Below are 56,033 nucleotides of genomic sequence, written 5' to 3'. Positions count from 1 at the left end.
CCGGGGAGAGGTCGTCCACTGCATCGAAACCGGCGCGCACGGCGAGGTGGTCCACTACAAAGTCCAGGATCCATCGCTCCGCAACTGGATGGGGCTCGCCCTCGCGGTGCGCGGCAACGAGATCTCGGACTTCCCGATCTGCAACAAGAGCTTCGACCTCTCCTACTGCGGGAACGATCTATGAGCATGTTTTTGTCGCTCCGTGTACGCGCCTCCCAGGGCACGCAGGCTATCGCGGATCTCCGCAAGGCAGTGCCAACCGGGTTTCGCGGTCGCCCGACGATCCGTCGCGACCCCTGCGCGGCCGATTGCAGCGCGTGCCGCGACGCGTGCCCGACCCAGGCCATCCGGCTGGCTCCGGTGGCGCTCGATCTGGGCCGCTGCGTCTTCTGCGACGCCTGCGCGGAGGTCTGTCCCGAGAGGAAGATCGAGTTCACGCCGGAGCCCAGGATGGGCGGGAACGAGCCCTCGGATCTCACGGTTCGAGAGGGCGAAGCGGAGATCGTGCGGGTCCGCGCCTCCGCGGCATTCTCGAAGTTGTTCGGGCGGTCCCTGAAGATGCGCCAGGTCTCGGCCGGCGGCTGCAACGCCTGTGAGCTCGAGCTGAACGCCGTCACCAACGTCAACTTCGACGTGCAGCGGTTCGGGATCGAGTGGGTGGCGTCTCCGCGGCACGCGGATGCGCTCGTCCTGACAGGTCCGCTCACGCGCAACATGAAGGAGGCGGTTCGGCTGGCCTGGGATGCGATGCCCGAGCCGCGGTTCATCGTCGCCGTGGGGGCCTGCGCCATCTCCGGGGGCCTCTACGACGGCGCCGCGGGCGTCGACCGGAGCTTCCTGCAGAGCGTTGGCCCTTCACTCTACGTCCCTGGATGTCCGCCGCACCCGCTCACCTTCGTGAACGCGATACTCGATCTGCTCGGGATCGCGTGATGCGCAGCGGTGCATCACGCGTCGCCCCGGCGATCAGAGCTCCTCCGGACGTAGACCAGGACCGGCAGCCACGAGGCGCGCCTTTCGCCACATCCGCAGGACGTTCGGGAGCTCCCGATCGACGCGGACTTCGTCATAGCTGTCCGGTACCCGCCCGCCGAATCCGTTGTACGTCAGGAGATAGGTCCCGAGCGGCGCCTCGTCCAGGAGCTCTTCGGCGGCCGCGGTGTCGCGCTGGTACCGATCGACGCCCAGCTCGACGTCTTCATCGAGATGGTCTTCTCGCCCGAAGAGATTCTCGCCGAACGGGTTGAAGAAGTAGTAGGCGTCCGCGCGAGGAACCCTCGCTCTCCCCAGGGCGGCTTCGACGAAACAAGCTCGGTCCTCGATCTCGAAGACCCGCGCGAGGCTGCGGGCCGCCACGACGAGCCGAGATCGCTGCTCGATCCCCGTGAAGTGGCTGCGTCCCGCCAGCGCCGCCGCCACGCAGAACTTGCCGGCGCCCGACCCGATATCGACGACGGTGCGAACGTCGAGCTCGTCCAGCCACTGGGCCGCGCGAACAGCGACCTCGATCGGCGTCCAGAAGTGAGCGGAGACGACGCGCAGGTCATCAGGAAGGAAGCGGTCGAAGTCGCGATTTCTGGGGCTGCGGCCCGCTCGCAGCGCTTCCGCTACGGCACCTGCCGGTGGTCCGGCAGCGCGGCCATCTGCGGTGGAACCGATTCTATCGCGGCAGACGCTCGCCGCCGAAGATTTTGTATGGTTTTCCACGAGTTCTCCTGGCTCAGCTCAATGCAGCGAATCGTGCAGTCGCTTGACGAGCGATCGGTGCTCGACCAGCAGCCCCGCGGGGAGCCGATCCGCGAACTTGCGAAGGAACTCGAGGACACCGTCGGCTTCGCTCAACCACGCGCCGCTGTCGACCGCAAGCAGCTGGAAGAGGTCGTCTTTCGAGAGGTCCATCCCGGTCAGATCCATTTCTCGTTCATGCGGAAGGAGGCCGATTGCAGACTCGCGCGCGGTCGCCGTGCCGTCGACACGCTCGAGGATCCACTTGAGGACGCGGATATTGTCGCCGAACCCGGGCCACAGGACGCGCCCGTCGTCCCCCGTCCGGAACCAGTTGACGTGAAAGATCTTCGGCGGACGGCTGAGCCTCTTCCCGACGGCCATCCAGTGCGCAAAGTAATCGCCCATATTGTACCCGCAGAAGGGGAGCATCGCCATGGGATCGTTTCTGAGGACGCCGACAGAGCCGGTCGCCGCGGCGGTCGTCTCGCTCGCCATGGTCGCACCGACGTAGACGCCGTGACGAAAGCTCCGCGCTTCGTAGACGAGAGGGGCGACCTTCGAGCGGCGCCCCCCAAAGAGGATGGCCGAGATCGGCACCCCCGTGGCGAGATCGAAGGAGCCTGTCGCGCTGGGACACTGCCGCAGCGGGACGGTGAAGCGCGAGTTTGGATGCGCGGCAGGAGACGTCGCGGAGCCTTTCGCCCACTTCGCGCCGCGCCAGTCCTCGATGACCTCATGCTCGTCGAGCTGGGACATCCCCTCCCACCATACGCGACGGCCCGCGCGCAGCGCGACGTTCGTGAAGATCACATCGTGCGTGAGCGACCGCATCGCGTTCGGGTTTGTCTTGGGGCTGGTCCCTGGTGCGACTCCGAACATGCCGTTCTCCGGGTTGATGGCCCAGAGCCGTCCGTCGCTGCCAGGGTGCATCCAGCAAATATCATCACCAACTGTCTCGACCTTCCACCCCGGGAGCGAGGGGACGAGCATCGCCAGGTTGGTCTTGCCGCACGCGCTCGGGAAGGCAGCCGTGAGGTAGTGCGTGCGCCCCTCGGGGCTCGTCAAGCCGAGGATGAGCATGTGCTCGGCGAGCCAGCCTTCCGCGCGCGCTTGCGCGCTCGCGATGCGCAGCGCGTGGCACTTCTTGCTGAGCAATGCATTGCCGCCATACCCCGAGCCGATGCTCCAGATCTCGAGGGTCTCGGGAAAATGGACGACGAAGCGCCTGTCCGGGGAGAGGTCCCCAAGGCTGTGGATGCCACGAACGAAGCCCTCCGCAGCGCCGAGGTGACGGAGCGCCGCGCGGCCCATGCGCGTCATGATCCGGAGATTGAGAGCGACGTACGGGCTGTCGGTAAGCTCGACCCCGACCCGGCTGAAGGGCGACCCCGCGGGGCCCATCAGGTACGGCACCACGTACATCGTCCGGTCCTTCATCGCGCCTGCGAAGAGCGACCATATGCGCGTCTGCGCGTCCTCTCGGCTCATCCAGTGGTTCGTGGGCCCCGCGTCCTCCTGTCGTGGCGTCGAGATGAAGGTGAGGTGCTCTGTCCTCGCGACGTCCGTCGGATCCGATCGATGCAGGAATGAACGAGGGTGGGTCTTCGGATCCAGCTCGATGAACGAACCGGAGAGCGCCATGTCGCGCTCGAGGGTGGCCCGCTCCTCGTCGCTGCCGTCGCACCAGCGGATACGTGCGGGTCGCGTGTGTTCGGCGATCGCCTGGACCCAGGCGCGGAGCGCGCGGTTCGTCGTGGGAGCTTCGATCATCCTCTCCGCCACAGCAGAATCCGTGCCGGAGCACGGGCTGGCCGTGAGCCGCGCCAGGAGCGCTCAAAGCGGCGTGCTTTCTCGGCATTTCCAAGCCAAGCAGCCGATGAATTTCGCCAGTCGAGGGGCGACGTGGGTCGCCAGGGCCGGTTTCGTCGTCGTGCTTGCAGTTTGCGACCGGATCGCTCACTATTTCTCGCGTGCGAGAGCGAAAACGACTACCTGACGTGGTGTTCGAGCCGATCATGCGCTCCCACGCCATGAAGAAGGCGGACCAGATCCTTCGCGCCGTCGCCGCGAAGGAGGTCACCCTGACGCTGATCGGCGAGAGCGGCTCCGGCAAGGAGGTGCTGGCGAGGCGCGCGCACGAGCTTTCGGAGCGTCGGCGGGGGCCGTTCGTGCCCATCAATTGCGCGGCCATCCCGGACGCGCTCTTTGAAAGCGAGCTCTTCGGTCACGAGCGCGGCGCGTTCACCGGGGCGAGCGAGCGAGCGAAGGGCAAAGTCGAGGCGGCCGAGCGGGGTACGCTCTTGCTCGATGAGATCGGTGAGATGCCGATGCCGATGCAGGCGAAGCTCCTGCGATTCCTCGAAAACCGCAGGTACATGCGCGTCGGCGGCGCGACGAAGATCGAGGCGGATGTCCGGTTGATGTTTGCCACGCTGCGACCCCTCGATCAGGAGGTGCGCGCGGGTCGCTTTCGCGCCGACCTGTTCTATCGAATCCAGGGCATCACGCTCAATGTCCCCGCTCTGCGGGAGCGACGCGCTGACATCGCGCCCTTGCTGAATCAGTTCACCGCGCAGCACTCGGCGCGACACGGGGTTCGTCCGCCGAGGTTCAGCCGGCAGGCCAAGGCGCTGCTGCTCCGTTACGACTGGCCTGGTAACGTGCGCGAGCTCCGGAACGTCGTGGAGACGCTCTGCTTGCTCCGGGATGGGCGGCAGGTGCGCGTGGCCGATCTGCCCGAGAGCGTCCGCGCGCAGGTCGCGCCCGAAGAAGCCGCCGCGGGCGTGTCGCGCGCCAGCACCTCGCTCGCGCTCGACCTCGACGACGGGTTGGAATCGCTCATCCAGCAGATCGTCGAGGCGGCGCTGGAGCGCGACGGGGGCGACAAGATCAAGGCGGCGGCGCGACTTCGGATCAGCCTGAGGACGGTGCAACGCTACGTCGCAGCAGGGCGCGTGCGGGTGCCAAGTCGGCCTGTTCGTGGAGAGCACAGGGCGGCGAAGAGGTGAACCGGAGCACCTTCCGCAAGGCGCCTCTTACCAACCTGGAAGGCTCACCCCGGAAGCGGTCGAGCGCCCGCGAGGAGCACCCCTTGAAGAGGAGTATGCGTTCACCGGCCGGACTACGTGTGAGCGAGGCATCGTCAGGCGGCGCTGACCGGACCCGACCCAGGTTGGGCTGACGGTTGGCTGACCCGACCCAGGTTGGGGCTGACCCGACCCAGGTTGAAATAAACAGGTTGAGGTAGACACCGGCGTGGAGGCGGCCGCGCCCGAGGTGCCCGTCTCGCTGGGCTCAGTCGCGTACCGCGGTCAGCACGAAGCGCTCGCGTACGCGCGCCTCGTTCGACTCGTGACGAACGTGGATCTCATAGCGACCCGGCCGGGCGACGGTCACGCTGAGCGGCGCGTCGCCGCGGTAGCGCGTCAGCCAGTGCGAGCAGCGCTGCTGCTGGCAGTGGTGCTCCAGCGATCCACCTTTGCCGTCAGGTAGCCGCACGCGCACGTGCTCGGGCACCTCGAGGTGAACTACCACCGGCTCGTCCGCGTGGCGGTGGGTCCACAGATCGAGGTGCATCCACGCGTCCCCTTTCTCAGGCAAGGCGATGGCACGCTCCTCCAAGCGCTCGATCGCTGGAGATTTCGCGCCTCTGTCGCCCGTCACGAAGACGGCGGCCGCCAACGCCGCGAGCGCTGGGGCTGCGAGCAAGGCCTTCCACCCCCAAGGGCGGCTCGCCCGCTGCGACCGCGCGCTGCTTGTCGCCGCCGGACGCTCCGACCGCTCGGGGAGCTTGCTCAGCGCGCGTTCGACGAGCGCATCCGAAGGGTTCATCGAGCGCAGTGCCCGCACGCTCGCCTCGAGATCCTGCGGAATCGAAGGCAGATCGTGGTCGGGCTCGCTCACGTCGAACCCTCCCGCTCTGCGACGACGCGTGGAGCCGCCAGACGCTCGTAGGCATCGCGCAGCCGCGCGCGCCCGCGGGCGTGGCGGCTCTTCACCGTCCCCTTGGGGATCCCGAGGAGCTCGGCCAAATTACCATAACCGGCTTCCTCAATGTCGCATGGCACGACCACGGTGCGAAGTTCCTCCGGCAACTCCTGCAGGCACGCCAGGAGCACCTTCTCCGGTTCCCCGCTCCGCCAGAGCAGAATCCGTGCCGGAACAAGGGCTGGCCGTGAACCGCGCCAGGAGCGCTCGAAGCGGCGTGCTTTCTCGGCATTTCCAAGCCAAGCAGCCGAGGAATTTCGCCGCTCGAGGGGCGACGTGGAGCGCCGGAGCCGGTTTCGTCGTCGGGCTTTCAGGTTGCGACCGGATCGCTCAATATTTCTCGCGTGCGAGAGCGAAAACGACGCCCTGACGTGGTGTTCGAGCCGATACGACTGGCCTGGCGACGCGCGCGAGCTCCGGAACGTCGTGGAGACGCTCTGCTTGCTCGTCGAGCGCCCGCGAGGAGCACCCCTCGAAGAGGATCTCGCCGCGCTTACCGTGCTCTCTCCGGCGGCGTTCGGCGCGCTCGTGCTCCTTCACACGCCGAGCGGGCGCGTCGTCTCGCGCGGGGTGCGGCAACACGTCTCGATGGGCTCAATCGCGTGCCGCTATCAGAATGAAGCGCTCGCGCACGCGCGCCTCGTTCGACTCGTGACGGACGTCGATCTCATATCGGCCCGGCTGGGCGACAGCCACGCTGAGCGGCGCGTCTCCGTGATAGCGCGTCAGCCTGTGCGAGCAGCGCTCTTGCCGGCAGTGCTGCTCCAGCGATCCACCTGCGCCATCAGGCAACCGCACGCGCACGTGCTCCGGCACCTCGATCTGGACCACCGCCGGCTCGTCCGCGTGGCGGTGGGTCCACAGATCGAGGAGCATCCACGCATGCCCTTCGGTAGGCAAGGCGACGGCACGCTCCTCGGCTCGCTCGATCGCCGGAGCGCGCGCACCCCAGTCGCCCGCCACGAAGACGGCGGCCGCCAGCGCGGCGAGCACCGGGGCTGCGATGAACACCCTCCACCCCCAGCGGTCGCGCGCCCGCTGCGACCCCGAGCCGGAAGCCGCCGCTGGGCGCTCCGGTCGCTCGGGGAGCTTGTTCAGCGCGCGCTCGACGAGCGCATCGGAGGGGTCCATCGAGCGCAGCGCCCGCACGCTCGCCTCTAGATCCCGCGGAATCGGAGGCAGATCGTCGTCGCGCTCGCTCACGTCGAACCCTCCCGCGCCGCGACGACGCGTGGCGCCGCCAGACGCTCGTAGGCATCGCGCAGCCGCGCGCGCCCTCGGGCGTGGCGGCTCTTCACCGTCCCCTTGGGGATCCCGAGGAGCTCGGCCACGTTGTCATATCCAACCTCCTCGATGTCGCAGAGTACCACCACGGTGCGAAACTCCTCCGGCAGCTCCTGGAGGCACGCTAGGAGCACCCCGGTGTCCTGGCTCAAGATCGCGGCCGCCTCCGGGCTCGAGACCTCGGCGCGAGGAAGGATCCCGAGCGCGTCGGTGCACACCTCGACGAGCCGATCGAGCAGGCCGCGGCGCCGCGCCTCGGTCCGGTAGGCCTCCAAGTACTCGTGCCGGGCGATCCCGCAGAGCCAGACGCCGAGGTCGGAGCGTCCCTCGAAGGACGCCGCGTGCAGGTATGCCTTGAGCAGCGCGTTCTGGAACAAATCGTCCGCCTGGTCTCGCGCGCCGCAGAGCGAGACGCAGAAGCGGTAGAGCCGCGGGAGCACCGGACGGACGGCCGACTCGAACTCCGCGCGCGATTCGCCGAGGGGGGGTCGCGATTCGGTCATGAGGGCCGTTCGAGCATTTAGAGCGTCGAGGCCCGGAACTCTAGCGTGGAATGGACGGCGGGGTAGCGCCCCCTGCTCGCGCCACGGCGGGGCGAGCGACGTCACCCCGAACAAAGGAGAACCGTACATCGGACCCCTAGACGGAACGGATCCGAGCGGAGGTTCCTGGTGACCGCACGAAATCGTCACCCGGAGCGGGAACCTCAGGCCGGGTGGTCCCGTCCAGGGCCGTGTTCTGACGAACAGTGGGCCCACATGGTGCCCCATCTCCAAGGCGAGCACCGCATGTCCAATCCGAATATTTCCACGGCGTCGACGTCCGCGGCGTCTACGGCGTCCACATGGAGGAACGACCTGGTTTCAGGGTTCCTCGTTTTCTTGATCGCCCTGCCGCTTTGCCTGGGCATCGCCATGGCGAGCGGGTTCCCCCCCATCGCGGGCGTGCTCACCGCCGTCATCGGCGGTATGGTCGCCACCTGGCTCGGCAGCGCGCCGCTGACCATCAAGGGGCCCGCCGCGGGCCTCATCGTCATTGCGCTGGGCGCCGTCCAGGAGCTCGGCGGTGGGGACAACGGCGTGGGCTACCGCCGCGCGCTCGCCTGCATCGCCGTCGCCGCGGTGACACAGATCGTCTTCGCCCTGGCGCGGGCCGGCACCCTCGGGGCCTTCTTCCCCTCCTCGGTGGTGCACGGCATGCTGGCGGCCATCGGGATCATCATCTGCTCGAAGCAGATCCACACGCTCGTCGGTGTCACGCCTGCGGCGAAGGAGCCGCTCCACCTCATCCTGGAGATCCCGCGCAGCCTGTCGCGGATGAACCCCGAGATCGCCGCGATCGGCGTCCTCTCGATGGTCCTCCTCTTCGGCTATCCGGTGGTCGCCAAGCGATCGCGCTGGATGCAGAAGATCCCCGCGCCGATGCTGGTGCTGGCGATCTCCGTGCCTCTCGCCTATGTGTTCGATCTCGAGCACGAGCACACGTACACCTTCGCGGCGAGCCACGCGACGTACGCGATCGGGCCGAGCTTCCTGGTCAACCTGCCGGGCAACATCCTCCAGGCGATCGTCTTCCCGGACTTCAGCCACGTCGGCACGCCCGCGTCGATCAAATACATCATCATGTTCTCGCTGGTGGGCAGCATCGAGTCGCTCCTGTCCGCGAAGGCCGTCGACTCGCTCGACCCAGCGAAGAGCCGCTCCGACCTCGACAAGGACCTGCTCGCCACGGGCATCGGCAACCTCATCGCGGGCCTGCTCGGCGGGCTGCCGATGATCTCCGAGATCGTCCGCAGCTCGGCGAACATCGGCTACGGCGCGAAGAGCCGGTTGTCCAACTTCTTTCACGGGAGCTTCCTTCTTCTCTTCGTGGCCTTCGCACCGGGGCTCATCCACCGGATCCCCCTCGCTGCGCTCGCCGCCATGCTCACCTTCACGGGCACCCGCCTCGCGTCGCCCAAGGAGTTCGCGAAGACGCTCCGCATCGGCAAGGAGCAGCTCGTCATCTTCGCCACCACGGCCGCGCTGTGCATTGCCTCCGATCTGCTCGTCGGCGTCGCTGCCGGCATCGCCGTGAAGCTGCTCATCCACGTGGTCAACGGCGCACCGCTGCGCGTCCTCTTCCGCCCCGAGGTGGAGGAGCGCGTCGAGGAGGGGAGGGTCGTGCTGCGCGTCAAGCACGCCGCCGTCTTCAGCAACTACCTCGCCGTCCAGCGGAAGATCGAGAACCACGCGCACGCATCGAACATCGAGATCAACTTCGCGGATGCCCGCCTGGTCGATCACACGGTCATGTCCAACCTGCACGAGCTCCAGGGCGTGATGGAGCGAAGCGGGCGGACCTTGACCCTCGCCGGCCTCGGCGATCATTTCCAGATGTCGTCACACCCGCTCTCGGCAAGGAAGCGTCCTGTCATCAGCCCCGTCGCCGAGCGCTGAATCGAGTCGAGACACCATGACGCGAAAGGTGGGGAGCGCCCGTGGGGCTCTCCACGAACAACCGTCATTCGAGATCCCCATGAACAGCGAGCTCTCTCTCGATCTCCCCGCGAGCGCCGCCAGGCAAAAGCACCTGTGCGACGTGGTCGCGCACGCCGGGCATTTCCTGCCGGCGCAGGGGCCGATCGGCGTGTTCGTCCACCACAACACGTTGCACGCGTTCCAGCACCTGCCGTTCCACGACGCGCTCGCCGCGGCGAGCGCGGTCTTCGAGGCCGAGCCGTACCTCGCCGAGGCGGATTACCGCGCGCACATCGCGTCGGGCCGGATCGGCGACGAGGACCTCGAGGCTGCGCTCGCCGCGCGGTTCGCCGCGCAGCCGGACGAGCGCCGAGGCCCGCTGTCCCGGCACGAGATCGAGCGGCTCGCGCTGCGCTATCCGATCGAGGCCGAGACGGCGGCGGGCCTCCTGTGGCGCATCTCCGAGGCGGGGGAGACGCGCAGGCTCCGGGCCGATGTCCCCGACGAGCGACGCCGGCGCATCGTCCAGAGCACGGAACGCTGGCTCGAGGCGCGCCCGGAGACCGCGGCGCGCCTCCTCGACCAGGGGGGCCGAGACCCGGAGTCGCGCGCCGCGCTCGCGCTCTGGGATGCCTGCCGCGCCGTGCCGCTGCCGCCGGCCCCACCCGCGGAGCCGCCGCTCGTCGAGCGCGTGGGCGCCGACCGGTCGCACCGCGATCTGCTGATCGCGGTGGCGGGCGAGGATCCCGCCGAGCTCGTCGATCCGCTCTTGATCCGGTTCCTCTGCGCCTACCTCGACGAGGGCATCGCGCACTGGGCGATGCCCGATCGGGCGCAGGGGCTCTGGCGCTGCTTTCGCGACATGGCGCTGGAGGGCTCCCGGGTGGCCGCCCCGGCCTTCGCGGGGCTCGACGCGGAGCTCCGCCGGCTCGACGCGGAGAAGCTGTCGCCGTCCGCCATCGCCGTCCGCGCCCTCGAGGAGCTCGCGGTCGCCGAGGAACACTGGGACGCGTACGTGACACGCGTGCTGAACGAGCTGCCGGGCTGGGCCGGCATGATTCACCGCCTCGAGCACACCCCGAGCGACCGGCCGTCGGGAGCGCCGCCCGCGTCGCTGATAGAGTACCTCGCCGTGCGCCTGACCCTGGCCCGGTACGCGCTGCGCGACGTCGCGCGCCGGCGGCTCGGGTACCGAGGGCCCCTCGCCGGGCTCGTGGAGCACGCCCGGCGCGCCGCGCGGCCGCCCGCGCCGCCCTCGTGCTCGCCGGAGCACGCTCGGCCTTTCCGCCTGTTCCAGCTCGCTCAGCTCGCCGGCCTCTCCGCCGCCGAGATTGAGCCGCTGTCCAAGGCGGAGCGCGTACGGATGCTCGAGGCGCTCGAGGCGTTCGACGAGATCGCGCGGCGCCGCGTCCTGCACGAGGCCTACGAGCACCACCATCGGACCGAGGTGCTGCACGGGATCGCCACGAACCTCCGTCGCCCGGAGGAGGAGCGCGCCGTGGAGGAGCCCCGCTTCCAGGTCGCGTTCTGCATCGACGACCGATGCGAGGGGCTCCGGCGGCATTTCGAGGAGCTCTCGCCGCGGCACGAGACCTTCGGCGTGGCCGGGTTCTTCGGCGTGCCGATCCGCTACCGCGGGCTCGACGACGCCGGCCACGTGAGCCTCTGTCCGGTCGGCGTGGAGCCGGCGCACGAGATCGTCGAGCGGCCGCACGAGGAGGAGGCGGGCCTGCGCCGCAAGGCCCGCCGCAAGCGCTGGGCGCGGCTCCTGCACGCGCTGGGGCGCGGCACCCGCACCATGGCGCGCGGCGTGCTGCTCACCCCGACCCTGGGCCTCTTGTCCACCGTGCCGCTCGTCGGACGCACCCTCTTTCCGCGGGCCACGGCGCGGCTGCGCCGTGCCCTCGAGAGGCGCCTTCTCCCGCCGGTGCCGACGCGCCTGCTGAGCCCGCACGACGACGGCCCCGCCGCGGGGAGCGAGGGGCGGCCGTTCACCGCCTCGGACAAGGCGGCCCGCGTGGCCGCCACGCTGGAGAACATGGGGCTCACGCGCGGCTTCGCGCCGCTCGTGGTCGTGCTCGGCCACGGGGCGACCAGCGTGAACAACCCGCACCAGTCGGCGTACGACTGCGGCGCGTGCGGCGGCCGCCACGGCGGCCCGAACGCGCGGCTGTTCGCGTCCATGGCGAACGATCCCGAGGTCCGCGTCCTGCTCCGGGCGCGGGGGATCGACATCCCGGAGGGGACATTCTTCCTCGGCGGCATGAACAACACGACGACGGACGAGATCGTCCTCTACGACCGTCACCTCGTGCCGGCGTCCCACCGCGGCGAGCTCTCGGCGCTGGTCGGCGCGCTGGACGCCGCGCGCCAGCAGCACGCCCACGAGCGCTGCCGGCGGTTCGCGTCCGCGCCGCGCGAGGGCGACCCCGCGCGGGCGCTCGCGCACGTCGAGGCGCGCGCCGCGGACATCAGCGAGGCGCGGCCCGAGCTGGGACACGTGACCAACGCGGTCTGCGTCGTCGGCCGCCGCTCGCTCACCCGCGGGCTGTTCCTCGACCGCAGGGCGTTCCTCGTCTCGTACGACCCGACCCAGGATCCGGGCGGAGCGATCCTCGAGCGCGTCCTGCTCGCGGTCGGCCCGGTCGGGGCAGGGATCAACCTCGAGTACTACTTCTCCTGCGTCGACAACCGCCGTTACGGCGCCGGCACCAAGCTCCCGCACAACCTCGCCTCGCTGCTCGGGGTCATGGAGGGATCGCTGAGCGACCTGCGCACCGGGCTGCCGAAGCAGATGATCGAGATCCACGAGCCGGTGCGCCTGCTCGTCGTCGTCGATGCGAGCACGGACACGGCCGCCGCGCTCTACGCGCGCCAGCCGGCCCTCCGCGAGCTCATCGGCAACGGCTGGATCCAGCTCGCCTGCGTCGATCCGGCGACGCGCCGGATCGCCTGCTTCACGGGCGAGGGATTCGCCCCCTTCGCGCCGGCGGATCGCCCCTTGCCGGCGGTCCAGCGCTCCGCCGACTGGTACGCCGGGAGGTCCGGCTTCGTCCCGCCTGCGCTCGTTCGAGCCGCGTCCACGCGGCCACGTGAGGTCGTCGACCATGCTGTCTGATGTGCTCCTCGGCAAGCTCGCCGCGCTCGCCGTGCTCTCTCCGGCGGTGGCCTTCGCCGCGCTCGGGGCCTACCTGCTGCTCCTTCGCACGCCGAGCGAGCGCGTCGTGTCGCGCGTCGTGCTCTCCACGCTCGCGCTCTCGCTCGCGGCCTCGCTGGCGGTATGGATCTCGGCCGTCGCGGCGCCCTACGCCTTCGTCCCGGTGCCGCTCGGCCACTGGTTCGAGGTCGGCAGCTACGCGTTCGAGGTCGTCCTGCTCGTCGATCGGCTGTCGGCGACGATGATGGTGCTCGTCTCGCTGATCGCGCTCCTGGTCGGCAGGTTCTCGGTGGCGTACCTGCACCGCGAGGCGGGGTTCGCGCGCTTCTTCCTGCTCCTCGCGCTGTTCTCGACGGGCATGCTGGGGCTCGTGTCGGCGGGCACCGTCGATCTGCTCTTCGCCGGCTGGGAGCTCGTCGGCGCGACGAGCGTCCTGCTCGTGGCCTTCTTCCACGAGCGCGAGGCGCCGCCGCGGGCCGCGGTGCGCGTGTACATCACCTACCGGCTCTGCGACATCGGGCTGCTCGGGGGCGCGGTGCTGATGCACGACGTCGCCCACTCCTCGCAGTGGGGCGAGGTGTTCGGCGCCTCGCCCTGGCCCGGGACCGCCGCCTCGCTCGGGCCCGGCGCGGCCACCGCGCTCGCCCTGTGCCTGTTCCTCGCGGCCATGGGCAAGAGCGCGCAGTTCCCTCTGGGCAGCTGGCTGCCGCGCGCCATGGAGGGGCCGACGCCATCGAGCGCGCTCTTCTACGGCGCCATCTCCGTGCACGCCGGGGTCTACCTGATGCTCCGCGCGGCCCCGCTGCTCCAGCGCTCGCTCGCCGCGAGCGCGGTCATCGTCTGCGTCGGGGCGGCGACCGCCGTCTACGGCACGATGGTGGGGCGCGTGCAGGCGGACGTGAAGGGCGCGCTCGCGCACGCGACGATGACGCAGGTGGGGCTCATGTTCGTGGAGATCGGGCTAGGGCTCTACTGGCTCGCGCTCGTCCACCTGTTCGCCCACGCGTGCCTGCGCTGCCTCCAGCTGCTGCGCGCCCCCTCGGCGCTCCGCGACGCGCAGGACATCCGGGCCGCGCACGCCGGCGAGCCGCTGCCGCACCTCGGGCTCGCTGGCCGGCTCTTGCCGGCGGCGCTCGTGCGGCGCGCGTACTGGCTGTCCCTCGACCGCTTCCACCTCGAGGGGCTGCAGGAGCGGCTCGTCGCCGCGCCGCTGATGCGCCTCGGGAGCTTGCTCGATCGGAGCGAGCGCCGCTGGGTGGCGGCGCTGAGCGGCTGGCCCGAGCGCACCCCCGCGACGCCCGGCGACGAGGAGGAGCGCGACGCGACCGAGCGCGCGACGGCCTTCGAGCCCCGCGCACGCAACACGAAGAGGGCCCGCACGTGAACGCCTTTCCGCTCCTCGGCACGCTCGTCCTCGCGCCCGCGATCGCGGCGCTCTTCGCCTCCCGGGCGCGCAGCAACGAGGGCGCGCGCCGCGTCGCCCTCGTCGGCGCGGCGCTCACCCTGCTGCTCTCGCTGCTGCCGCTCGCGCTCTCGTACGCCGGCGTCGCGCTCGCCGCCGGGGGGCCCGCCGTGCCGCTCCTCGGAGCGCGCCTCCGCCTCGGCCTCGACGGCTACGCGCTCACCCTGCTCCCGCTGCTCGGCTTCATCCTGCTCGCCCTGCTCGCCGCGAGCCCGCGCGCCGCGATCGATCCGCCCACCGCCGCCGCGCTGCTCGCCACGAGCAGCGCCATCCTCGGCGTGTTCTGCGCGGTCGATCTCGCGGTGCTCGCGGCGGCGTGGGTCGCCGCGCTCGCGCCGGTCGATCGCCTGGTCGCGACGAAGGGCGCGCAGGACCCGCTCCTCCGGCGCACCTGCCGCATCTTCCAGCTGGGAGGCACGGCTCCGCTCATCGTGGCCATCGGCGCCATCGCCGTGCTCGCCGCGCGCCGCGGCGCCGCGCTGCCGTTCGACGTCGAGGAGATCGCCCGCGTCGGCGTCCCCGAGGCGTGGCAGTCGCCGCTGTTCGCGCTCGTCTGCATCGCCGTGCTGATGCGCATGGCCGCCGTGCCGTTCCACGGCTGGCTGCCGGTGCTGCTGGAGCGGGGGCCGCTCGGCGTGACCCTCCTGCTCGCCCAGATGCAGGTCGGCGTCTGCGTGCTCTTGCGCGTCGGGGTGACGCTCCTGCCCGCTGGCTGCGCCGACGGCATGCCGATCCTCGCCGTCCTCGGCCTGATCAGCGCGCTGCACGGCGCGGTGCTCGCGCTCGTCCAGACCGATCTGCGCCGGCTGCTCGGCTACCTCGTGGCGAGCCAGAAGGGGCTCGTGCTCCTGGGGGTCTCATCGCTGAGCCCGCAGAGCGTGAGCGGCGCGCTCCTGCAGACGTTCGCGCTGTCGATCTCGATCACGGGGCTCGCGATGGTCGTCGGCGCGATCGAGGCGCGCGTCGGCACGGCGGACACGCGGGACCTCGGCGGCCTCGTCGCCCGGACGCCGCGCATGGCCGCGTTCTTCTTCCTCCTCGCGTGCGCCGCGATCGGGATGCCTGGAGCGCTCTCGTTCGTGAGCGAGGACCTGATCCTGCACGGAATCTTGCACGCCCATCCCGTGCTCGCGGTGCTGGCGTTGACGGCGGCGGCGCTCAACGGGATCACGCTGTTCCGAGCGTTCCAGCGCACCTTCCTGGGGCCGCTCAGGCGCCACCTGCGGGGCGCCGCCGTGGAGCCGCTCGTGCTCCGCGAGCGGGCTTTCCTGCTCGCGATGGTGGCGCTCACCGTGGTGCTGGGCGTGGCCCCGGCGCGGCTGCTCGCGCTCCACGAGCCGGTGGTCGAGCGGGTCCTCCACGACGTGGCTCACGGCGCGCGGGCGCACCTCGCCGCGGCAGCGAGCCTCCGCGCTGCCGAGGAAGACGGCCGAGCGCCCCGTCGGGACGGATGGCCGTCGCCGTGACCCGCGTCCAGCGGATGGCGCGCGCGCCGCGGCAGGACGTGGCTCAGAGCAGGTAGCGTTCGCCCGAGTCGGGCAGCACGGTCACGATCGTCCCGCGCACCCTTCGCGCGATCTCCACGGCCGCGTGGACGTTGGCGCCGGAGCTCGGCCCGACGAGGAGCCCCTCCTCGCGGGCGAGCCGCCGCGCCATGCGCGAGGCGCCCGCTTCGGTCACGGTGAGGATCTCGTCGATGAGCGACCGCTCGAGGATCGCCGGAACGAAGCCGGGGCCGATGCCCTGGATCCCGTGGGGGCCGGGGCCTCGCCCCGAGAGCACGGCGCTCTTCGTCGGCTCGACGGCGCAGATGCGGACCGCGCCGCCGAGCTGATCCCTGAGCACGCGCCCGCAGCCGGTCAGCGTGCCGCCGGTGCCCACGCCGGCGACGAAGGCCGCGATGTCGCCGCCGGTCTGCGCGAGGATCTCGAGGCCGGTGGCGCGCGCGTGCGCGCCGGGGTTCGCCGGGTTCTGGAACTGCTGGCTCATCCAGCCGCCGGGGGTCGCCTCGCAGATCTCGATCGCGCGGGCGACCGCGCCGGCCATGCCCTGGCCCTCGGGCGTGAGGACGATCTCGGCGCCGTACGCGCGGAGGACGTGCCGGCGCTCGACGCTCATGTCCTCGGGCATGACCACCACGCAGCGGTAGCCGCGCACGGCGGCGATCATCGCGAGGCTGATCCCCGTGTTGCCGCTCGTCGCCTCGACGATGGTCGACCCTCTCTTGAGGATCCCTTCGCGCTCGGCGCAGAGCACCATGCCGAGCGCCGCCCTGTCCTTGACGCTGCCGCCCGGGTTCATGGACTCGAGCTTGCCGTAGACGACCCCTCCGCCCTCGGGCGAGACCCGGGCGAGTCGGACGAGCGGCGTGCCGCCGATGAGCGACAGGGCGTCGGGCACGACCGGACCGACGCGGAGCGCGCCAGCAGGCGAAGGAGCCGAGCTCTCACCGGGCACGTCGGACGGGCTCGGCGGTCCGCCGCCCGGTGCTCGAGGGGACGACATGCCGCCAGTGTACACCTGAACAGGGCTCCCCCGGGCGCCGAGCCGGAGCGCACCCTCCAGAAGCGCAGGCACCGCTCTAGAACGAGATCTCCGAGAGGACGCCGTAGTGGTCCGAAGCGGCGACGCCGTTGCGGATCTCCTCGAAGACGACCCTCGACGAGAGCGGCTTGCCCCGCCCCTGCGCGTCCGGGCCGCGGACGAAGACGTAGTCGATGCGGCGCGGGTACTCGTTCGTGATGGCCGCGAACGGGTTCCGCACGGGATCGAAGGTGAATCCGGGGCCCTTGCCCGTCTGGTCGAAGGTGTCGGCGAAGTACACGCTCTTCTGGTTCAGGGCGTGCAGCCCCTTCATGAACCGGATCTCCGTGGCGTCGGGCTGCGCGTTGAAGTCGCCGACGACGATGGGCGGCAAGCCCTCCATGGGGGCCTCGCGCATGACGATGTCGGCCACGGCCGCGACCTGCGCCTCGCGCACGGCGCCGTGGTGGAACTTCCAGTTCAGGTGGGTGACGAAGAACGGGATCACGCCGCGCGGCGACGCGAGCTCGGCGAGCAGGATCGAGCGCTTCTCGTCGGTCTCGCCCGTGGGAAGCGGGAACGCCTGGCTCCGCCCGATCGGCCAGCGCGACAGCGCGGCGTTGCCGAAGAGCACGCCGCCGCCGAGGTCGTGTGCGGCGCCGAACGCGACCTCGTAACCGAGCCCCTCGGCGACGCCGTCGGCGAGCGAGCGGCCCTCGTGCGACAGCACCTCCTGGAGCCCAATCACGTCGGGATCGAGCTCGCGGAGGCCCTCCCGGATGAGCTCGAGGCGCGCCTCCCACGGGTCGTGGCGGTTCCAGATGTTCAGGGTGAGCACCCGGAGGGAACTGCGGACACGGATGCCGGAAGCGCCGTGCGGGGAGCCGCTGATCCCGGAGCCTTCTCGAGGACGTTCCATCCCGACGGGCTACGCCAGCTGCGCGCCCGGATCCAGCCGTGATACGAAGGGCCCGGCGCAAGCCGCTGCCCCTCCGGCGCGGAAGGGCGGCCTTGACCGGGAGAACCCTGAATGATCACGTGTGCTCCTCGACGCGGGCGGCCTGGATCGGCCTCCTGCCGACCTCGGACCTCGCTTCGCGTGACCGCGAGCCTCCTCCTGCTCGCGCTGGTCGCCGGCTGTGAGAGCAAGATGGACCCCAAGGAGTGCGACAAAGTCCGCGGCGACGCCTTCGAGCTTGTGAACAAGGCGCAGCACTGCAACACGGACGTCGACTGCCGCCAGAGCGAGTGGCCGGGCTGTGCGAAGCCCATCAGCAACGCGACCTTCGACAAGATCAAGCCCCTCTCGGAGAGCTACAAGACGGGCAAGTGCGAGGAGCCCAAGGTGGACTGCAAGGCGCCGCCGGACTCCTACTGCAAGCAGGGGCTCTGCGTGCACCGCGAGCTCGGCACGCCGGAGGGCGCGGGCAACACGCCCACCGACCAGATCCAGATCCAGTGATCCCCGCCGCGCCGTCCGCCAGCGAGCCCCGCGGGTCGCGGCGCGGCGGCGCTGCCCACGCGCGGCGCGCGCAGGCCCGCGCCGCGCGCAGGCCTGCGCTTCCGGGCGCAAACGGGCGCGCCGCCTCGGTACGCGCTTGACGCGCGAACCCGCAGAGGCCACGGACGCGGCCGTGAGCGAAGGCTTCTATCGCGGTAAGCGCGTCGTGGTGACCGGCGCCGGCGGGTTCATCGGCAGCCACCTCGTCGAGGCGCTGATCCGGGAGGGCGCGCGCGTGAGGGCGCTCGTCCGGTACACCTCGGGCTCGCGGCGCGGGCACCTCGACCGGCTCCCCGAGGACGTCCTCGCGCAGGCGGAGGTCGTCCCGGGCAACGTGGAGGACGCGGGCGCGGTCCGGTCGCTCGTGCGCGGCGCGGACGTCGTGTTCCACCTCGCGGCCCTCATCGGGATCCCGTACTCGTACGTGGCCCCGCAGCAGTACGTGGCGACGAACGTGCAGGGCACGCTGAACGTGCTCGAGGCGGCGCGCGAGCACGGCGCGCGCGTGGTCCACACCTCGACGAGCGAGACCTACGGCACCGCGCGCTATACGCCCATCGACGAGGCGCATCCCCTGACCGGCCAGTCGCCGTACTCGGCCACGAAGATCGGCGCCGACAAGCTCGCCGAGAGCTATCACCTCTCCTTCGGCCTCGAGGTCGCGACCATCCGGCCGTTCAACACCTACGGCCCGCGGCAGTCGTCGCGCGCGATCATCCCGAGCGTGATGCAGCAGCTCGCCGCCGGCAGCCCCGTGCTCCGCGTCGGGAGCACCACGCCGGTGCGGGACCTCAACTTCGTGACCGACACCGTCGCGGGCTTCCTCCTCGTCGGCTCGAGCGCGCGGGCCGTGGGGCAGACGCTCAACGTGGGGAGCGGGCGCGCCATCTCCATCGGCGATCTGGTCCGGCTCATCTTCGAGGTGACCGGCAAGCGCGCGGAGCTCGTGACCGACGAGGCCCGGGTGCGCCCTGACGCGAGCGAGGTCATGGTGCTGCTCGCCGATTTCCGCCGCGCCGCGGAGCTGGTCGGCTACGCGCCCCGCGTGCCGCTCGAAGAGGGGCTCGCGCGGACGTACGCTTATGTCGAGCGCCACCTCGCCGATTACCGGCCCCGCGAGTACGCAATCTGACGCACGCTGACGCACGCTGACGCACGCCGACGCGCGGCCGGGGGCCGGCGCCTTCCGCGCCCTCTCCGCGAGGCGCCGGCTGGATGGATGAAAGGCCATGTGGAAGATACCTCTCAGCGATCTCTCGTTCGGGCCTGAAGAAGCCGAGGCCGCGCGGCAGGTCGTCGCGTCGGGCTGGTTGACGATGGGTGAGCGCACGGCGCAGTTCGAGCGCGAGCTCGGCGAGGCGCTCGGCACCCCGAGGGTGCTCGCGGTGACGAACTGCACCGCCGCGCTGCACCTCGCGTACACCGCGCTCTCCGTGGGCCCCGGCGACGAGGTGATCTGCCCGAGCCTCACGTTCGTGGCGACCGCCAACGCCGCGCTCCTGTGCGGGGCCGACGTGGTCCTCGCCGACATCGTCGGCGACGACGACCTCAGCATCGATCCCGCCGACATCGTCCGCAAGATCACCCCGAGGACGAAGGCGATCGCGGTCGTTCATTACGCCGGTTACCCCTGCGACATGGACGCGATCTGCGCGATCGCGGCCGAGCGGGGGCTCGCGGTGGTCGAGGACGCCGCGCACGCGCCGCTCGCGACCTACCGGGGCAGGGCGCTCGGGACGCTGGGGGACATCGGCTGCCTGAGCTTCTTCTCGAACAAGAACCTCGCGGTCGGCGAGGGGGGCGCCGTGATCGCGAAGGGCGACGCGCTCCACGCGCGCATGCGGCTCCTCCGCGCGCACGGGATGACGACGCTGACCCTCGATCGGCACAAGGGGCACGCGTTCACCTACGACGTCGTGGACGCGGGCATGAACTACCGCATCGACGAGATCCGCAGCGCCATCGGCCTCGTGCAGCTCGGCCGGCTCGCGGCGGGCAACGCGCGTCGGCGCGCGCTCGTGGCGCGCTACCACGAGCGCCTCGCCGGGGTGCAGGGCCTCGGGCTGCCGTACCGCGACTTCTACGCCCGCGGGCTGGGGGAGAGCGCGCACCACCTCATGCCGGTGCTCCTGCCCGAGGGCACCTCGCGCGAGGCCGTGATGGAGGCCATGAAGGCGCGCGGGATCCAGACGAGCGTGCACTACCCGCCGATCCACCGCTTCTCGCACCACGGCGCCTCGGACCGGGTGCGCAAGGAGGCGCTCTCGCGGACGGACGCGATCGCCGGCCGCCAGCTCACGCTGCCGCTCCACCCGCGCATGCCCGACGCCGACGTCGACGCGGTGTGCGAGGCGCTCGCCGCGTCACTCCGGTAGGTACCGCTGCCGGTTCTTCTCGAACTCGTCCTGCGCCTCCGCGAAGTCGTCGCTCCTGCCGATGTCGAGCCAGTGGCCCCGGAAGGGGAAGGTGGCCACCGGCTCGCCGGCGCCGAGCAGCGCGTGCATCAGGTCGTCGAACCCGAACGGCCGGCCCTCCGGGATGAAGCGCAGCACGTCGCGGCTCATCGCGTAGATGCCCATGCTGACCCAGAACGTGTAGGTCGGCTTCTCGCGGAAGCTGACGACGCGCCCGTCAGGGCCGAGGTCGAGCACGCCCAGGTCGATCTTCGAGGCGCGCTCGCAGACGGCCACGGTGAGCGGCGATCCGGTCGAAGCGGCCGCACGGTGGAGCGCCGTGAAGTCCAGATCGCTGAGGATGTCGCCGTTCATCACGAGGAAGCGCTCCGGCAGGTCCCGCTCGATGACCCGCAGCGGACCCACGGTCCCGAGCGGCGCGTCCTCCCGCTGGTAGGAGATGCGCAGCCCGTATCGGCTCCCCTCGCCGACGACCGCCTCGATGAGCGCGGCCTGGTGGCCGACGCACATCACGACGTCCGTGACCCCCGCGCGGGCCAGCTGCCGGAGCAGGATCTCGACGATCGTGTGATCCCCGATCGGCATCAGGGGCTTCGGGATAAGGGCGGTGTAGGGGCGGAGCCGGGAGCCCTTGCCGCCGGCGAGCACGACTGCCTTCATGCGATGACGTATACCCACGCGCTGCCCGGACGGGTGACCGATTCCGCCGATTTTCGCGCTCGCCCGGCCCGCCGCGTCCTCTCCGATTGACTCTCTTCGGGCTGCTCTATTAGTGGTTGGAGAGCGTCCCGCGGCAGGTCAGCCCCGGCGCGGGACGACTCACCCTTCACTGGTGACTTGGGCAGCCAACATGACGATGGTACCTCCGTCCCGTACCCCCGCCAGGAAGCGCCGGAAGCTCGGATATCGAGGCAGCGGCACCTTCGCCATGTGCAGCGCTGGGCCGCACCCGGGCGGCCCGCTCTTCCGGCAGCTGTGCACGCTCGCTGACCGCTTCAACGCGTGCGAGGACGATCCGGCCGCGGCGCAGATCGGGAGCGTGCTCTCGCTGCTCGCCCTCTACGCCACCCAGCCGAACGACCGAGATTTCCGGTTGCCGTTCGGCTCCTTCGTCATGGATCTCGCCCTCGCCGACGAGGCTCGCGCGCCGGGCGCCGGACCCATCCCGTACGGGCGCCCTCTGCTCGCTCGCTGACCTGGGCTGCGATGAGCACGCGAGAGCTACCGACACGCCCCGCGGGGCGCAGCAAGCGGACGGCATCGGCCTCGGTCGTGCTCATCGTGAGCGCCAGCGAGCAGCTCGCGGAGCGTTGCCGACGGCTGGTCTTCGTCGAAGGCGCGGACCTGCTCGCGTGCGATCTCGTGTCGCTGCGCGGGAGCGCGGCGTGGCTGAACCCCCTGGCCATCGTGATGACCCAGGACGTGCGGGCGTTCGATCCTGAAGGGTTCATGGAGCTGTCTCGGCGCATCGGCGCCGAGCTCGTGGTGCTCCCGTCCGAGAACGTGTCCGACACGCAGCTCGCCGCGATGATCACGGCGGCGCTGGACATCGCCCAGCGCCGCCGGACCGACTGACGAGCCGCGCTCGAGGGCGCGTCAGTCGCGCGGCGGGAGGACGTCGCCGGACCGGCTCGCCCGCAGGCACCCCTCGTCGAGGCCCAGCTTGCACGCCTTCGTGAACAGCTCGACCGCCTTCCGGTCGTCGCGCTTCACGCCCTGGCCCTCCGCGTGGAGGTGCCCGAGCTCGACGCAGGCGGGGGCGTTGCCGCGCTCGCAGACGCGATGGAACAGCGCGGCCGCGCGCTCGGGATCAGCGCTCGCGCCCTGACCGTGGAGGTAAGCCCTGCCGGCCGCGAGGCAGCCGAGGTTCGCGCCCGCGTGGCACGCGCGCGCGTGCCAGTAGAGCGCCGCCTCGTCCGCCCCGCTCGCGCCGCCGGCGCCGTCCGCGCGCGCGAGCCGATCGTGGTAGGCGTCGCCGAGCCGCAGGCAGCCGCGCGCGCTCCCCTCCGCGCACGCCTTCTCGAACAGCGTCATCGCTCGCTCCACGTCGATCGAGACGATCGCTCCGCCCAGGTACATCGAGCCCAACGTCACGCAGTCCTCGATCTGGTGGTCGGCGCAGCCGTTCGTGCAGCCGACGAGATCGGCGGCCTCGCAGGGCAGGCGCAGCGGCGGCGGTGGTGCCTCGGCGCTCGCCGGGGCTCGCGGCCTCGCCGCGGCCTCCTCGGCGGCAGGTCGACCTGGCTCCGCGGCGCGCCGCGCCGCGGTCGCGCTGCTGCAACCGCAGACGAGGAGCGCGCCGAGGAGCGACTGGGCGAGTTCGCGCACGTGCATGCTCGAACTCATGACACACAGTGAGCGCGCTCCCAATATCGCCCGTCGGGCGTGTTTGCCCCGGGCGCGCGGGGTGAGGGGGCGCTCCGGGCTGGTCCCGGGCGGGGCCTCAGTGTACACGGAGCCGATGCCCTTGATGAGCCCTCCTCCGCTGCAAACGCTTGATGAGCCGAACCTCGAGGCGCTGGTCGAGCTGATGTTCCTCGCGGCGTTCGCCGACGGCGAGTTCAGCCCGGAGGAGAAGACGCATTTCGCCCGGAGCGTGGAGTCGCTCACGGATCGACGGATCCCCCAGGGCACGATGGACGCGCTCCTCCAGACCGTCGTGGCGCAGCTCCAGAAGGAGGGCCGCGCCGCCCGGCTCGCGTCGCTGAAGGAGCGGCTGGCCAGCCCGCAGGCCCGGAAGGTCGCCTTTTTTCTGGCCGCTCAGGTCGTGGTCGCCGACGGGATCGTCCGGAGCAGCGAGCGCGAGCTCCTGCTCGACGTCGCCGCGGCGCTCGAGCTCGATCAGGCCGAGGCGGCGGACATATTGCGGAAGCTCGCCGCTTCATGAGCGTCCGGCCGCCCTCGGCGCGCCGCGCCCCGGGGGACCGCTCTGCCGCGCAGGCGGGCTGGTGCGCGGGGCGGGCGCCGCGGGGTGAACGGGCGCCGGCGTTTTCGGCTACGATGGCGGCGCCGTGACCTGGTCTTCCACTGGCAGTTTCCTGATCCCGTTTCCGGTGCCGGGTTCAGCGCTGACCTCCACCCGGGGGACGTACGTGATCGGGGCGCTGATCGGCGACGGGCAGTACGGCTCGGTATACGAGTGCAGCGGGCCGTTCGATCAGGTGTACGCCCTGAAGATGCTGCGGCCGGCGAACAAGCCCTACCAGGTCGTCAAGGAGGAGTGGTCGCGCGAGATGCTCCGCCTGGAGAGCTTCCGCCATCCGAACATCGTCTACATCCACGACGCGTTCGAGGTGAACTACCTGTTCTACCTGGCGCTCGAGCGGTGCGACACGAGCCTCCGGGCGCTGCTCGGCGCCCCGTTCCAGCCGCCGCTGCTCCTGGAGCTCGCGCGCCAGCTGCTGATGACGCTGCAGTACCTGCACGACAACGGCGTCGTGCACGCCGACCTGCACGCGGGCAACGTGCTCATCTCCCAGCTCGACCACAGGCCGCTCGTCAAGCTCACCGACTTCGGCGTGGCGCACCAGCTCGACGGCGTCACCCGCTGGTTTCGCCCGCAGGTCGCGAACCCGAAGATCCTCGTGCCGGAGCTCGTGACGGCGGGCTACACGACGACGCAGAGCGACCTCTACCAGCTCGGCCTGCTCATGTACCAGATGCACACCGGGCAGCCGGCCATCGACGTGAACGTCCCTTACGAGGAGATCACGCGGCAGATCGCCGAGGGCACCCCCCGGCAGAAGGCCGAGGCGCTCGGCACGCCGCTGAGCCAGGTGATCGCCAAGCTGCTCCGCCGCCGCGACGCCTACCGCTACCACTCCGCGCGCGATGTCTGGGACGATCTGCGCCAGCTCCGCTGGGCGTAGCGCGATCTCCGCTGCGTCCAGCGCGCGTTCCGGGCTAGATCTCGCCGCATGATCACCGCCGCAATGCCACGCGTCGTCTCGCTCACGCCCGCGGTATTCCACCTGCCGGACGCGGTGAACCAGGTCTCCCGCACCTACGGGGAGAGCCCGATCGTCCCGCGTGGCCCCCGGCTCCGGCCGCTGCTCGACAGGGCCCGGCACGGCATCGTCGACGCCCTCGACGCCCCCAGCTATGAGGCCATCCTCCTCACGGGCTCGGGCTCCACCTCCATGGCCGCCGTGCTCGGCTCCTGCTTGCGGCGCGACGAGCGGCTCCTCGTCGTCCGGAACGGCGCCTACGGCGACCGGATCTTCGAGTACGCCGCGACGCTCGGCCAGCCGGTTGTCGACATGTGCCTGCCCTATGGTGAAAGGCCGGATCTCGCCAAGATCGAGGCCGTCCTGGCGGCGGACGAGGCCGACGCGGTGGCCATGGTCTACGGTGGCACGTCGACGTGCACGTTGAACCCCGTGCCCGAGGTCGGCGCGCTCGCCCGGAAGTACGGCAAGAAGCTCCTCATCGACGGCATCAGCGCGCTCTTCGTCGAGCCGCTGGCGCTCGAGGGCTCGGGCATCACCGCGGTCATGGGCTCGTGCAACAAGGGCCTCCACAGCCACCCGAACCTGACCGTGGCGCTGGTCCGCAAGGACCTGCTCGCCGAGATGGAACGGATCCCCGCCCGCGTCCCGAGCCTGGAGCTCCACAAGACCTGGCGCGCCCAGCAGGGCGGCGCGCACCCCTACACGATCGATCCGATGAGCCTCTGCCAGGTGATCGCGGCGCTCGACCACCTCGCCGCCACCGGCGGGGTCGCCGGGCGTCACGCCGTGTACCAGGCGCGCTGCGCGATCCTGCGGCCCGGCTACGAGCGCCTCGGGCTGACGATCGCGCGCTGGGAGAACATGCCGCTCCAGTCGATCGGCACGGCGCTGCACATCCCGGCCGGGCGGACCTACGACGAGATGGCGAGCCGGCTCGCCAGCGAGCCGGTCGATGGGCACGTGTTCGAGATCTACGCGGCCCAGGGGAAGCTCTCGAGCCGGCTGTTCCGGATCTTCCACATGGGCGAGTACGCGCTCGAGGTCTACGAGATCTTCCTCAAGGCGCTCGCGCGCGTCGTCTGAGCGCGCGCGCCCGCGGCTCGCCTCGCGCGGCGCCCGCGGCTCACTTCGCCTCCTTGGGCGCCTCCTTCTTCTCGGCCGGCGCGGCGGGCTTGTCGCCCTTGGCCGCCTTGTCGCCCTTGGTCGCCTTGTCGGCCGAGGCCTTCCCGGCCTTGTCATCCCCGGCCGCCTCCTTCGCCGCGTCTCCGACGCCGAGCAGCTCGACGTCGAAGACCAGCGTCGCCTTGGCCGGGATCTTCGGCGGGCTTCCCGCGTCGCCGTAGGCCAGGCGGGAGGGGATCGTGAGCTTGCGCTTGCCGCCCACCTTCATCCCGGCCACGCCCTGGTCCCAGCCCTTGATGACCTCCGACGCGCCGAGCGTGAACTCGAACGGCTCGCGGCCGACGGACGAGTCGAACTCGGCGTTGTTCTTGAGCAGGCGCCCCGTGTAGTGGACGCGGACCTTGTCGCCGTCCTTCGCCTCCGGGCCGGTGCCCACGACGGTGTCTTCCTTGATGAGATCGGCGGGCTCCGGCTCGGCGGGCTTCACCGTCGGTATGGCGCTGCCCGGCGGCAGATCCGGCTCGGGGACCTTCTCCTCGCAGCCCGCGACCGGGCCGAGGAGGACAGCGCAGGAGATGGCGAGGACGATTCGCAGAGGCTTCATGGCGCCCCCTCTTACGCACCCGGCGCGCGGCGATCAACGGTCACCCGACCCGCCCGGGGCTTCCCGGCCGTCCGGGTTTCCGTTGCAGCGCTCCGGTCCGCGCGGTTAGGGTGCGGCCACCTTGGCTCGCGCGTTCTCCGTCGCTGCCCTGGCGATCGCCGAGGGGGGCGCCAATGCCGTTGGCGCAGTGCGCTTCACCTGCGCCGAGGCGGAGCTCGAGGTCGAGCTGGTCCGCGTCGCCGGCTACGCCGAGGGGTTCGCCCTGGGCGCCGTGGCGGCGCCGGTCCGCTTCGGGGTGCCCTACACCGCGATCCGCGGCCTCTTCCGGCGCGGCAAGGCGCTCTGCGTGGCGCTCGATCCGTCCGCGTGCTCGCCGCACAACTGCTTCGTCCTCGCTCGCTTCGAGGGCGATCTCCCCGGTGTGCCGGGCGTGACCTCGCCGGCGGCGATGGAGGCGATGGAGAACGCCTACCGCGCGCGCCTCCGCGCCCGCATGGCGAGCTGGATCGCGCCGGCGCCGCTCGGCGTGCTCGCGGCCGCCCTGTCCCCCGACTATCTGGCGAGCGGCCCGCTCGGGACCGCGTCGCTCGCGTGCCTCGTCGCGCTCGCGACCTGGCTCGCGCTGCGCTTCGTCGCCCGGCTCGCGACCTGGGGAGGGCCGCCCTCGGACCGCCTGCGCGACGCGCTCGTGGCGGAGATGTCGCATCGCATGGGCTTCGCGGCGGAGCGGCTCGCGACTTCGTCCCCCGGCTCATCGGCGGCGCCTGTGTTCGCGCCCCGCCCGGCGCCGCTCGGCGAGCGGCCCGCCCCCCCGCGGCGTGGCGTCGAGGAGGGGATCGACGCGCTCCCGCTCCGGGCCCGTGTGCTCGTGCCCGTGGCGCTCGCGGTGATCGGCATCGTGGCGACGATGGCGTTCGTGCAGCGGTTCGCGGCGCCCCGCGAGCAGCCGCTGGCCGAGCGGCAGGCGACGCGCGGCGTCGGGCAGGCGACCCGGGGAGCCACCGCCGCGCTCCTCGCGAGCGAGGTCCGGGAGCGCGCCGAGCCGTCGTTCCCGCACTGCCTCTGCGATCGCGCCGACTCGCCGCTCTGGCGGGCGGGGGTGCCGATCCTCAGCCTGCTCGGATCGACCGGGCCGGACGACGGCGCCGGGGTGATCGCGCCGATCCTCCGGCAGGACCGCGCGGACGATGCGGGGAGCGAGGCCGGCGAGGGGCAGGGTGAGGCCAGCGTGGAGCCGGGCGACGCCGGCGCGGGGCCGGGCGAAGCCGGGAGGGACGCGGGCGCGCCGCGGCCGGCGCGCGGCCGCTACGACTTCGAGCTCGCGGTCGTCAACAACAGCGGCGCGCCCGTCAGCAACTTCCGCGTGCTGCTCACGTTCGCGCGGCGCGATCGCCGCGGCGAGCGCGCCGGCATCACCGAGCGCGGGCTGTTCTGGGAAGGCGCGCTCGCGCCGGGGCGCGCAGTGAAGTGGCACGTCGAGGCGCCCGGGACGGAGGTGAAGATCGAGCCCGGCGTCACGGGGATGCTCGACGGCGAGACCGGGGTGGCGTCTCCCGACGCGTTCTTCCAGCTGACGCGCGCGCGCTACCGCGTGGTGCGCATCCATGCGGCGATGATGCTCGCCTGGCACCGCGACCCGCGCGCCCGGGACGCGCTCGTGTCGCTCCTGCCCGCCGCGCCCGCGGAGGAGGCGATGCTCGACCGGATCCGGCGCGCGACGGCCGACGTCATCCCGTGCTCGGTCGCGGTGAAGGAGGGGCGGCTGCGGGCGTGCCTCTTCAACGGCGGCGTGGCTCCGGTGCGGGGCGTCACGCTGCGCGAGGCCGCGGCGGGCGACGGCGGCGCGCCGCGCTCCTGGCCCATTGCGGCGACCCTGCCGGTGCACGAGGGGGTGGAGGTGAGCCTGCCCCTCGAGGGGAGCGCGGCGCCGGAGGAGCTCGAGGTGGTCCCGCAGGGCCGATGAGCCGATGATGGGGGGATGAGGAGAGGCCTTGGGGCTGCGCTCGCCCTGATCGCCCCGCTCGCTGCCGCGCTGGCGCTGCTCGCGGTGGCCCGCGAGGCCGCCGCGTGGGAGCCGCTCGATCTGGAGGTCGTCCCCCGCTGGCGCGAGCTGCCGGTCCGCTATCACATCAACGGGGGGACGATCCCTGGGCCGCTCTCCAGCTTCGCCGCCGCCAGCATCGAGGCTGGCTTCGCGGCCTGGTCGAGCCCCGGATGCACGGCGTGGGAGGTCGAGCGCCTCGGCGACACGGGCGACGGTTACGACTTCGACGACGGCAAGAGCGTGTTCCTCTGGATCAGCGACAGCTGGCCTGGCGAACTCGGGCAAGCCGACTCGGTCATCGCCGTCACGATGCCGGTCTGGGATCCCTACGGCGTCATCGGCGAGGCCGACATGATCTTCAACAACGTCGGCTTTTGCTGGAACGACACGGGCGAGGGGGATTGCGTCGATGTGCGATCGATCGCCACGCACGAAGAAGGGCATTTCCTTGGCCTGGGCCACACGAACGTGCGCGGCGCGACGATGCTGGGGTTCTACCCGGGCGGCACGTCGGCGCGCACGCTCGAGGACGATGACATCGAAGGGGTTTGCGCCCTCTACCCGATCGGCGGGACGACCGTCGCGAGCTCGGGCGGCGGCTCCGGCGCGGGCTCGACGGCGGCCTCGGGCGGATCGGGGGGCGCCGGGTCGGGGGGCGAGGACGGGCCGAAGAGCGGCGGCGTGGAGGAGGCCGAGGGCGACGCTGGCTGCTCCTGTTCGGGCGCTGGCCTGCCTCCGGGGGCTTCCGGCGCCCTGCCGATGACGGCGCTCGGCGCGCTGCTGGCGTGCCGGCGCCGGCGGCAGCGCCAGCCCCCGCGGGAGCAGCAGGAATCGGGCGGGGCAGGAGAGGGCGCCCCCTGTGTTGTCGCGTGGACGGGCGCGCTTTACAACCCAGCGCAACCGGGGCAAACGTGCCGCCATGCCCGAGCCGAGCACCGCAGGTTTCGACGCGGAGGTCGCGCGTGCCCTCCGCTCCCTTGAGGCCGACAGCTCCGTTCCCGCCCTCGATCCGCTCGGCGATCCTGTCGGGGCGGCGCGCGCCCTCTCGGCGGAGGGCGGCGGCGTGCCGGTGCTCCTCCGCGTGGCGCCCGAGCTCGGCGCGCCGCCGGGGGACGTGAGCACGGGCTTCGGTCCGGCGCCGCGCGACCCCCTATGGCTCCGGATCGAGCGCGGAGCGAGCGCCCTCCGGCTCGCGCCGCTGAGGCTTGCGGGCTCCCGGCAAGCGCGAACCGAGATGGGCGCCGCGGGGGCCGGTGCGGGGAGGGGCGGGGAGGGGACGGCCGAGCTGCGCGAGGCGGTGGGCGTCGAGGTGATGTCGGCGCGGCGCCCGTGCTGCGGCGCCCCCACGTGCGCGCGCGAGCGGACCTACGTTGCCGCCTGGCTCGTGCTCGCCGCGCCCGCGTCCGCACGCGCCACGGCGGTGCGGCGCCTGCTCGTCGCCGAGGCGCAGGATCTCGAGGCTGCGCCGGCGGAGGCCCTCGTCGAGGCGGTGGCAGCGCCGCTCGCGGCCGCGCTGCGCGTCCCGCTGGAGACGGCGCGGGGGACGGAGCCGCCCGACGCCATCGCGCCGCGGCCCCTCCCGGAGCTTGAGCCGGCGCTTCCGTCAGCGCTGCCGGCTGCCGCGCTGTCGCGGTTCGCGATCCGGAGCGAGGGGGACCTCCTCGTCTTGCGGGACCACGCCAGCCACGGCCCGCGCGGCTCCGCGGCCCGCAACGCGCTCATCGGCGCCGCGCTGCTGATCGCCGCGCTCGTGCTCTGGATCCAGGTCATGCGGAGCGTCTCAGCGGGCGACAGCGGCATCGCCGTCGGCGTCGGCAGCGCCGCCGCGCTGCTCTCGCTCGCGGGTTATGCGTTCCTTGGCGTCGCCAGGTTCTCGTCCCGTTATGCGGCGCGCTCCGCCCCGATCGTGTCGTTCGGCCCGGGCCGCTTCGTCGTCGCCCCCTGGGTGAGCCGCACCGGCGCCATCGACCTGCGCCCGGAGGGTCGGCTCGGGGCCGCCATCTCCGCCGGGGAGGTCCGCGGCATCCGCGTGCACCCCCGCGGCGACCGGTTCGCGGTCGAGATCGAGACCGACCATGGGCCCATCGACGCCCTGCTCGCCGAGCGGGAGGACGTCGCGCGCTACTGGCGGGACGCGATGGATCGCGCGGTTGCCTCGGTGCGCCACGCTGGCGGCCCGTCCGCCAAGCAGCGCCTCCGAGCCAGGGCCCAGGCGCAGCAGGCTCCCGCGGCGGGCTGAACCTTCCTGGCGATCGCCGCCCGCGGGGGGGCGAAACGAAAAGGGGCGTCCCGGTGTGGCGCCTCTCGAACGTCGGCTCGGCTCGCCCTCAACCTGGGTCGGATGCCCTGATGCCCTCCCTCAACCCGGGTTGGACGCCCTCGCGTCCTCAACCTGGGTCGGATGCCCTCCGGGCCGGACGCCCTCATCGTTCTCACTCAACCTCAACCTGGGTCGGATGCCCTCCGGGCTCCTGGATGCCCTCCGGGCTCCTCAATTCCCCTTGTGCACCGCTTCTTCTCATGCGATGAACACGTTCAGTGAACGCGTTCACTCAGAAGCCCGGCCGGCGCGACGCCCAGAAAGACGCGACGCGCGCCCGGATCCTCGAGGCGGCGCGCGACCACTTCGAGCGCCACGGCTTCGAGGCTGCCAACGTCCGCGCCATCGCCGCGGACGCGGGCGTCGCCGCCGGCACCGTCCTCCTCCACTTCGCCGACAAGCGCGACCTGCTCCACGCCGCCCTGTTCGACGACCTCGCCGCCACCGCGGCCGAGGCCATCTGCGACGAGGAGCCCGGCTCCCTCGAGCAGCGGCTCCACCGGCTCGGCGCTGCCTTCTTCGCGTACTACGCCCGCCGGCCCGCGCTCTCGAAGACGCTCCTCCGCGACGCGCTGTTCGCCGACCCGCCCTGGCAGGCGCGCTTCACCGAGCAGGTCGCCGCCGTGCACGGCCGCGTCGTCGAGCTCTTCAACGCCGCCCGCGCGCAGGGAGAGGTCGCCGACGACGCCGACCCCGCGCTCTTCGGCGTCGCCTTCTTCTCCTTCTACTACTTCGCGCTGATCGCGTGGGCCCAGGGCGCGCACCCGTCGCCCATCGCCCTGCTCGATCGGCTCGTCGCTCAGCACCTCTGCGGCCTCCGCCCCGCAGCCAACGTCAGGAGGGCTCGATGACGTCATCCATCATGTTCCGCAGTCCAGAGGCGCGCGCGCGCATCGCGGCGTGGTTCGACAGGTTCCACGACAAGCTCCCGGTCCCGACCCGATCGCGCGAGGTCTCGACCCGCTTCGGCGCCACGCACGTCCTCGTCGCCGGCCCCGAGAGCGCCCCGCCGCTCGTCTGCCTGCACGGCGCGCTCGCCAGCTCCGCGCACCTCCTGCCCGAGCTGGCCCCGCTCCTCACGCGTTACCGCGTCCACGTCGTCGACGTCATCGGCCAGTCCGTCAAGAGCGCCGACGTCCGCCTGCCGATCGACGGGCCTGCCTACGCCGAGTGGCTCACCGACGTCCTCGACGCGCTCGGCCTCGCGCGCACCCACCTCCTCGGCGTGAGCTGGGGAGGCTTCGCGGCCCTGCGCATGGCCCAGGTCGCGCCCGCCCGCATCGACAGGCTCGTCCTCATCGTGCCGGCGGCCCTGGTGTCGGGCTCGGCGTGGCAAGGCCTCACGCGCATCGCGATCCCGATGGCCCTCTACCGCGCCTTCCCCTCGGAAGAGCGCCTCGCGCGCCTCGTCTCCGGGCTGTTCTCCACGCACGACGACATGTGGTGCGCGTACTTCGGCGACGCCGTGCGAAGCTACCGGCTCGATTTCCGGCCGCCGCCGCTCGCCACGCCCGCGTCCCTCGCCGGGTTCACGCGCCCCGCGCTCGTGTTCGGCGCCGACGACGACGTGAGCTTCCCCGGCGCGAAGCTGCTCGCCCGCGCGAAGGAGCTCCTCCCGCGCGCCGAGACCGAGCTGCTCGAGGGGTGCCGCCACTCGCCCCCCACCGACGACGCCTTCCGCGCGCGCCTCTGCGACCGGATCTCGCGCTTCCTCGGGGGCGACGCCGCGCGTGACATCGCCGACGTCGCGCCGCCCCGCACGTCGCCCGGGCTCGTCACGCCGGTCGCCTGATCCTCCGCCGCGCTCCCCCCGGCGAGCGCCCCTCAGTGCCCCGACACGTCGTCGACCTGCCCGAACGCCTCGATGAGGCGCTCGCGTGCCCGCGCCGACAGCGGGGGCGCCTCGATCGAACGCACGTTCTCCAGGAGGTGCGCCACGCTGCTCGTCCCCGACAGGATCACGTGCGCCCCGGGCTCGTCCCTGCAGAAGCGGTACGCCGCGTCCGGGAGCGACGCGACGGCCTCCCCTTCCAGGAGCCGGTCCAGCCCGTCGCCGCCGAGCTCGGGCGACACCTTGCCCCTCGCCGCCAGGTCGGCGAGCAGCTCCCGGAGCCGCTCGGGCCGGCTCAGCGCGCGCCGCACCGCGAACATGATCAGCGTCCCGATGTCCTTCGCGCGCGTCAGCGGGAACACCCGCTCCCGCGCCGACTGGTTCAGGAGGTTGAACCCGACCATCACGACGTCCCAGAGATCGTCGCGGAGCGCCTGCTCGAGCATCGCGTGCGTCGGATCCACGGCGAACGCCTCCGTGATGCCGAGGAACCGGATCTTGCCCTGCTCGCGCAGGCGCAGCAGCACGGGGACGATCCGCTCGCGCAGATCGGCGTACTGGTGCGGCAGCACCCCGTGCAGATGGTAGACGTCGACGTGATCCGTGCCGAGCCGCTCGAGGCTCGCGTGCAGCGACGACACAACGTCCTCCGGCCGGAGCGGCGCCTCCAGGCGCGTCGTCTTCTTCGTCGAGAGCACCACCCGATCGCGCGGCACCTCGCGGAGCGCCTTGCCGATGAGCCCCTCGGTCCCGTACGCCTCCGCCGTGTCGATGAAGCTCACGCCGCGCTCGATGGCCGCACGGACGAGCCGCAGCGACTCCGCCTCGGCGATGCGCCCGGACCCGAGCCGGCTGTCTCCGCCCGCGCCCAGGCCGAGCACGCTGACCGCGAGGCCGGTTCGACCCAGAATGACTCGATTCACGATCGTCCTCTCTCTCGATTCCCGGTGAGCTTCATGGCGCCCCGTCGCGACGCGCGCCCGTGCGCGGCGCGTGAGCTCACTCCTTCGGGGCGACCTTCCACGACGTGAAGCGCCGCTCGACGCGCATGAGCAGGTGATTGAACGTCAGCCCGAGCGCCGTGATCGTCAAGATGCCGACATACATGCTCGGTATCTGGAAGTTGTATTGCGCGTAGATGATCAGGTATCCGAGCCCCGCCTTGGCGCCGATCATCTCCGCCGCGACGAGGACGAGCAGCGAGTACGCGCCCGCCAGGCGGATGCCCACGAAGATCGTCGGGACCGCGGCCGGCAGGATGACCTTGCGGAACAGCTGGAGCGGCGACAGCCCCATCGTGCGCGCCGACTTGATGAGCAGCGGATCGACCCCGCGCACCCCGCTGATCGTGTTGAGCAGGATCGGCCAGGTGCACGAGTAGATGACGAGCGCGACCTTCGACGCCTCCCCGATCCCGAGCAGCAGCAGGAACACGGGCAGGAGCGCGAGCGCCGCGGTGTTGCGCAGCACCTCGAGCAGCGGGTTGAGCGCGTCCGCAACGCCCTTGTACCACCCGATCGCGAGCCCGAGCGGCACGCCCACCGAGATCGCCAGCGTGAAGCCGATGAGCGAGCGCGACAGGCTCGCCTTGATGTGGCTCAGCAGCTGCCCGTTCTGGAGGAGCTGCCACCCGGTCGCCAGCACCTCGGAGAGCGGCGGCAGGAACGCCCCCTCCACGAGGCCCACCCGCGGCGCCGTCTCCCACAGGGCGGCGACCGCGAGCAGGATCCCGGAGCGCGCGACGGCGCGGCCGAGCCACCGCGCCGCCTCGCCCGCGAGGTGCCCTTGCTGCGCCTCTCCTTGCAGCGGGATCGATTGCTCCAGGCTAGCCATTGACCGCCACCACGCCCGCCACGGGGCGGCTCTCCGCCGCGCGCTTCTGCCGCTTGCTCCGCTCCTGCTCCTCGGCCTTCAGCACCTCTTCTCTCAGCAGCGTCCAGATCTCGTGCCGCAGCCTGCCGAACTCCGGAGTCGACCGCGCGTCCTCGTAGCCCCGGATCTCCTCCGGAATATCGATGATCCGCTTCACGCGGCCGGGCCGGGACGTCATGATCGCGACCCGCTGCCCGAGGAACACCGCCTCGTCGATGCTGTGCGTGATGAACAGGATCGTCTTGCGCGACTTCTCCCAGATCCGGAGCAACTCGGCCTGCAGCGACTCGCGCGTCTGCGCGTCCAGCGCCGCGAACGGCTCGTCCATCATCAGCACCTCCGGGTCGTAGGCGAGGCTCCTCGCGATGGCCACACGCTGCTTCATCCCGCCCGACAGCTCGTGCGGATACCGGTCCTCGAAGCCCGAGAGGCTGACGAGATCCAGGTAGCTCTGCGCGATCTCCTTGCGCCGGCTCTCCGGGATGCCCTTGGCCTCGAGCCCGAACTCGACGTTCTCGCGCGCCGTCCTCCACGGGAACAGCGCGTATTGCTGGAACACGATCCCTCGATCGAGGGCCGGGCCCGTGATCGGCTCGCCGTCGAGCAGGAGCTTGCCGCTGCACGGCTTCGACAGGCCGCCGAGCAGATCGATGAGCGTCGACTTGCCGCACCCGCTCGGCCCGACGAGGACCATCAGCTCGCCGGCCCTCACGTCGAGGCAGAGGTCCTCGATGGCCGTGAACCGCGCCCCCTCCTTGGCCCCCGCCGGCCCCTTCACGGCGAATGTCTTGCTCACGTTGTGGAACTGGATCTTGTTGCTCATCGCTCCTCCTGCTCCCGAACCTCGACGAGGGTGGGGCCCCTTCAAGGACCGCCCTTCCAAAACGGGTTGAACTCGTTCGTGTACAGCTTGCTCCGCTGCACCTGTCCGTGCGCGAGCTCGCCGTCCCTCACCAGCCAGTCGATCCACACATGGAACTCGCACTCGGCGATGAGCCCCCCTTGCCGGCCACACCCGTGCTCCGCCAGTGCTTCAGCGCCGATGCGTCCTCGTTCTCGGAGGGGAAGGGGCGGCCGTCGGAGGTGGGACGAAGAGGTCCGAACGCGTTCCCAAGATCGAGCCCATCCAGCATAAGACGACCGAAAATCCCGCAATCCGGCGCGCACCGTCGCACCGCGACGGGCCCATTCAGGCGCGGTCGTGGAGCGCATCCTCGACCGTTCCGGAGGCGCTGAGCACGCGGCGTACCAAGTGTGCGCCGGCTTCTTAGACGCAAATCCGCTATAGCAGATGGCGGTCTGCTGCTGGAGCAGCAGGCGCTTGCTCCGCGGGTGCTGCTACAGCAGCAGTGGATCCGTCCGAGTGGGCCATGGCGGTCCGTGGAGATTTCAACGAGGACGAAACGCAATTATTTCGACCAGCGGGAAACGCCCAGGGTAGATTTCCACCCATGACCGTTGCCACCTCTTCGTGGGGAGAAGTCGAGGCCGAAAAATTCGCGGGCAAGCGCGCGCAGCTCGTCGACCGCGCGCCGCTCGCGATCGTCCAGTACGGCAAGGATCTCACGATCGAGGACTGGAACGGCGCGGCCGAGCGCCTGCTCGGTCGCGCGCGGGAGGAGGCGCTCGGCCGGCGTGTGGACGAGCTGTTGCCGGCGTCGGGCGACCCCGACGCGTGGCGCGGGCTCCTCGCGGCGGACGGGGCGTCCTCGCGGGTGTGGAGCCACCTCCGGAAGGACGGCGGCGTGGTGAGCGTCGAGTGGCACCACGACCGCATCCTCGACGAGCACGGAGCGGTCGTCGGCGTCGGCGTGTTCGGGCACGACGTCACGGAGCGCATCGAGCAGACCCGCCGTCACCATCAGAGAGAGGTGATCCTGCAGGCCATCACGCAGTCGCTCCCGATCATCGTCTGGGCCATCGACCGCGAGGGGATCTTCACGTGCCACGAGGGCAAGGCGCTCGAGGGCATCGGGCTCCAGCAGGGCTCCCACATCGGCAAGAACGTGTTCGACCTCTACGCGAGCAACCCGCACGGGTGCGAGGTGCTGCGGCGGGCGCTCGCGGGCGAAGGGAGCCATTCGGAGTCGTTGACGCACGGAGTCTTCTGGGAAAACTGGGAGATCCCCATGCGCGACGAGCGGGGCGAGGTGGCCTCGGTCGTCGGCTTCACCCTCGATATCAGCAAGCCGAAGAACACGGAGCAGGAGCTACGGGCCAGGCTGGAGCTCATCGAGCGGCAACAGCGGGTCATCCGCGACCTGTCGACTCCCATCATCCAGGTGTGGGAAGGCGTGCTGACCCTGCCGATGATCGGCGTGCTCGACAGCGCCAGGACGGCGGAGGTGATGGATACCCTGCTCGAGGCGATCGTCCGCACGGGCGCGCGCTTCGCCATCCTCGACCTCACCGGCGTCGAATTGGTCGACACGAAGACCGCGAGCTACCTCCTCGATCTCGTCGGCGCGATCCGGCTGCTCGGCGCCGAGGGCATCGTCACGGGCATCCGGTCGAACGTCGCCCAGACGATCGTCAGCCTCGGGCTCGATCTGGCCAACATCACCACCCTCGGGAACCTCCGGGCGGCGCTCCAGTACTGTATCCGTCAGATGAGCAAGGAGCGCGCGGCCGGCGCGACGCAGGCTCCGCGTTAGCGTGCCGCCCCGCGGCGCGCGCCGGGGCCGCGTGAGGGCCGCTAGAGAGCGGCCCCCTGTCGGCTCTCGCGCGATCGCCTCGCTGGATCACGGCTTGCGCGCCGTCGGCTTCGCCGTCCCCGCCGGCCCCATCGCCGTCGCCAGGGCATCGACGACGACGCGGACCGCGGCTCGCGCGGGCGCCGCGTAGACCGCGAAGCTGGCGCGCTTCGAGGCGCCGTACTCCGGCAGCACGCGCCGCAGCGCGCCGCTCTCGAGCTGATCGTGAACGACGTAGTCGGGGAGGTTCGCCAGGCCGAGGCCGGCGACCGCGGCGTCGCGCAGCGTCACCGTGTCGCTGGTGCGGAACGTGCCGCTCACCGGGATGACGCGCTCCCCCTCGGGGCCCACGAGCGTCCACCGGGCGACAGGCTCCAGGTTGAGCGTGATGCAGTCGTGATCGGCCAGGTCCTCGAGGCGGCGCGGCGTCCCGTGGCGCCGCAGGTACCGCGGGCTCGCGCAGAGCACGCGCAGGTCGTCGGCGAGCCGCCGCGCGACCAGCGAGGCAGGGGAGATCTCGGCGGCGAGGCGCACCGCCACGTCGACGCGCTCGGCCACCAGATCGACGATGCGATCGGTCAGATCGAGATCGATCCGGAGCTCCGGGTACTTCGCGCGACACGCCAGCACGGCGGGCGCGACGCGGATCGTGCCGAGGACCGTGGGCGCCGAGATGCGCAGCGTGCCGCGCGGCGTGCCGTCGAGATCCGCGACCGCGCGCCGCGCCTCCTCGATGTCCGAGAGGATCCGGCCTGCGCGCTCGGCGTACAGGTGCCCGGCTTCCGTGAGGCTCACGCGGCGCGTGGTGCGCCGGAGGAGCTGCGCGCCGAGGCGCTCCTCCAGCCGCGCGACCTGCTTGCTGACCGATGACGACGTGAGCCCGAGCGCCCTCGCCGCCGCCGAGAAGCTCTGCCGCCGCGCGACCTCGAGGAACGCCCTCATCTCGTCCAGGTGACCGCCCAGCGGATCCATTCGATTCGTTCCTTCCGCGACGCAATCCTCGTCGGCCGACCAGGATTATCACGCGCCTGCTCCAGATCTAGCTTTCTGGAGCGCGAGGCGATCGCCTCGCCGTGAAGGAGGGATCCATGCTCACGCAGGCTCGCGGGCGCAGGGGTATCGCGCTGCTGCTCTTTATCTTGGTCTCTGCCCTGACCGCGGACCGGCTCGCGGCGTTGCCCGCGGCAGCGGGCGGGCCGACCACGCTGCGGAGGCTGTACGGCCTCGGGCAGGTCGATCGGCTCCACCGGGCGCGCACGGCGCTCGTGCTCGTCGATTTCCAGGAAGAGTTCTTCTCGGGCGGGCTCAAGCTGCCGGGCGCGCGCGCGGCGCTGGAGAACGCGACTCGGCTCCTCCGCTGGGCCCGGGAGAGCGGGATCACGGTGGCGCACGTGCGGAACGTCGGAGCGAAGGGCGCCCGGCTCTTCGCCGCGGACAGCCCGCGCGCGGACTTCGCGCCCGGGGCGCGGCCGCTCGACGGAGAGCTCGTGGTCACGAAATCGATGGCCGGCGGCTTCACGAGGACCGATCTCGACGATCAGCTCCGCCGCCGCGGCGTGGACACGATCATCGTGAGCGGCCTCATGACCCACCTCGCGGTCGACTCGACGGTGCGGGACGGGCTCGTGCTCGGCTACCGTGTCGTGCTCCCGAGCGACGCGTCGGCGAGCCGCGATCTACCGGCCGTCGAGGGCGCACGGGGCGCGCTCCTGCTCGACCACCGGACCGTGCACGAGGTCTCGCTCGCTGCGCTGGCCGATCGCTTCGCCGACGTGCTGCCGACGGAGGCCGTCGTTGCGCTTCCGCTCCACGACGCCGAGAGGTGAGCCCTGGCGACCCGTGGGCGGCGGCTCACGCCACCCGATCGATCGCGCCCTCCACGCCCTCTTGCTTGCTACAGTGTGCGCAGCAGTAGAACGCCCCCTCGGCCTCGATGCCGTGCCCCACGATCCGGCAGGCGCAATGGGCGCACACGGGCGCGAGCTTGTGAATCGCGCACTCGAAGCAATCGAAGGTGTAGCTCGTGCCGCCCACCATGATTTGAAAGGCCTTGTCGTAGGTGTTGCCGCAGCAATCACACGTGTTCATGGAAACCTCTCGACGGTTAGGGGATGACGTTGCGCCGCGCCCCGCGCGCGGCCGGCCCTCGCGATCACGCCGGGCTCCTTCGGCGGTTGCCCTGGCGCCGGCGGGTCTTCGATCTCCGGAGAGCGCTCTCCGGGCGCCGGCGGAGGGGGCGGGGGATCCCGACGCGCCGGCTCGCCCGGATCGGGATCGCGCCGCGGGGGCTCGCTCGGCGCAGGATCCCGCACCGGCGGTCCTCGTCCGGGATCGCCGGCGGGCGGAGGGCTGGGCGTTCCTCGGGACGGGGGCGCATTCACCGGCATGGACGGTTCTTTCCTTGCGCGTCCTTGGCTGAGCTCGTGTTGACGCGGCGCAAACAAGGCTGCATGAACCGCGCCACGAGCGCTCCCGAGCGGAGCGCCTCGACAGCGCGACGTGCTGCGCTCGCGCGGCCCTCGTACGCGCCCGCCGCGGGCTTCCACGGCGCGCATTCCTGTCACACTGAGGCGCGGCTGCATGGCAGGGGCCGGCGCGGCGAGCCGCCAGCGCGCCTCCAACGCACCTTCTCTCAACGGGCGCTCGCGCGGCGAGGTGCCGTCCCGAGCGCGCCCGTGCGTCGGATCGGGCCCGGCGTGCGGCCGCGAGCGAACCGGATGGGCCCGCCGGTCGGCCGTCAGCGCTTCACTTCGGGAGGACGTTAAGGATCTGCCTGAGCGCCTTGGTGAGGCTCTCGGCTTCCAGCACGTCGGGCAGCACAAGCACGCCGAGCACGCTGAGGCCGATGCCCATCAGCGAGCCTCCGGCGATGACGCCCGCGCAGATGGCCTCGGTGTTCTCCGCGGCGAGCGCGTACCAGGGCCGCGCGGGCGGCGCGTCGGTGCGCCCGCCGGGCGCCGTCTCGCTGAGCCGCGCCTCCTGCTCGCGCTTCTTGCTCCAGAGCGCGGCGCGCCGCTCGAGCAGCCAGAAGAGGAACGAGCCGAGGAACATCGACCAGATATCGGTGAAGTTGAGGATGAACGCGAGCCCCAGGGCGACCGCGGAGAGGGGGAATCGGTTCTTCGTGACCTGCCTCGTGACCTCGACAAGGATCCCGACGATCGCCCCGACCACGACCGCGGACTTGGCCGTCGGGTGGAGGAAGTCGAGCCCCTTCATCAGCACCTCGGCGACGGCCTTCCAGGTGAGCGCGCTCGGGACCGGCAGCCTCTCCGTGCCGTAGCGGCCGATGTCTCCCTGGATGAGCACGAGGTACCAGACGGGCACCGAGAGCACGAGCCCCGCGACCGTCCCGAGCACGTGCCCCATCGCCTGGTGGCGCGGCTTGCCGCCGAGCATGTAGCCCGGCTTGATATCCATCAGCAGGTTCGCCGTGTTGCTCGCCACCTCGGCGGTGACCCCGGCCGTCATCAGGTTCGTCGTGATGTTCTTCGGCGCGAGGACGCCGTACGTGAGCTGCGTCAGCTTGCCGAGCGCCCCGGTCGGGGTGATCGCCGTGATGCCCGTCGAGTTGACGGCGATGAGCGAGAAGATGAAGACGAGCGGGATCGCGAGCGCCCCGAGCCACCAGGAGATCCCGAACCAGAGCTGCCCGAGCACCACGACCACCACGCCGACGACGGGTATGCCGATGATCGACAGCTTCACCGGAAGCTCGATGTCCGCGAGCACGTCGGTCGCCCCGCCCTTCTTGGCGAGGCCCTTGAACGCGTCGAGTATCACCTTGGGCTTGGAGAAGAAGGCGTAGAGAGAGGAGGTCGTCATGCACGCGACGCCGCCCCACAGCGCCCAGAGGGTGATCGCCCCGAACCCGAAGTGCCCGTTCTTCGGCAGGATGATCCCGCGCTCGATCAGGATCGGGGCGAGGATCCAGTAGTTGAGGATCCCGCCGAGGAGGAGCGACACGCCGGTCCGGATGCCCATCAGGCCGCCCGTGGCGACGAAGATGATGCTCGTCTCGAAGCGGATCGTGAGCTCGTTCAGGGGGGTGCCGCGGATGGCCGGCGACAGGCCCCAGCGCTTGAGCAGATCGGCGAAGCGCCCGCCATAGAGCAGCTCGTCGTAATAATGAGGGATGTTCCTTAGCGCGAAGAGCGCGCGCATCACCTTGTCGTCGCGGAGGAGCTCGAGCGCGGCGCTCAGGAGGCCGCCGCCGAGGAGGAGCTTCGCCTTGAAGAGGCCTTCCTTCTCGTCGCTCTCGTGGAGCGCGTCCATGACGACGCCTGCGGCCATCCCCTCGGGGAAGGGCAGCTGCTCGTCATTGATGAAGCGCTTCTTCATCGGGAAGGCGAAGAGCACGCCGAGGATGGCGAGGACGAACATCCAGATCATCGCCTGGCCCATGGGGATGATCGTCGTCGTGACCATCGAGTAGGCCGCGAGGCTCGTGAAGAGCGGCGCGTTCATGTACCCGGCCGACGTCGCGATGGACTGCATCGCGTTGTTCTCGAGCACGGTCATGTCGCTGCCGAGGCCGAACCTGGAGAGCACCTTGAAGAGCCCGAAGGCCAGGATCACGCTCGTGATCCCGACCCCGAGCGACCAGCCGGTGCGCGCGCCGATGTACAGGTTCGTGAGCGACAGGAACGCCCCGAGGAGCATACCCGTGATCGCCGAGCGCCACGTCAGCTGGGGCATGTTGCCGCGGTAGACGTTCTTCAGCCACCATGTGTCCTTCTCTTCGAGCGACATGGTGTGGACCTGCTCTGGCGTGAGCTGTTTGATGGCCATCGCGCGGCGACCTCCTCGCACCTTGTACCATGGTGGGCGACGCGCCGTGCGCCCCTTCGGCGAGCGCCAGAGGCGTAGATTTCGCCGATTTCCCGTTCACTGCATCGCCCGCGCGCTCGCCGTCGATGCCCGGCGAGCGATGGTGTGACGGAATTGCCGGCCCCGTGTCACGAGGCTCTCTGGCGCTCTAGCGGCGCTGCCGCTGCTCGGCGAACGCCGCCGCGGCCTCCGCCTCCGCCTGGACGGCGATGTCGTCCGGCTGCGGGAGCGCCTGAACCGCGGGGAACCGCGCGCCGAACACGCCGGCGTCCACGCGGACCGGATCCACGCGCTCGCTCGTGGTCCGCGCGTCGAGCTCGACGATCCGGTTCACCGTGCGCTGCATGGCGATGGCGACGAACAGCCAGACGATCGGGCCGGCCAGGAGCTGTATGTACGGGATGACGCTCGCCACGCACGCCGCGATGACCAGGCCGCGCGGCACGCCGTCGGGCATGCCCCGCAGGCGGCACTGCAGGTTCACGCGATCACAGAGCCGGAGGCCGTTCCAGAAGATCCAGTAGTAGTTGAAGTACGGGGCGAAGTGCAGGGCGATGGCCTTTCCCACGGAGGGATCATCGCGCTCGGCCTGGGGCAGCCGGGCGTGCATCGCGTTGAAGCGGATGAACGACGCGATTCCGAACGTCACGACGTGCAATAGCGCCGTGGCCCACACCGGAAACGCCTCGAGCTGGTGCCGCGCGAGCGCGACCCGCTCGCCGGTGCCCAGCCCGGCCACGCCGCCGCGATACGCGTTGGAGGCGGCGGATCGCCCGATGCGCTGCGCCAGCAGAGCGTGGCGCATGGCCTCGTTCTGTTGGCGCAGGCGCTCGTTCTCGGCTTCCACGTCGTCGAGCTTGTCGGCGAGGGCGTCTCGATCGGAACGGAACACGGGACAAGTATAGCGCCGCGCCCTGGCTCAGCAGGCTAGAGCGACAAACGGGCTGAAACCGCCGGATGTGAGCGGAATTTCGAGCCGCGGAGGCGCCAAGAGCGCCAAGAGGAGAGGGAGAGGGGAAGGGCCATCCGGGCTTCCCCCTCTGCTCCCTGGTCTCTTGGCGCTCTCAGTCGCTGTCTCGGCCGCTCCCCGCGAATCCGTCCTCCCGGCGCGCGAAGAGGACGTTGAACGTGGTGAGCGTCCCGTAACAGCCCGTGATGTAGGCCTGGAGCTGGACCTTCTCCGCGTCGCTCAGCCCCTCGTGCGCGTTGATCTTCTGCTCCAGCACGCGCAGCTTGTCGCGGAGCATCACGATCTTGTGGAAGAACACGTCGAGCGGGATGCGCTTCTCGGCCGTGCCCTCCTTCCCGGGCCGGAGCACGATCTCCCCGCCTTCCCAGCGGCCGCCCATCTCCGCGCGGCCGACGCCGAGCTCCTCGGACAGCACCTCGCGCAGCACACGGCGGAACTCGTCGATATCCATGTCGATGTCGATCTCCCTTGGCAGCGGCGAACGGAGGGGCTGCGGCGCCGCGCTCGGCTGGCGCTCCGGCGACGGGGCGCGCTCGGGCGCCCGCGGCCTGACGCCGGAGCCGCGCGGCTGGCCCGCCGCCCTGGGCGGCGGGGGCGGCGGGGGCGCGCCCTTGGCGCGGTAGCGGGCGCACGTCGCGGTCGCCTTGATCGGCGGCGGGTACACCTCGAGGGCACACTCGCCGACGCGGCCGCGCGCTGGATCGTCGTGCGCCCGGGTGAATGCTGCGCAGCTGCCGCACCGACCCGCGTAATCGTTCACTGCGGCGGGACTGTACCAGCTTTGCGGCTCTCGGGGAGCGCCTTGTCGACGCGCCGAGGAGCCAGCCAGCGACGCCGCCATCCGGCCCGGATGCCCGCGCTCGCCTGTCGCAGCGAGGGCGAGCCCACCGCAATTCGGCTACCATGGCTCGCCGTGCGTGCCCCGGCCCTGCTCTCCGCCCTCGTCTCCGCCGCCGCCCTCGCCGCCTGCGCCGTCGAGCCGCCGCCTCGCGCGCCGGCGCCCCCGGCCGCCGCGCCGTCGCCGCCAGCCGCCGCGCCCTCGCCCGCCGTCGGGGCAGAGCCGTCGGCCGCGCGGCCGCCGCTCGAGTTCATCCACGACGACGTGCCTCGGGCGCGCGAGAAGGCCCGGGCCGAGGGCAAGGCGCTGTTCGTCGACGCGTGGGCGCCGTGGTGCCACACGTGCCTGAGCATGAAGCACTACGTGCTGACCGATCCGTCGCTGCGCCCGTTCGCCGATCGGGTGGTGTTCGCGGACGTCGACACGGATCGACCCGAGAGCGCGCCGTTCCTGGAGCGGCACGAGGTGACGGTGTGGCCGACGTTCTTCCTCCTCGATCCGGCGGGCGGCGAGGTGATCGGGCTCTGGCGCGGCGCCGCCTCGGTCGAGGAGCTGCGCGAGCTGATCCGCGAGGCGCTGCTCGCGATGGACTCCCAGGCCGCGTCGGCGCTGCCCGCGGACGATCCGAACCGCCTGCTGGTCGAGGCGAAGCGGGCCCACAGCGCCGGTGACCACGCCGCGGCGGCGTCCGCCTACCGGCGCGCCCTGGCGCGGGGCGGAGAGGCCTGGCCGCGGCGCAGCGAGGCGCTGCTCGGCCTCCTGTCGGCGCTCTACCGCAAGAAGGACGCCGCGGCGTGCGTGGAGCTCGGCAGCGCGCACGTCGGCGAGGTGAAGGGCGCGGCGCTGCCCGCCGATTTCGCGAGCGTCCTGCTCTCCTGCGCGGCCGCGCTCCCCGACGGCAAGGCCCAGCGGGCCGCGCGCGAGGCGGCGGTCGCGCGGCTGCGGTCGATCGTCGCGAGCCCGCCCGCGGACGCGAGCGCGGACGACAGGGCCGACGCGTGGGGCCTGCTCGCCGAGGGGCTCGAGGCGCTCGGCGACGCGGCCGGGGCCCGCGCCGCGAGCGAGTCGAAGCTCGCCGTGCTGGAGCGGGCCGCGAAGGAGGCGAAGACGCCCGAGGCGGCCGCGGCGTACGACTACGGGCGCGCCATAGCGTACGTCGCGCTCGGCCGCGGCGAGGAGGCGGTCGCGATGCTCTCGCAGCGCGAGGCGCAGATGCCCGCGTCGTACGAGCCGCCCGCGCGGCTCGCGCAGGTGCTCCACGCGATGGGCCGCGAGGCGGACGCGCTCGCCGCGGTGGAGCGCGCCATCGGCCGCGCCTATGGCCCGCGCCGGCTGCGGTACCTGAAGCTCCGCGCCGAGATCCAGCAGCGGCTCGGCCGAAGCGCGGAGCAGATCGCGACGCTGCGCGAGGAGGTGGCCGGCTACGAGGCGCTCCCGAAGGGCCAAGCGAGCCAGGCGGCGCTGGACGACGCGCGGCGGCGGCTCGCCGAGGCAGAGAAGGCCCAGCGCGGCGGCGGTGTGAAGAAGCGCTGAAGGCGGCGTCCGACGCCCGCGCCGCGCGCCCGGGCGGCGGCCGATCCGACGTCCAGACCTCGACGTGGACCGCGCTCATCGCGTTGCGCCTCGTGGGCCCCTGCGGCTACCGGCACCCCTCGTCGACAACCACGCCGGTCGCGCGGAGCTGGGCGGTCGCGGGCTCCTCCGGGAACGTGACGGTGATGTCGACGTCGACGGTGCACGGCACGGCAGTTCCCGACGAGAGATCCATCGTCAGGACCCCGGTGGCGCCCGTCGCGAGCACGCTTTCTCCAGCAGGCCTCGTGGTGCTCGGCGCGCAGTCGGCCGCCCCCTTGCTCATCACGATGCGCGACACGTTCCAGCTCTCCGGGCGGGTGACGATCTCGAGGCCCGGCCCTGGCTCGACAGGCGCGTCGGCGTAGAGGATCACGCACCGGTCCGCCTCCGGCTCGCCCTTGTAGAGGGTGAGGTGATCGAGCCCGCCGGGCCAGAAGGTCGCGGTGTAGGTGCCGACCTCGGGCTTGCCACACGAGGTGCCCTCCAAGACATCCACGCCGGCCTGCTGCGCAGCGCACGCATTGCAATAGAACTGGTGATCGCACCCGCAGACGCCCGGGCAGTCCTTTGGGCAGCCCCCGGGCAGGGGCAAACACCGGCCTTCGGTGTCGAACGTTCCGCACGAGTCGTCGGGGAAGTCGCAGAACTCCTCTGCGCTGCAGATGCCGCCGCTTCGCCCTCCGCAGGCGAGAGGTGTCCCGCCGCTCGAGGTCGAGCTGGCGGAGCCGCCAGCACCGCCGGAGCTGCCGCTGTCGCCGGTGTCGCCAGCGCTGCCGGTGCCGCCGCTGCCGGTGCTGTCGCTGCCGGTGCTGTCGCTGCCGGGCGGCATATCGACCGTGCCGCCGCAGAGGTTGCGAAAGTCATCGGCGCCGCCGCTGCTCGACGGGATCTCGACCGTGCCGCCGCAGGCGGCGAGAAAAAGCCCGAAGAGAAGTGACGATAGGCGTGCGTGGCTCATGTGCGCAGTATGCCACGCTCGGCCGCCCGCCAAGAGAGCCCCTGCCGTTCAGCGGAACGAAGCGGGGCTCGCGAAGCTCGTGAAGGAAAGACATGCCAAGGTGCCAGAAGGCGCCAAGCGGAAATTCCAATCTTGGTAGCTTCCGACGTCCTCACGGTTCCCCTGTTCGCCGCCTGCTCTACAGCGTCGGCAGCACGCCGCGGTCCCGGCCGAGCGGGAACGCCGTCTCGAGGCGGGCGACGTCCTCGTTGCTGAGGCGCAGATCGCCCGCGGCCGCGTTGTCGAGCGCGTGCGCGGCGCTCGCGGCCTTGGGGATCACGAACGTCGGCTGGCGGCGGAGCAGGAAGCGCAGCGCGATCTGCCGTGGCGTCACGTGATGGGCGGCGGCGATGGACGCGAGCACCCTGCCCGCCGTGCTGCCCGGCGCCGGGAACCGGCCCGAGCCGAACGGGCTGTAGGCGACGACGGCGATGCCGTGCCGCTCGCAGAGCGGCAGCACCCGGTGCTCGATCGACCGCTCGAGCAGGTGATAGAGCACCTGGTTGCAGGCGATCTCGCGCGCTCCGGCGATGGCGATCGCCTTCGAGAGCTCCGCCTGATCGAAGTTGCTGACGCCGAAATACCGGATCTTGCCCTGGGCCCTCAGATCCTTGAAGGCGCGGAACGTCTCCTCGAGCGGGTGCTGCCCGGGCCAGTGGAGGAGATAGAGGTCGAGCCGATCGGTGCGGAGCTGCTCCAGGCTGCGCTCGCACGCGGCGATCGTGCCGGAGTAGCTCGCGTTGCTGGGCAGCACCTTGGAGGCGAGGAACACCTCGTCGCGGCGGCCGGCGATCGCCTTGCCGACGAGCGCCTCGACCGCGCCCGAGCCGTACATCTCCGCCGTGTCGATGTGCGTCATGCCCGCGTCGATCCCCCGCCGGATGGCGTCGATGCAGGCCGCCTCATCGTCTATTTCCATCTGCCAGGTGCCCTGTCCGACGACCGGAATCGCGACGCCAGTAGAACCGAGTACGCGCTGCTCCATGATGAACCTCCGCTCCATCCCGAGAGGACAGCATGCGGCTCCCCCCCCTCGCTCGAGGCGACCCTCCGCCCCGGGTGGGATCGCTGAGTTCACCGCGAAAAGCAAGCCCGAGCGCGCCCTAACGGGCTGAGCCCGGCGGTTCGCGACGTCGGTCGCCGGCGCCCTGTCCGTGGAAAATTCCTTGCTTGAGGACGTCGCAGACAGACGATGAGCGGTCGTAGTTGGCGGAAATCACGCTCCCGGATGTGGCGTGTGACAACTGCACGCTTCAGCTCATCCAGGTCATGCCGGCCAGGAGGCCGGCCCCCTGTACTACCGCTGTGCGGATCTGGCGCTCCAGTCCTCGGGTGGCGATCCTGGCGCTCGTGATCGCGGGGCCGGCGCGCCGTCAGAAGCGGCGCGTCGGCCCTTCGGAAAACCTGGCAATCTCGATGATCTCCGTCGCCTGATCGCTGGCCGGCGGAGCGAACCAGGGGCCGTCGAACCGCGCGACGAGCACGGTCACGTTGTCGCGGCCTCCAGCGGCGAGCGCGGCGTCGATCAGGGCGCTCGCGGCCGCTGCGGGGTCGGGGTGGGCGTCGAGCGCGGCGGCGATGTGCCGATCGTCGATGAGGTCGCTCAGCCCGTCGGTGCAGAGCAGCAGGGTGTCCTCGCGGCGGAGCTCGACGGCGGAGAGCGCGATCCTGAGGTGTTCGCGGAGCCCGAGCGCCTGGAGCATCACGCCCCTGTGCTCGAAGGTGGCGGCCTCTTCGGGCCGCAGCTTGCCGCTCTCGAGCAGCGACTGGACAAGCGTCTGGTCGCGGGTGAGCTGCGTGAGGGCGCCGTTGCGGTGGAGGTAGGCGCGGCTGTCGCCGACCTGCGCGAGCAAGAGGCGCTCATCGCAGAGCGCGGCCACGGTGGCGGTGGTGCCGCTGTTGCGGTGCTGCGGGCTCCGGCGGGCGTTGTCGTGGACGGCGCGCCCGGCCTCGCCGATCGCCTCGAGGAGGCTCCGCTCGAGGGCGTCGCTCGATCGGGGCGCGGAGCGGGTGAGGGCGGCGTGGACCGTGCGCGCCGCGAGCCGGCTCGCTGCGTCGGGGGACGACGCGCCGCCGGAGCCGTCGTAGACGCCGAACGACAGGGCGAGCGGCGGCTCCACCGACGCCTGGGCGGCCACGGGCCCGTGGGCGAGCCCGCGCGCGAGATCGCTGATCAGGAAGGCGTCCTCGTTGTGCTCGCGGCTGTGGCCCACGTCGGTCCGGGCGGCCACGGCGACCGCCGCGGCGCGCTCGACGTCGGACAAGCGGTAGGGCATGGGCATGCGCACATCGTACCGCGAGGGCGCTGTGCGAGGGAGAGCGCCCCGCCCCGCCGCCCGCCGAGGCCGCCACGGCGGGCGGCTGCGCCGGTGGGCCGCTGCCGCGCGCAGGGGCGGCTGCCGTGTGCGGGGCGGCTGCCGTGTGCGGGGCGGCTGCCGCGCGCGGGGACCGCAGCGGCCACGCCTGCGCGGTCCTCGCCGAGGCGACGCGGGCGCTCGACGCGCGGCGCGTCTCGTGCCTGAAATGAACTCGACGCGCGGCGCGCCTCGTGTCTGAAGTGAAGAAGAGACCGCATGAGACCGCTTCCCAACCCCGAGCGCGCTTGGGAGCGCGCCGCGCATGTGCAAACCCTTACGCCGGCCGAGATCGAGCGGCGCGTCGCACCGTTCGCCGGCGAGGCGGAGGTGCTGTCCGGCGGGCACGCCAACGTGAACGTGCGCCTCGGAGCCGAGCGGGTGCTGCGGGTGTACCGCCGAGATGCCGCCGCGGCGCCGAAGGAGGCCAGCCTGCTCGCGCGGGGCTGGAGATCGTTCCGCGTACCGGCGGTCCTGTCGGCGGGTGACGATTTCCTCGTCCTCGAGCACGTTCCGCACGGACCGCTTCAGGACACCGCGATGTGCGGCGCGGCGGTCGGGCGCGCGCTCGCGGAGATCCACGGCGTCCGCTTCGACAGAGCGGGTTTCCTGGGGCCCGAGCTCGCCGTCTCCGCGCCGTTCGCCGACTGTATCGACGCGCTGCGTTGCTATGTGGACGCGGTCCTCGACAGGCTGGTTCCTGCCCTCCGCGGCGAGCTGAGCGAGCGCGTGTGCGCCTTCGTCGACGCGAACGCGGCGGCGCTTCGTGCGCTTGCGTCGGCGCCCGTGCTCCTCCACGGGGACTTCAAGGCGTCGAATCTGCACTGGCTGTCTTCGGGCGAGCTCCTCGTGCTCGACTGGGAGTTCGCGTACGCAGGGCCGAGCCTGATGGACGTCGGCCAGCTCCTGCGCTGGAGCCCGGGGCCCGAGTTCGTCGCGGCGTTCGCCGACGCATACCGCCAGAGCGCGCCGCTCCCCGAGGGGTTCGAGCGCTGGGCCGCGGCGTTCGACCTGTTCAACCTGGTTGGGCTCCTCGACGGGGCGGAGCCAGGCTCGCGCAGGGTCGCAGATGTCTGTGGCCGCATCCTTCAGACTACAGGTGAACTCGAGGGCTGATGTGGCTTGAAGACGTCGAGCCCGACATGGCCTGGCAGTCTTCATTCGCGGGCGCTGCAGCTTGGAGAGTCGTTTTCGTGATGAGCGTGGAGCTCCTCGCGTAAGCGTGCTTGACGCGCATTTCAGCTCTTTCTTGTGGGCTGTTCGCTGTGATGCGGTTAGGGTGCGCCGCCGATGCACAACGGCGCTGACCAGTTCGCGAAGAACATTCTGCGCGACGCGCTGAGCCGAGCCTCGTCCCCGGAGACGGAGGTGGAGGTGCTTGCGGCGACGCAGAAGATCGACGTCTACAGCGTGCCCGATCCGGCGCGGGAAGCCGAGCGCGCCGGGATGGGCTTGCTGGGCGAGCTCTCCGCGGAGCCGAGCCTCTTCGAGCCGTTCCACCGCACGCCAGGCCTCCGGCAGGTCCGCTCGTGTCTGCGCAAGCAGCTCACCTGGTATCACGAGCTCGAGCGCCGGGCTCGCGCGTCTGCGTCCCCCGCTGGCGCCTCGTCGAACGACGCGGACCCCGACGCGTCGACGCAGCCGGCCGTGGCTTTTCCTGCGCTCGTCGTCATCAGCTCGGGCCGGCCGGAGAGCGTGCTTGCAGGGTACAACTGCCACAAGGTGAAGCCCGGCGTGCACCACGCGGCGCCGGCGCTCGCGCTACGCATCGTCGTGCTGTCCGAGCTGCCCCGGACACAGGAGACGCTGCTCTTGCGTCTGCTCGGATCCGGGCGCGTGCTGCGCGAGGCGCTCGCCGATCTGGCGGAGATGCCGGAAGATGCCTGGGAGAGGAGCGTCGCCACGCCTCTCCTGGTACATTTCCAGCTCGGGCTCGGTGAGCCGGCGACGAGCGAGGAGGACGACGTGAGCGCAGAGATCCGGGCGTGGTTCGAGGATTACCAGCAAAAGCTGCGCAACGAAGGGCTGAAGGAAGGGGGGCGCAGCCTCCTGCTGCGGCAGCTCCGGGCCCGCTTCGGCGAGCTGCCCGCGGCCGTCGTCGCCCGCATCGACGCGGCCGACCTGGCCGAGCTCGAGCGGTGGGGCGAGCGGCTGCTCGGCGCCCGGACGCTCGACGAGGTGCTCGGCGCGCCGAGCTGAAGGCCGAGGAGCGCTCGCCGCGCCCGGCCTTCCGGTGGCACGGGCCGCGACGGGCGCCGGCAACGCGCCGGCGTCCCCGGCGTTGCCGACCACCACGTCGCTCTCGTGTGCGAAAGAGGCCTGCTCAGGCCAGGGCGACAAGCGTCAGGACGACACCTTCACCCAGGCAGGACGCGCGCTGATGCGCTTCCACCAGGCCGCGACGTTCGGCCGATCGGTGATGAGCTCCCCGACCTTCGACACGACGAGACACTGGAGGTACGGCATCCACGAGATGTCGGCGAGCGAGTAGCTCGATCCCGCGAGGTACTCCTGGCCGGCCAGCGCCTTCTCGACCACGTCGAGCGTCCTCACCACCTCGGCCTTGGCCGCCTCGAAGATCGACGCGTCGCCCTCCTTGCCCTGCATCGGCAGAAAGACCCGCTGGAAGAAGATCTTGACCGCCGGTGTGGCGAAGTACGATTGCTCCACGCTGAGCCACTGGTCCATCTGCGCCCTGGCCCTGAGCTCCGTCGGCGTCAGCGCGATTCCCGGGAGCTTGTGATCGAGGTAACGGATGATCGCCCTCGACTCGTAGAGCGTGAAGTCCTCGTCCTCGAGCACCGGGATCACGCCGAAGGGGTGGCGCGCGAGGTGATCGGGCTGCTTGTGCGCGCCCTTCGCCAAGTCGACGAACACGAACTGCGCCTCGTGACCCTTCTCGGCGAGCACCGTCAGCACCTTGCGCGTACACGTGCTCATGGGATGTCCGTAGATCTTCATCGTGTCTCCTTGACCTGTGTCCCATCGCGAGGCGCCGACCGACGGCGGCCTCCGAGGCGCGCTAGCCTAAACGCATTTCCCCGCCCGTGAGCGCCCAGATGAAGCGGGCCGACCGCGGCGCTCACTCACGCCTCGCGCCGCCGGTCCTCCTGCCACTCGGCGTCGCGGGCCGCGGCGAAGACCGGCAGGCGAGCGAGCCAGCGCTCTCCGGCGTTCGGGCGCTCGAGCGCGATGCGCAGCGCCGCGATGAGCTCGAGCGGCGCGGCGTCGAGGCCCTGCTCCTTCGCCGCCCAGCCCAGGCCGGCGAGGACGGCGTTCGCGACCTCGTAGCTCGGGCGGTGCATCGGCGCCGTGGCGACGGACGCGGGCGCGGCGAAGTGGCGCTCGCACGCGGCGGCGTCGAGCGAGCTCCAGCCCGCGCACACGACCGGGCGGACGGCGTGGATCGAGCAAGCGCCGCGCTCGTCGAGGAGCGGGCAGGGGACCGCGGCCTCCGCGCGATCGAGCCGGGAGAGCCCGCGCGTCGCCTCGTCGGCGGCCCGCACGCGCTCCGCCAGCGCGGCGAGCTCTGCCGGGCTCCGCGTGGCGCGCAGGTGGGCCGCGATGCGGAGCACCTCCGGTGCCAGCACGAGCACCTTGCTCACGCAGCAGGTCGAGCAGCCGGCCTTGCAGGCGATGGGCCGGTCGGGAGGCTCCGCGGCCACAGAGGCCGCCTGCAGCGCCTCGGCCCGCGCGAGCGCCGAGGCAGCGGCCGACACCGCGCCGGCCTCGGTGCGCGCGGCGAGCGACAGCGCGAGCGCGGCGCGCTCCCCGTCGGCGATCCCCTCGAGGACGGCGGGCGTGTACCGCGTCCCGGGGGCGAGCGGCAGGGAGCGCTTCCGGCGCGTCATCGCGGCGCTACGCCGTCTCCGGGAGCCGCCAGTCGATCTCCTCGGCGCCGCGGGCGCGGAGGGCGCTGTTGATCGTCGAGAACGGCTTGCTGCCGAAGAAGCCGTTCCTCGCCGACAGCGGCGACGGGTGCGCCGCCTTGATGACCGTGTGGCGCTTCGCGTCGATGAGCTTCGCCTTCTTCTGCGCGTGGCCGCCCCAGAGCACGAACACCACCCCGTCGGGCCTGTCGTTGACCTTCTTGATGACCGCGTCGGTGAACGACTCCCACCCCTGGTTCTTGTGAGAGTTCGGCGTGTGCGCCCGGACGGTGAGCACGGTGTTCAGGAGCAGCACGCCCTGCGTGGCCCAGGAGGTGAGGCAGCCGTGGCTCGGGACCTTGAAGCCCGGCAGATCCGAGACCGCCTCCTTGTACATGTTGGCCAGCGACGGCGGCGGCGTGATGCCCGGGCGCACGGAGAAGCACAGCCCGTGGGCTTGCCCGTCGTCGTGGTACGGGTCCTGGCCGAGCAGCAGCACGCGGACGCTCTCGTACGGCGTGAGCTTGAACGCGGCGAACACGTCTTCCTCCTCCGGAAACACGCTGTGCGCCTTCCGCTCGTCCTCGACGAAGCGCGCCAGCTTCTTGAAGTACGGCTGCTCGAGCTCTCCGGCGAGCACGCGCTCCCACGACGAGGGCAGATCGATCTTCATCTCTCGCTCAGACTCCTTCCTTCGGACAGAAATCGCTCATCCGGCACTCCGCGCACTTGGGCTTCCTGGCGACGCACGTGTAGCGGCCGTGCAGCACGAGCGCAGGGCCGAAGAAGGTCCATTGATCCTTGGGCACGATCTTCATCAGGTCCTCCTCGATCTGCTCGGGCTTCTCGCGCTTCGAGAGGCCGATGCGCCCGCTGAGGCGGGCGACGTGCGTATCGACGATGATCCCCGAGGGGATGTCGAACGCCGTGTTGAGCACGACGTTCGCCGTCTTCCTGGCCACGCCCGGCAGCGAGGTGAGCTCGGCCATGGTCGCGGGCACCTCGCCGCCGAAGCGCGCGACGAGCTCCCTGCACGCGGCCTGCACCGTCTTCGTCTTCTGGCGGTAGAAGCCCGTCGGCTTGAGCTCTTCCTCGAGCTGCTCCGTGGGCGCGTCGGCGTACGCCTGCGCCGTCGGGTACTTCGGGAAGAGCGTGGCGGTCACCCGGTTGACGCGCTCGTCCGTGCACTGCGCGGCCAGGATGGTCGCGACGAGCAGGTCGAGCGGCGTCTTCCAGTCGAGCTCGTAGCGCGCGTCGGGGTGCTCCTGGCGCAGCTGCTCGAGGAGGAGGGGGATGCGGTCTCGGGCGTTCATGGGGGTCATCGCAGCGTAACCCAGCCCGGGGCCGCCCGTCAGCGGGGCTCGGCCCGTCAGCGCCGCCGCGCGGCGAGGCCGTGCGCGGCGAGCGCGGGGCGTCGGCGCTCGCCTCCCCGAGCGGCCAGCACCGCTCACGCCTCCTTGCCGAGCGCCACGTCGACGAGCACGTCGCCGAGCGGCGCTTCCAGGAGCAGGTGCACGCTCTCTCCTGCCGGCCTGCAGTGTACGATGGCGTGAGGCTCCACCTGGAAGCGCGCTGACGTCGTGATCGCCCCGCCGTCGATCCGGAGGACGGCGTGCTCTCCCGGCGCGTGCTCGACGAGCACGTAGAGCCCGTCATCGCCGGCTGCGAGGTGGATGGGTCGACCTCCGAGCTTGGCGGACCCGGAGCGCGCACCCTCCCAGGCGACGAGGTCGAGCCCCGGCGCGAACCACGCGAGCGCGCGTGTCGCTACCGCGCGCGGCAGTGGCGCCCCGGTCGCGCCGAGCTTCGCGTACGCTTCCTCCTCCTCTTCGTCAATCTCGAGGAAGACGGGCATTGGCTCCTGCGCTTCCGCCCGCTCTGCGCAGCGCCGCCGCGCGCGCTCCCAGCGCGCGCGCGCGACGCCGTAGGAAAGCGGCGAGCGCGCGATGCGGGACCAGAGGCTGGGCTCGGTCGCGACGAGCGGTCCCCCTGGAGTCGACACCTCGCAGACGCGGCCGTTCAGCAGGAAGCACGCCCGCCCGTCGCGCGCGAAGAGGGGGGTGTGCACGCCGGGTAGCTCGAACAGGGTTTGCCCCTCGGGCGCGCCGGCGCTGAACCGGGTGATGGAGAGCCCGTCCAGCGCATCGACGTGATCGCCGTCCCGGCAAATCCGAGAGAGGCGACCGTGCTGTGCCGCCGCGAGGAGCCGGGTGCCCTCGGGAGCGGCCAGCGGAGCGGGGACGAGCGCTGCCTCGAGAGCGCGGCTGCTCCCCTCGACCCCCGAAGTCCGCGCGGCCTCCCGCAGGGCCACCAGGCTTCCCGCGAGCCGCTCGCGTCGCCGCTTCTGATCCGCGCGGGTCGCGATTGTCTCTGCGACGAAGCGAGCCGCTCCGCGCCGCGCTGCGGCCGAGCTCAGCCCGGCGCGGATGGCGTCGTCCACCACGGCATCCCCGAGCACGCGGAGCAGCGCGAGCGGCACGGGATCGCCGTGCGGGGCGGCCGTCCAGGCGCCCGCGTCATGACCGAGCCATTCCAGCAGTACCGTGGCCTGATCCAGAGGCGCCGGACGCGCTTGCCCCAGCACCGACAACGCCTCGACGGCTCCCCCGAGGCGGCCCCCTGCCGGGGCTGCGAGCGCCCCGCGGAGCCGCGCGAGGTCCGGCGGAGCGCCCTCCGGCCAGCGGGGCCCTTCCGCCGCGCCCTCGGGCCCGGCGCCTTTCGTCCCACCCGGCGGCGCGAGACACCCCCGCTCGGCCAGCCAGCGCGCGAGTTTCTCCGGGCGCGCGAGCGGGGCGGCCGCGTTCCAGCCGGGATAGCCGACCGCGAGCCCGCGATGCAGCGTCAGCGTCGCGACGCGCTCGCCCCGGCCGATCAGCTCGAGCACCGGCGCCTCATGCCATGCGCTCTCGGCCGGTGGCGCCCCGTCGCCGATCTGGAGCAGCGGCCGGAGCTCGGCGAGCGCGCTGCGGTCCACCCACGAGAGCGTCGGCGCGACGCTGCGCCCTGGCGCCGGCGATCGCGCCAGCACGCGCCCGAAGCTGGCCCGCGAGAGCAGCGCGTCGATATCTGCCTGCCGGGGCAGCCCGCCAAAGGGGGATTGTACGCTCGCGGGACGAGGGCTCATGGCTTGAACGGGACGCCGCTGACCGATCCGGATGGCGTCACTCCGACGTAGTAGCCTTGATGCACGAAGGGGCCCTGGGGCGTGGGGCACATCTCGCCAGGACGATAGGGATACTGGGGGGGCTTCCCCCAGAATTTCCAGAAAGGTTTCTTGCCTTGGTAGTTGTGGACCTGGTTCGGATCGACCGACGGGTCGCGCATGGCGCCGTTCGCGTTGGCGCCCGTGGACGAAGCGATCCCGTGGGCGATGCTCTTCTGGCCCGCCGCGGGCGTCGCCGCGTTGCAGGCGGAGACGTCCACCACCGCGCCCGGGCCGCCCTGGAACCCAGCGTTCTTCAGCAGTTCACCGATCTGCTCGCCGCTTGCGCTGCCATTGCCCCACTGCGCGCTCCCGGGCGCGCCGTGCGTCGTCACGACGACATGGTTTTCATTGGGATCGATCTTGTTGTTCTTGCCCCGGAGCTTCTGCCACAAGCTCGGAGGCTTTCCCAGCTGATCCGAGGAGATCACCTTCGCGCCCGGGTAC

The 56,033-nt window shown here is 71.5% G+C and carries 53 protein-coding genes (2 of these 53 only partly in view); 25 read left to right on the top strand and 28 right to left on the bottom strand.

Going from position 1 to position 56,033, the window contains the following annotated elements:
• Positions 1–184, top strand: partial view of a hydrogenase gene (locus WME90_RS25020; RefSeq protein ID WP_437274499.1) — the final stretch only. The gene continues 1,289 nt to the left of window position 1, outside the view; the window shows 184 of its 1,473 coding nt (coding positions 1,290–1,473); its start codon lies off the left edge, out of view; the stop codon is at positions 182–184.
• Positions 181–933, top strand: coding sequence for a 4Fe-4S binding protein (locus WME90_RS25015; RefSeq protein WP_437274498.1), 753 nt, complete (start codon positions 181–183; stop codon positions 931–933). The genes WME90_RS25020 and WME90_RS25015 overlap by 4 nt, the downstream gene beginning before the upstream one ends.
• A 33-nt stretch (positions 934–966) precedes the next feature.
• Here WME90_RS25015 and WME90_RS25010 read toward each other — a convergent pair whose 3' ends face one another.
• Positions 967–1,707: a hypothetical protein gene (locus WME90_RS25010; protein ID WP_437274497.1), complete on the bottom strand. Its 741-nt coding sequence runs from the start codon at positions 1,705–1,707 to the stop codon at positions 967–969.
• A gap of 18 nt (positions 1,708–1,725) precedes the next feature.
• Positions 1,726–3,498: a phosphoenolpyruvate carboxykinase (GTP) gene (locus WME90_RS25005; protein WP_437274496.1), complete on the bottom strand. Its 1,773-nt coding sequence runs from the start codon at positions 3,496–3,498 to the stop codon at positions 1,726–1,728.
• Positions 3,499–3,743: 245 nt separating this feature from the next.
• Between WME90_RS25005 and WME90_RS25000 the strand changes: the two genes are divergently transcribed.
• Complete coding sequence (locus tag WME90_RS25000; RefSeq protein ID WP_437274495.1) at positions 3,744–4,736, top strand: sigma-54 interaction domain-containing protein; 993 nt, start codon at positions 3,744–3,746, stop codon at positions 4,734–4,736.
• A 286-nt stretch (positions 4,737–5,022) separates the two neighbouring features.
• Here the strand turns inward: WME90_RS25000 and WME90_RS24995 are convergent, their stop codons facing one another.
• The 4 genes from WME90_RS24995 to WME90_RS24980 all read right to left on the bottom strand — a co-directional run bounded on the left by WME90_RS24995 (position 5,023) and on the right by WME90_RS24980 (position 7,502).
• On the bottom strand, positions 5,023–5,328 hold the full coding sequence (locus WME90_RS24995) for a hypothetical protein (RefSeq protein ID WP_437274494.1): 306 nt from the start codon (positions 5,326–5,328) through the stop codon (positions 5,023–5,025).
• Positions 5,329–5,627: 299 nt separating this feature from the next.
• Entirely contained in the window at positions 5,628–5,846 is a 219-nt protein-coding gene (locus WME90_RS24990) for a sigma factor-like helix-turn-helix DNA-binding protein (RefSeq protein ID WP_437274493.1), read from the bottom strand.
• 463 nt (positions 5,847–6,309) lie between these two features.
• Positions 6,310–6,918 carry a hypothetical protein gene (locus tag WME90_RS24985; protein ID WP_437274492.1) on the bottom strand — a complete coding sequence of 203 codons (609 nt, stop codon included), beginning with the start codon at positions 6,916–6,918 and terminating at the stop codon, positions 6,310–6,312.
• Entirely contained in the window at positions 6,915–7,502 is a 588-nt protein-coding gene (locus WME90_RS24980; protein WP_437274491.1) for an RNA polymerase sigma factor, read from the bottom strand. Before WME90_RS24980 ends, WME90_RS24985 begins: the two co-directional genes overlap by 4 nt.
• A 285-nt stretch (positions 7,503–7,787) precedes the next feature.
• On the opposite strand from WME90_RS24980, the gene WME90_RS24975 reads away from it, so the two are divergent.
• The 4 genes from WME90_RS24975 (at position 7,788) to WME90_RS24960 (ending at position 15,543) form a co-directional block, all read left to right on the top strand.
• Positions 7,788–9,437: a SulP family inorganic anion transporter gene (locus tag WME90_RS24975; RefSeq protein WP_437274490.1), complete on the top strand. Its 1,650-nt coding sequence runs from the start codon at positions 7,788–7,790 to the stop codon at positions 9,435–9,437.
• A gap of 79 nt (positions 9,438–9,516) precedes the next feature.
• Positions 9,517–12,576 (top strand): YbcC family protein, encoded by a 3,060-nt coding sequence (locus WME90_RS24970; protein WP_437274489.1) that lies wholly within the window; start codon positions 9,517–9,519, stop codon positions 12,574–12,576.
• Positions 12,566–13,999, top strand: coding sequence for a proton-conducting transporter transmembrane domain-containing protein (locus tag WME90_RS24965; protein ID WP_437274488.1), 1,434 nt, complete (start codon positions 12,566–12,568; stop codon positions 13,997–13,999). Before WME90_RS24970 ends, WME90_RS24965 begins: the two co-directional genes overlap by 11 nt.
• Positions 13,996–15,543 (top strand): complex I subunit 4 family protein, encoded by a 1,548-nt coding sequence (locus tag WME90_RS24960; RefSeq protein WP_437274487.1) that lies wholly within the window; start codon positions 13,996–13,998, stop codon positions 15,541–15,543. The genes WME90_RS24965 and WME90_RS24960 overlap by 4 nt, the downstream gene beginning before the upstream one ends.
• 43 nt (positions 15,544–15,586) lie before the next feature.
• On the opposite strand, the gene cysK is transcribed toward WME90_RS24960, so the two are convergent.
• Both cysK and WME90_RS24950 read right to left on the bottom strand, forming a co-directional pair.
• Positions 15,587–16,477 (bottom strand): cysteine synthase A, encoded by an 891-nt coding sequence (gene cysK, locus WME90_RS24955; RefSeq protein ID WP_437283655.1) that lies wholly within the window; start codon positions 16,475–16,477, stop codon positions 15,587–15,589.
• Between the two features lie 181 nt (positions 16,478–16,658).
• On the bottom strand, positions 16,659–17,519 hold the full coding sequence (locus WME90_RS24950) for an endonuclease/exonuclease/phosphatase family protein (protein WP_437274486.1): 861 nt from the start codon (positions 17,517–17,519) through the stop codon (positions 16,659–16,661).
• A 180-nt stretch (positions 17,520–17,699) separates the two neighbouring features.
• Between WME90_RS24950 and WME90_RS24945 the strand changes: the two genes are divergently transcribed.
• The 3 genes from WME90_RS24945 to WME90_RS24935 all read left to right on the top strand — a co-directional run bounded on the left by WME90_RS24945 (position 17,700) and on the right by WME90_RS24935 (position 20,476).
• Positions 17,700–18,062, top strand: coding sequence for a hypothetical protein (locus WME90_RS24945; RefSeq protein ID WP_437274485.1), 363 nt, complete (start codon positions 17,700–17,702; stop codon positions 18,060–18,062).
• Between the two features lie 172 nt (positions 18,063–18,234).
• Entirely contained in the window at positions 18,235–19,233 is a 999-nt protein-coding gene (locus WME90_RS24940) for an SDR family NAD(P)-dependent oxidoreductase (protein WP_437274484.1), read from the top strand.
• Positions 19,234–19,330: 97 nt separating this feature from the next.
• Positions 19,331–20,476, top strand: coding sequence for a DegT/DnrJ/EryC1/StrS family aminotransferase (locus WME90_RS24935; RefSeq protein WP_437274483.1), 1,146 nt, complete (start codon positions 19,331–19,333; stop codon positions 20,474–20,476).
• Here the strand turns inward: WME90_RS24935 and WME90_RS24930 are convergent.
• Positions 20,465–21,175 carry a nucleotidyltransferase family protein gene (locus tag WME90_RS24930; RefSeq protein ID WP_437274482.1) on the bottom strand — a complete coding sequence of 237 codons (711 nt, stop codon included), beginning with the start codon at positions 21,173–21,175 and terminating at the stop codon, positions 20,465–20,467. The genes WME90_RS24935 and WME90_RS24930 overlap by 12 nt on opposite strands.
• 190 nt (positions 21,176–21,365) lie before the next feature.
• Here WME90_RS24930 and WME90_RS24925 point away from each other — a divergent pair, with 190 nt between their 5' ends.
• Positions 21,366–21,710: a hypothetical protein gene (locus tag WME90_RS24925; protein WP_437274481.1), complete on the top strand. Its 345-nt coding sequence runs from the start codon at positions 21,366–21,368 to the stop codon at positions 21,708–21,710.
• 11 nt (positions 21,711–21,721) lie between these two features.
• Positions 21,722–22,090 carry a hypothetical protein gene (locus tag WME90_RS24920; RefSeq protein ID WP_437274480.1) on the top strand — a complete coding sequence of 123 codons (369 nt, stop codon included), beginning with the start codon at positions 21,722–21,724 and terminating at the stop codon, positions 22,088–22,090.
• A gap of 21 nt (positions 22,091–22,111) precedes the next feature.
• On the opposite strand, the gene WME90_RS24915 is transcribed toward WME90_RS24920, so the two are convergent.
• Positions 22,112–22,849 carry a tetratricopeptide repeat protein gene (locus WME90_RS24915; RefSeq protein ID WP_437274479.1) on the bottom strand — a complete coding sequence of 246 codons (738 nt, stop codon included), beginning with the start codon at positions 22,847–22,849 and terminating at the stop codon, positions 22,112–22,114.
• A 136-nt stretch (positions 22,850–22,985) separates the two neighbouring features.
• On the opposite strand from WME90_RS24915, the gene WME90_RS24910 reads away from it, so the two are divergent.
• The 3 genes from WME90_RS24910 (at position 22,986) to WME90_RS24900 (ending at position 25,548) form a co-directional block, all read left to right on the top strand.
• A complete protein-coding gene (locus WME90_RS24910; protein WP_437274478.1) occupies positions 22,986–23,402 on the top strand; it encodes a tellurite resistance TerB family protein in 417 nt (138 codons plus the stop codon).
• Positions 23,403–23,526: 124 nt separating this feature from the next.
• The gene (locus WME90_RS24905; RefSeq protein ID WP_437274477.1) at positions 23,527–24,384 is read left to right on the top strand and encodes a serine/threonine protein kinase; all 858 of its coding nucleotides are present in this window, start codon (positions 23,527–23,529) and stop codon (positions 24,382–24,384) included.
• 48 nt (positions 24,385–24,432) lie between these two features.
• A complete protein-coding gene (locus WME90_RS24900; RefSeq protein ID WP_437274476.1) occupies positions 24,433–25,548 on the top strand; it encodes a pyridoxal-phosphate-dependent aminotransferase family protein in 1,116 nt (371 codons plus the stop codon).
• A 40-nt stretch (positions 25,549–25,588) separates the two neighbouring features.
• Here the strand turns inward: WME90_RS24900 and WME90_RS24895 are convergent, their stop codons facing one another.
• Positions 25,589–26,191 carry an FKBP-type peptidyl-prolyl cis-trans isomerase gene (locus WME90_RS24895; protein ID WP_437274475.1) on the bottom strand — a complete coding sequence of 201 codons (603 nt, stop codon included), beginning with the start codon at positions 26,189–26,191 and terminating at the stop codon, positions 25,589–25,591.
• 121 nt (positions 26,192–26,312) lie between these two features.
• Between WME90_RS24895 and WME90_RS24890 the strand changes: the two genes are divergently transcribed.
• From WME90_RS24890 to WME90_RS24870, 5 genes are all read left to right on the top strand, one after another.
• Positions 26,313–28,154 (top strand): hypothetical protein, encoded by a 1,842-nt coding sequence (locus tag WME90_RS24890; RefSeq protein WP_437274474.1) that lies wholly within the window; start codon positions 26,313–26,315, stop codon positions 28,152–28,154.
• A gap of 15 nt (positions 28,155–28,169) precedes the next feature.
• Positions 28,170–29,216, top strand: a complete 1,047-nt coding sequence (locus WME90_RS24885; protein ID WP_437274473.1) for a matrixin family metalloprotease — start codon at positions 28,170–28,172, stop codon at positions 29,214–29,216.
• A complete protein-coding gene (locus WME90_RS24880) occupies positions 29,155–30,474 on the top strand; it encodes a hypothetical protein (RefSeq protein WP_437274472.1) in 1,320 nt (439 codons plus the stop codon). Before WME90_RS24885 ends, WME90_RS24880 begins: the two co-directional genes overlap by 62 nt.
• Positions 30,475–30,773: 299 nt before the next feature.
• Complete coding sequence (locus tag WME90_RS24875; protein ID WP_437274471.1) at positions 30,774–31,406, top strand: TetR/AcrR family transcriptional regulator; 633 nt, start codon at positions 30,774–30,776, stop codon at positions 31,404–31,406.
• Positions 31,403–32,347, top strand: a complete 945-nt coding sequence (locus WME90_RS24870; RefSeq protein WP_437274470.1) for an alpha/beta fold hydrolase — start codon at positions 31,403–31,405, stop codon at positions 32,345–32,347. The genes WME90_RS24875 and WME90_RS24870 overlap by 4 nt, the downstream gene beginning before the upstream one ends.
• 32 nt (positions 32,348–32,379) lie before the next feature.
• On the opposite strand, the gene WME90_RS24865 is transcribed toward WME90_RS24870, so the two are convergent.
• The 3 genes from WME90_RS24865 to WME90_RS24855 all read right to left on the bottom strand — a co-directional run bounded on the left by WME90_RS24865 (position 32,380) and on the right by WME90_RS24855 (position 35,081).
• Positions 32,380–33,309: an aldo/keto reductase gene (locus WME90_RS24865; RefSeq protein ID WP_437274469.1), complete on the bottom strand. Its 930-nt coding sequence runs from the start codon at positions 33,307–33,309 to the stop codon at positions 32,380–32,382.
• Between the two features lie 76 nt (positions 33,310–33,385).
• Positions 33,386–34,219 (bottom strand): ABC transporter permease, encoded by an 834-nt coding sequence (locus WME90_RS24860; RefSeq protein WP_437274468.1) that lies wholly within the window; start codon positions 34,217–34,219, stop codon positions 33,386–33,388.
• On the bottom strand, positions 34,212–35,081 hold the full coding sequence (locus tag WME90_RS24855) for an ABC transporter ATP-binding protein (protein ID WP_437274467.1): 870 nt from the start codon (positions 35,079–35,081) through the stop codon (positions 34,212–34,214). The genes WME90_RS24860 and WME90_RS24855 overlap by 8 nt, the downstream gene beginning before the upstream one ends.
• Positions 35,082–35,709: 628 nt before the next feature.
• Between WME90_RS24855 and WME90_RS24850 the strand changes: the two genes are divergently transcribed.
• A complete protein-coding gene (locus WME90_RS24850) occupies positions 35,710–36,912 on the top strand; it encodes a PAS domain S-box protein (protein ID WP_437274466.1) in 1,203 nt (400 codons plus the stop codon).
• Between the two features lie 87 nt (positions 36,913–36,999).
• Here the strand turns inward: WME90_RS24850 and WME90_RS24845 are convergent, their stop codons facing one another.
• Positions 37,000–37,923, bottom strand: a complete 924-nt coding sequence (locus WME90_RS24845) for a LysR substrate-binding domain-containing protein (RefSeq protein WP_437274465.1) — start codon at positions 37,921–37,923, stop codon at positions 37,000–37,002.
• A 116-nt stretch (positions 37,924–38,039) separates the two neighbouring features.
• On the opposite strand from WME90_RS24845, the gene WME90_RS24840 reads away from it, so the two are divergent.
• On the top strand, positions 38,040–38,777 hold the full coding sequence (locus tag WME90_RS24840; RefSeq protein ID WP_437274464.1) for a cysteine hydrolase family protein: 738 nt from the start codon (positions 38,040–38,042) through the stop codon (positions 38,775–38,777).
• Between the two features lie 25 nt (positions 38,778–38,802).
• Here the strand turns inward: WME90_RS24840 and WME90_RS24835 are convergent, their stop codons facing one another.
• The 4 genes from WME90_RS24835 to WME90_RS24820 all read right to left on the bottom strand — a co-directional run bounded on the left by WME90_RS24835 (position 38,803) and on the right by WME90_RS24820 (position 43,511).
• Entirely contained in the window at positions 38,803–39,039 is a 237-nt protein-coding gene (locus tag WME90_RS24835) for a hypothetical protein (RefSeq protein WP_437274463.1), read from the bottom strand.
• Positions 39,040–39,696: 657 nt separating this feature from the next.
• Complete coding sequence (locus WME90_RS24830) at positions 39,697–41,742, bottom strand: OPT family oligopeptide transporter (RefSeq protein ID WP_437274462.1); 2,046 nt, start codon at positions 41,740–41,742, stop codon at positions 39,697–39,699.
• Positions 41,743–41,929: 187 nt separating this feature from the next.
• Positions 41,930–42,673, bottom strand: a complete 744-nt coding sequence (locus WME90_RS24825; protein ID WP_437274461.1) for a hypothetical protein — start codon at positions 42,671–42,673, stop codon at positions 41,930–41,932.
• A 172-nt stretch (positions 42,674–42,845) separates the two neighbouring features.
• Positions 42,846–43,511: a hypothetical protein gene (locus tag WME90_RS24820; RefSeq protein ID WP_437274460.1), complete on the bottom strand. Its 666-nt coding sequence runs from the start codon at positions 43,509–43,511 to the stop codon at positions 42,846–42,848.
• A gap of 153 nt (positions 43,512–43,664) precedes the next feature.
• Between WME90_RS24820 and WME90_RS24815 the strand changes: the two genes are divergently transcribed.
• A complete protein-coding gene (locus WME90_RS24815) occupies positions 43,665–45,122 on the top strand; it encodes a thioredoxin family protein (RefSeq protein ID WP_437274459.1) in 1,458 nt (485 codons plus the stop codon).
• 106 nt (positions 45,123–45,228) lie between these two features.
• Here the strand turns inward: WME90_RS24815 and WME90_RS24810 are convergent, their stop codons facing one another.
• From WME90_RS24810 to WME90_RS24800, 3 genes are all read right to left on the bottom strand, one after another.
• Positions 45,229–46,122: a hypothetical protein gene (locus WME90_RS24810; protein ID WP_437274458.1), complete on the bottom strand. Its 894-nt coding sequence runs from the start codon at positions 46,120–46,122 to the stop codon at positions 45,229–45,231.
• Positions 46,123–46,300: 178 nt separating this feature from the next.
• Complete coding sequence (locus tag WME90_RS24805; protein ID WP_437274457.1) at positions 46,301–47,146, bottom strand: aldo/keto reductase; 846 nt, start codon at positions 47,144–47,146, stop codon at positions 46,301–46,303.
• Between the two features lie 388 nt (positions 47,147–47,534).
• Positions 47,535–48,443, bottom strand: a complete 909-nt coding sequence (locus tag WME90_RS24800) for a PP2C family protein-serine/threonine phosphatase (RefSeq protein ID WP_437274456.1) — start codon at positions 48,441–48,443, stop codon at positions 47,535–47,537.
• Between the two features lie 291 nt (positions 48,444–48,734).
• Here WME90_RS24800 and WME90_RS24795 point away from each other — a divergent pair, with 291 nt between their 5' ends.
• Both WME90_RS24795 and WME90_RS24790 read left to right on the top strand, forming a co-directional pair.
• Positions 48,735–49,631, top strand: coding sequence for a phosphotransferase family protein (locus tag WME90_RS24795; protein ID WP_437274455.1), 897 nt, complete (start codon positions 48,735–48,737; stop codon positions 49,629–49,631).
• A gap of 174 nt (positions 49,632–49,805) precedes the next feature.
• The gene (locus tag WME90_RS24790) at positions 49,806–50,714 is read left to right on the top strand and encodes a DUF4351 domain-containing protein (RefSeq protein WP_437274454.1); all 909 of its coding nucleotides are present in this window, start codon (positions 49,806–49,808) and stop codon (positions 50,712–50,714) included.
• A 144-nt stretch (positions 50,715–50,858) separates the two neighbouring features.
• Here WME90_RS24790 and WME90_RS24785 read toward each other — a convergent pair whose 3' ends face one another.
• The 6 genes from WME90_RS24785 to WME90_RS24760 form a co-directional block, all read right to left on the bottom strand.
• Complete coding sequence (locus WME90_RS24785; RefSeq protein ID WP_437274453.1) at positions 50,859–51,476, bottom strand: glutathione S-transferase family protein; 618 nt, start codon at positions 51,474–51,476, stop codon at positions 50,859–50,861.
• Between the two features lie 125 nt (positions 51,477–51,601).
• The gene (locus tag WME90_RS24780; RefSeq protein WP_437274452.1) at positions 51,602–52,366 is read right to left on the bottom strand and encodes a YkgJ family cysteine cluster protein; all 765 of its coding nucleotides are present in this window, start codon (positions 52,364–52,366) and stop codon (positions 51,602–51,604) included.
• Between the two features lie 7 nt (positions 52,367–52,373).
• A complete protein-coding gene (ung, locus tag WME90_RS24775) occupies positions 52,374–53,057 on the bottom strand; it encodes a uracil-DNA glycosylase (protein ID WP_437274451.1) in 684 nt (227 codons plus the stop codon).
• A gap of 7 nt (positions 53,058–53,064) precedes the next feature.
• Positions 53,065–53,697, bottom strand: a complete 633-nt coding sequence (nth, locus tag WME90_RS24770) for an endonuclease III (RefSeq protein WP_437274450.1) — start codon at positions 53,695–53,697, stop codon at positions 53,065–53,067.
• Positions 53,698–53,831: 134 nt separating this feature from the next.
• Complete coding sequence (locus WME90_RS24765; RefSeq protein WP_437274449.1) at positions 53,832–55,508, bottom strand: hypothetical protein; 1,677 nt, start codon at positions 55,506–55,508, stop codon at positions 53,832–53,834.
• Positions 55,505–56,033 carry the end of a PAAR-like domain-containing protein gene (locus WME90_RS24760; RefSeq protein ID WP_437274448.1) on the bottom strand. The gene runs 3,692 nt beyond the window's last position, so only the last 529 of its 4,221 coding nucleotides appear in the window; its start codon lies off the right edge, out of view — the gene reads right to left on this strand; its stop codon occupies positions 55,505–55,507. The genes WME90_RS24765 and WME90_RS24760 overlap by 4 nt, the downstream gene beginning before the upstream one ends.

It is taken from the genome of Sorangium sp. So ce375 (assembly GCF_051473855.1).
Classification (GTDB): domain Bacteria; phylum Myxococcota_A; class Polyangia; order Polyangiales; family Polyangiaceae; genus Sorangium.
The sequence above is the reverse complement of the archived record's forward strand: the minus strand, read 5'-3'. Positions and strand labels throughout refer to the sequence as shown.

Coding starts and splice junctions, on each gene's coding strand:
- WME90_RS25015 (WP_437274498.1), top strand. CDS start 181: ATGAGCATGTTTTTGTCGCTCCGTGTACGCGCCTCCCAGGGCACGCAG.
- WME90_RS25005 (WP_437274496.1), bottom strand. CDS start 3,498: ATGATCGAAGCTCCCACGACGAACCGCGCGCTCCGCGCCTGGGTCCAG.
- WME90_RS25000 (WP_437274495.1), top strand. CDS start 3,744: ATGCGCTCCCACGCCATGAAGAAGGCGGACCAGATCCTTCGCGCCGTC.
- WME90_RS24980 (WP_437274491.1), bottom strand. CDS start 7,502: ATGACCGAATCGCGACCCCCCCTCGGCGAATCGCGCGCGGAGTTCGAG.
- WME90_RS24975 (WP_437274490.1), top strand. CDS start 7,788: ATGTCCAATCCGAATATTTCCACGGCGTCGACGTCCGCGGCGTCTACG.
- WME90_RS24970 (WP_437274489.1), top strand. CDS start 9,517: ATGAACAGCGAGCTCTCTCTCGATCTCCCCGCGAGCGCCGCCAGGCAA.
- WME90_RS24965 (WP_437274488.1), top strand. CDS start 12,566: ATGCTGTCTGATGTGCTCCTCGGCAAGCTCGCCGCGCTCGCCGTGCTC.
- WME90_RS24950 (WP_437274486.1), bottom strand. CDS start 17,519: ATGGAACGTCCTCGAGAAGGCTCCGGGATCAGCGGCTCCCCGCACGGC.
- WME90_RS24935 (WP_437274483.1), top strand. CDS start 19,331: ATGTGGAAGATACCTCTCAGCGATCTCTCGTTCGGGCCTGAAGAAGCC.
- WME90_RS24930 (WP_437274482.1), bottom strand. CDS start 21,175: ATGAAGGCAGTCGTGCTCGCCGGCGGCAAGGGCTCCCGGCTCCGCCCC.
- WME90_RS24925 (WP_437274481.1), top strand. CDS start 21,366: ATGACGATGGTACCTCCGTCCCGTACCCCCGCCAGGAAGCGCCGGAAG.
- WME90_RS24920 (WP_437274480.1), top strand. CDS start 21,722: ATGAGCACGCGAGAGCTACCGACACGCCCCGCGGGGCGCAGCAAGCGG.
- WME90_RS24915 (WP_437274479.1), bottom strand. CDS start 22,849: ATGCACGTGCGCGAACTCGCCCAGTCGCTCCTCGGCGCGCTCCTCGTC.
- WME90_RS24910 (WP_437274478.1), top strand. CDS start 22,986: ATGAGCCCTCCTCCGCTGCAAACGCTTGATGAGCCGAACCTCGAGGCG.
- WME90_RS24900 (WP_437274476.1), top strand. CDS start 24,433: ATGATCACCGCCGCAATGCCACGCGTCGTCTCGCTCACGCCCGCGGTA.
- WME90_RS24895 (WP_437274475.1), bottom strand. CDS start 26,191: ATGAAGCCTCTGCGAATCGTCCTCGCCATCTCCTGCGCTGTCCTCCTC.
- WME90_RS24885 (WP_437274473.1), top strand. CDS start 28,170: ATGAGGAGAGGCCTTGGGGCTGCGCTCGCCCTGATCGCCCCGCTCGCT.
- WME90_RS24880 (WP_437274472.1), top strand. CDS start 29,155: ATGCCCGAGCCGAGCACCGCAGGTTTCGACGCGGAGGTCGCGCGTGCC.
- WME90_RS24870 (WP_437274470.1), top strand. CDS start 31,403: ATGACGTCATCCATCATGTTCCGCAGTCCAGAGGCGCGCGCGCGCATC.
- WME90_RS24860 (WP_437274468.1), bottom strand. CDS start 34,219: ATGGCTAGCCTGGAGCAATCGATCCCGCTGCAAGGAGAGGCGCAGCAA.
- WME90_RS24855 (WP_437274467.1), bottom strand. CDS start 35,081: ATGAGCAACAAGATCCAGTTCCACAACGTGAGCAAGACATTCGCCGTG.
- WME90_RS24850 (WP_437274466.1), top strand. CDS start 35,710: ATGACCGTTGCCACCTCTTCGTGGGGAGAAGTCGAGGCCGAAAAATTC.
- WME90_RS24845 (WP_437274465.1), bottom strand. CDS start 37,923: ATGGATCCGCTGGGCGGTCACCTGGACGAGATGAGGGCGTTCCTCGAG.
- WME90_RS24840 (WP_437274464.1), top strand. CDS start 38,040: ATGCTCACGCAGGCTCGCGGGCGCAGGGGTATCGCGCTGCTGCTCTTT.
- WME90_RS24835 (WP_437274463.1), bottom strand. CDS start 39,039: ATGAACACGTGTGATTGCTGCGGCAACACCTACGACAAGGCCTTTCAA.
- WME90_RS24830 (WP_437274462.1), bottom strand. CDS start 41,742: ATGGCCATCAAACAGCTCACGCCAGAGCAGGTCCACACCATGTCGCTC.
- WME90_RS24810 (WP_437274458.1), bottom strand. CDS start 46,122: ATGAGCCACGCACGCCTATCGTCACTTCTCTTCGGGCTTTTTCTCGCC.
- WME90_RS24805 (WP_437274457.1), bottom strand. CDS start 47,146: ATGGAGCAGCGCGTACTCGGTTCTACTGGCGTCGCGATTCCGGTCGTC.
- WME90_RS24800 (WP_437274456.1), bottom strand. CDS start 48,443: ATGCCCATGCCCTACCGCTTGTCCGACGTCGAGCGCGCCGCGGCGGTC.
- WME90_RS24795 (WP_437274455.1), top strand. CDS start 48,735: ATGAGACCGCTTCCCAACCCCGAGCGCGCTTGGGAGCGCGCCGCGCAT.
- WME90_RS24790 (WP_437274454.1), top strand. CDS start 49,806: ATGCACAACGGCGCTGACCAGTTCGCGAAGAACATTCTGCGCGACGCG.
- WME90_RS24785 (WP_437274453.1), bottom strand. CDS start 51,476: ATGAAGATCTACGGACATCCCATGAGCACGTGTACGCGCAAGGTGCTG.
- WME90_RS24780 (WP_437274452.1), bottom strand. CDS start 52,366: ATGACGCGCCGGAAGCGCTCCCTGCCGCTCGCCCCCGGGACGCGGTAC.
- ung (WP_437274451.1), bottom strand. CDS start 53,057: ATGAAGATCGATCTGCCCTCGTCGTGGGAGCGCGTGCTCGCCGGAGAG.
- nth (WP_437274450.1), bottom strand. CDS start 53,697: ATGAACGCCCGAGACCGCATCCCCCTCCTCCTCGAGCAGCTGCGCCAG.
- WME90_RS24765 (WP_437274449.1), bottom strand. CDS start 55,508: ATGAGCCCTCGTCCCGCGAGCGTACAATCCCCCTTTGGCGGGCTGCCC.